Origin of the sequence: Bartonella sp. AP9QHHD (assembly GCF_042195625.1) — a bacterium.
Classification (GTDB): Bacteria; Pseudomonadota; Alphaproteobacteria; order Rhizobiales; family Rhizobiaceae; genus Bartonella.
Map to the genome: position 1 here is coordinate 1 of NZ_JBHIOP010000025.1, position 57,671 is coordinate 57,671.

Sequence of the window (57,671 nt, forward strand, 5' to 3'; positions counted from 1 at the left end):
AATATACGCAAGCGATGAGGAATCCATGTGAAAACCAAATTCATATCCTAAAGATAAGCCAACCTCACTGCGTAATGAAGTAAATGGACGCATGTCACCTGTCATGCCATTCGATAATTTGATTTCTTTACCCTCAATACGCAACCATGTAAATTGTCCATAAGGCTGTAACCAACTGTTCTTTGACGTCTTAAGTCGATAACCAGCTTCAAAGGAAGTTCCCAATGCCCTTTGAGTATATGTTCCTTCAATCTCTAAACCATTCGTTGAAACGGCTTTTAGGGTATTTTGATAATGATTGTATTTTAAAATACCATCGAGATACCATCCACTATGATCAAAATAAGTGACATAAGCGCCAATACCATAAGTATTGNCCATAAGTATTGATTCCACTGTTACCCCCCCGTGCATGCGCAACACGGGCACGATCATAACTGCCAAAACCACCTATATAAAACTCTCCATTTTCCCACTCGCTTAAACCATTGATCCCCAAAACGATACCGGTCTGATCCAGTTTAAAATCTATATGCTCTGTCGCAATGCTCTCTTTAGATTTAATCGCATAAGTCCATAAAGCTGCATTCTTTTTACTTTTATCTAGAATTCCTCTTCCCGCACGTACGGTTTGCATTTCATTGTGAAAAACCATCGCTGGCGCCACAGACATAGACAATACCGCATCTGTAGAGGGAGTGGTCAAAAAGTGAGAAACTGAAAGTTTCTCACTAAATTGTGGCAAAGGTTGTTCTTTATGAACTGGACGTAAAATCATTTGATCGGCTAAAGATTGAGAAGAGGTTGAAACAGCAGTTTGTTGTTTTTCATCAGAAAGAGGATGAGAACTTCCTGAACCTAAAACTTCAATAACGTGACTTCCAAGAGAGAAAACAGTTGGAGATACAGAAGCCTGAGATTTTTGCCTTAAGTTTTGGCAGTTCTCTCTTCGACGTGGCAATTTTATAACATGCGCTTGTGGTGCTGCAATCGTTGAAAGAGAAGAAACCGATTGATTTTGATTTAAATGCCGCACAGATCTGCTTCTACTACGTGGTAAACTGTTGAGAAATGAAACATTATCAATAAATACTGCAGATAAATACCAAACTTTTTCGCCCCCACCCTCATCAATTCTCTGTTTTAAACCATACGTATAGGTTCCGCCATCAATAGTTTTAACATTTGCACCAGAAAAGCTTCTCAGGGTAAAATGTGCTCCTCCACTTTGATCAAAAATTAAATCAAGTTCTGTTGAAGAAGGATCAACAATTTCAATACCAGAATCTACGACACTTATTGTATGAAAACCACTCCCATTCTCAATAAAGAGGTAATCACCTTTTCCTTCTGCAAGGCTAACATTAAGGTCAAAATGTAGACTCCCTGCTAGATTATCAATATAAAGCTGAGAGTAATATAAATCATCTTCAGAAGAAGTAAAAATGACTTTTCCTACACCGCTTAACTGCTGAATGCGTGTACTTTTATCGTCAAACCCACGAGCAACGGAGTATAATTGAGCGTCTTCTCCGTTTAATTCAATGTTTTCTACTATAGTTTGTTGACCATTATCTCCAGCATCAAGATGGAGCCCACCAAAATCCTGAACTTTTATTTCTCCTCCTAATATTGCACCAGGAGAAATCCATGAATTAGCATTACCTTCAATCGTTAGATTCTTTACAATTCCACCTGCATAGACTTCTTGAACACCACCAGTGCGTAAAATGACTGTATTTGCTTCACCTCCTGCTAAAACACGCTGCACACCCTCTGAAAAGATTTCAGCATTTACAGCTAAACCGCCGGCTTTTTCTGCAAAGTTATCATCATTAGGAAACCATTTAGCAAGAGTTTGTATTCCTCCACTCATCACTTTTGTTCCCACAGCCATCCCATCATCATATACATTCTGCTGTCCTGGCGTATCACCTTGACCATACAGTATCGTGTTATAAGCGCTGCTCCCCACAATTCCACCATTTACATAACCATCTCCGAAAACAAGCTGCTCCCCACCATAAATTTCAGCTCTCAATGCGGTTCCTCCTCCCTCCACTCTTTGTTTTCCATCCTCGTAAATAATCGTAAATTCTGAAATCCCTTGTTCCCCTACAATCTCAACACCACCATTTTCAATGGTTGTATTTTTACTGAAACCACCAGCTTCAACATAAAGTCTTCCTGATCCCTGAATTGTATTATTAATAGACTTCTTAAGAACACCTTGCTCTCCATCATCAGAGACATAAACTACGTTATCATCACCGAGCCAAGAGCTTTGTAGAATTCCTCCTCCTTCCCCAATGCTGTAATGAATTACATCAGAGATACTAAAATCTTTTGACGATGTCATATTTTCTTCTTTTTCAGGAAGCTTATCTATAGGCGACTCCACATGAGGTGAAGGAATTACAGGAGCAGAAGTTATTTGTGATGTAGCCAAAGACCAAGTCTTTCCCCCATTATCATCTTTTGTCTTTAAGCCATACATGTAAGCTCCACCATCAATCGTACTCGTCTCTTCACCAGAAAAATCTGTCAGAGTAAAATGCGCATTTCCGCTTTGAACATGAATTAAATCAAGCTCCAAAACTAAATTCTGATCTTGTAGAGGAGAATTGGTAATTTCAACACCAGAATCGATAACACTTATGGTGTGATTACCTGATCCTTGTTTTATCAGAAGATAATCACCGCGCTGTTCTGCAAAATTAGTATGCAACCTAAAATGTAAACTCCCTGAAAGATCATTGATCTCAAGTTTAGAGTAATGTGGATTAAACACGGTAGAAGTAAAAATAACACGACCATTCCCACTCAGATTCTCAATCAAAGAACTTTCACCATCTATATTAGAGGCAATCGCGTACAATTTTGTATCTCTGCCATTTAAGACAATTTTTTCTACTTCAGTACGAGATTGCTCTGCACCAGCATAAAGATAAATCCGTCCAGAATCATTAACCGTTGTCTTTCCTTCCAATGTTGCGCCACCATGTAACCATGATTGTGCTTGATCCTTAACGGTTAAATCTTTTACATAACCTCCTAAATCTATTGCCTGAAAAGCAGTCCCTTCTAAAAGAACGCCAATCGCGATTCCTCCCGCTAAAACATGTTGCTGTCCACCAGAAAAGACCTTCGTATCAAAGGCAAAACTGCTATACTCGTCTAGATCCTCTTCTCCATAAAGATTTTGTATCCCTCCTTCCATGATCTGTGTGTTAAAAACCTCTCCATCACCATACACATTCTGATATCCTCGCACTCCATTCTCACCAGAAACGATAGTGTCATAGGCGCTGCTCCTCACCGTCGCACCTTTAATATCAGACTTTCCTGAAACAAATTGCTCACCTCCGTAAATTTTAGCCCCTTCAGCTTTTCCCCCCTCTTTAACCTTTTGTTGCCCACCTTTATGAACAATAGTATCCTGTGAAAGACCCTGTGTTTTAATAAGCTCAGTGCCACCTCTTTGAATTGTCGTATACAAGCTAAAACCACCGCTATAAACGGAAAGCTTTCCACCATCTTTAACTGTATTACTAATTGAAGTTTCTCCATTGCTATCAACTTCCTTGCTACTCGTGTCAAAGCTAGGATCTGCAATAGAAATAGTTGTTCCTTGATCAATTGTGAGTTCTGTAAGTAAATCACTTGATGAACCAGTATATGGTTTCAATACACTATCAAAAACTTGAGAAGTTGTCTCATCAATGGTGTGGTTTGCATCTAAGTACCAAATTTTACCAGTACCCTTATTGTTTCTATGTTTCAAACTGTACCGATAGGTTCCGGCATCAACAGTTCCGATTTTTTCACCAAAAGTGTTTGTCAGAGTAAAATGGGCATTTCCGCTGCGATCAGTAATTAATTTAAGCTTTTTGTAAGAAGAATTTGTAATTTCACGCCCAGAATCAGCCACACTTATTGTGTGAGAACCAGAGCCCCTTTTTTTAATCACAAGATAATCACTAAGCTGCTTGGCAAAATTGACATTAAAATCGAAATGTAAAGAACCTGAAAGATCATCGATATTAAGCTGTGAATAATGCTTATTAGTCCCTAAAGACGTAAAAATAACTCTCCCATTTCCTTTTAAATTCTTAACATTAATCTCAGTTTTTTTGCCGTTATCTTCAGACGCAATAATGTATAGTTTGCTATCTTCTCCATTTAAATTAAGATTTTCTACTTCCGTAACAGCTTCACCATTTCCAGCATAGAGATAGAGGTTGCCAAAATCATTAACATTTGTATTTTCACCTAATATCGCACCAGCAAAACCCCATGACCTTGCTTGATGATTAATAGTTAGATTATCCGCATATCCAGAATCATATATATTCTGAATAGCTCTATCGTATAAAGTAACTTCACTCGCATTCCCTCCTGCAAAGATATTCTGCATACCATTTTTAAAAAGTTCAGTACTCAGTGCAAAAGCCCCCTCATTAATTGTAAAATCTTCATCTTCTATATCGGCTGTATCAGCATCTTCTGAGAAACCGTTATGAAAATTCTCTTTACCATCAAGATTCTGGATACCTCCTTTCATAACCTTTGTGTCAACAGCCATCCCCCCACTATAAACACTTTGTATTCCTGGCATTCCATCTGCAGCATGAATTTCAGTGCCATAAGCACTACTTTCCTTATCTTTTCGCGACAAACTAGATCCAAGGCTTCCCTTACCAAAAATAATCTGCTCGCCACCATGGATTTGAGCCCCTTCTGCATTTGCACCACTCTCAACAATTTGTTTCCCCCCTTTTTTAACAGTAGCATATTCTGAAATGCTCAAGTTTTGGACAAACTCAATCCCACCATGCTCAATTGTCGTATCCCTGCTAACACTTGCTGCATCAATGTAGAGTTTTCCCCCTTCTCTAACCGTATTATTAATGGAATAAGCTGCATCTTTATAGTTAAAGCTATTTATTTCAGAACCTTCAGAGTCACGGTTAGTAATATAGATCGTAGCACCATCGCTTATTATTGAATTTGTGAGTACTTCAAAGAATAGCTTTTCTAATCTCTTCCTTTCCTCTTCTGAAAGATCACTTCCTTCTACTGTCTGTTTATTCTCTATCTTTTTTGATCCCCCCTTTTTTTCTTTTAGTCCCCTCACTTCCGATAACAACTTTCTTGTCTCTTCTAGGTGTTCACTGATACTTACTGGTGTTAATAACTTTTCTCTTGGTGTAGCTACTCCATATGCACTCGCAATCTTGACAAAAAAACCACTGGCCATTACCGCACAAAAACTTAATTTCAATTTGCGTTGCATTATTTACACTCCATAATTTTAAATTTAAATTCTCCCATTTAGAAAAAAGTGCATAGATCAAAACAACACAACGTAATTGCTCAACCTCATGTCTTTTAAGATAGCAAAGCATTCGATGGATTAAGCTCTGACAGATCAAATATACACCATGTGTTTTAAAATGCATGCACAACTAAAAGATTTAATTTGTTTTAGATACACTTTAAAAGTGTTATAATTGCATCCATGAAAAATATTTTTAATATTTTGAGACACTAAACACTGATCTACGAATAAGATTGATTCCTTAATAGATAAAAATGGCATTAAACTTTAAAGGAAACAGCAATGTGAATGAGAGCTGCGTTTATGGCCACCTATTGCCATCTTCTACAGCATTTAAAGCAGTGTCTTTATTTTATTCAATATGGATAATATATAGACCACTTATTCATACCCATCAGTCCATAATCATTGTTCTAATATATAACGAAGTGTCATAATATTGACTCGACACCGATTTGAAATTTCTATAGTTATAGTCAGTTAACTCGTCATTTGATTTGTCATATACTAAAAGGGACATTCTATTCATGTCTATAAACTCAGAAATGAAAGCTACAAGCAACAGAAACTCCCCTCGTCGGATTTTATTTGCAAGCCTTATTGGCCCAACAATTGAATTCTTTGATTTTTATGTCTTTGGCACTGCCGCAGCTCTTATATTTCCTCATGTGTTTTTTCCAACACAAAATGATCAAATTGCTATTTTACAATCTTTCCTAATATTTGGAGCAGCCTTTTTTGCCCGCCCTTTTGGATCAGTTGTTTTTGGACATTTTGGAGATAAAATTGGAAGAAAAGCAACACTTATCGCTTCTCTTCTCACAATGGGTCTTTCAACAGTCATTATTGGTTTTCTTCCTACTTATGAAATAGCTGGGTGGTTTGCCCCTTTCCTCTTAACCTTGTGCCGTATTGGACAGGGAATTGGATTAGGAGGAGAATGGGGAGGAGCTGTTTTGCTCGCAACAGAAAATGCCCCTCCAGAAAAGCGCGGCTGGTATGCAATGTTCCCCCAATTAGGCGTTTCAATAGGTTTGTTTTTATCTATTGCTGTTTATTTGGGTCTGCTGCATTTCCTTGATCGTGAAGAACTTTTAGCCTGGGGATGGCGTATTCCTTTTATTGCTTCAGTTGTTTTTATGATTATAGGATTATGGGTCCGTCTTTCAATCAATGAAACTGTTCAATTCAAAAAAACTCTTGAAAGTAAAAAACATGTCAAAGTTCCTATCATAGATGTCTTTTTAAAATGTCCACGAATCCTATTTCTTGGAATATTTTCTGGTATGGCAACTTTTGTTTTGTTTTACTTGGTTACTACATATTTGTTAAGCTATTCAACAAACCATTTGCAATTGCCATTTCATCAAGCTCTTCAAATCGAAATTGTCGGTGCTATTTTTTGTGGGATTTTTACTGTCATCACGGGAAGACTCGCTGACCGTATTAGACGTAGAACTTTGATGATTTGGATTACAATCATCACCGGTATTTATTCTTTCGCAATTCCTTATTTCTTAAATTCTGGAGTTATAGGAGTCCTTGCAATGTCTGTTATCGGTTTGTCTCTCATGGGAATGATATACAGTCCTCTTGGTGCTGTTTTGGCTTCACCATACCCAACAGCAATTCGATATACCGGTTCTTCTATTACTTTCAATTTATCTGCTATTATAGGAGCATCTCTCGCGCCTTATATTGCAGAATATCTGGTGCAACATTTCGATACATCTTATATCGGTTATTATTTGCTTCTTGCTTCTTTTATTTCACTGATTTGCTTCGTCGGATTTACAGATGATGAAATATCCAACTAAAATATAATAACGAAGAATAAAATAAGGACTGGCGGCAAAAATGCTGCCAGTTTCGTTTTTAAAGACAGGGGTTGAGGTATTTTCCACCACAATATTCCTGCAAACAAGGCACTCAAAAAGAAAAATAAAAAATCTGCAATATTGCTTATATAAGAAACAGCAAACATTTCTGATAAGATATGCGTTGTCCCCAACCATGAAACGCAAAAGAAGGCCAACATCACAGCCCATAAAACAAGCAAAATTCGATCAATAATTATCATTATGGCGTTTCGTTTTTTTAATTATAGTCCATATATTTAACATGCCTAAAAGAAAAATCACAATAAAAACCCAACGCCCTCCCCCTGAGCCTTCCGTAATAAAAAGTGCAGGATTTACTATTCCCAGTAATCCTATAAAAATCAGAACAATAGATACAAGACGCATTAAACCTGTTTTTCCCAGCGATAATCTTCAGTCTGTTGCCAATACGTTAAATTATGATTTTCCATTTTATATTTTTTCCACTGTGCACGAACGAGATTCAACTGCTCTTCACTTCTACCATCAAATATCACGACAAGCCGTTGATAAGCATCAATATCCGAACAAACAGCTCCCTCTATGAGAAAACGAATCTTTGAATCATTCGGATTTTCTTGTCCTGTCGTAAGAAATACAGGCTGAAAGTTTGGATATTGATCACACTCCGTTCCATGTCCAATAAATGATTCATCAGTATAAACCCATAAATGTATATCTATAGAATCGCGTTGTTCTTTACTCACACACTGTATTGTTACTTTACCAAAACGAGCCAATGCACGCTCCACAAGCGTCGGCAAAATATCCTTCAGCGTTGACTGCGTCAAATGATAGAATAAAATATCCAATCTCTTAAGCCTTCATCATTCTTTATAAAAAGCTAACATCTTTTTAAAAAAACTTCTATATCCCTAATACAAAGGAAACGGTTCAAGATATAAACCCTCTTTTTTGATTGAGATGCATTATCTTTTTGCACGTGTCTTTAAAAGACAAAAATTTTTATCTTCAACGTTAATAAAAAAGTTTTTTAAGTTATTTTCTAGATTCTTTGTAGACTATAGTTGAAAATAAAATATAATGTACGGAAAATTTAAAGAGGACCTCATAGGCAATTTTATATTATTTATTTGGTAAAAATATCCAATTCATGAAAGGGTATTTTTTCAAACTTTATTACATTTTAACCGAAAGCAGTAAGAATATTTGCTATCGAATTAAAAACTGAGGATTTTCCCCAATTTATGCGTATTATTGAGTTCTACATCCTGAAACGTGTCATTGTTTTGTTTAGTTCTGTCATGATTGCAGCAGTGGGCGTTAGTTGGACTATACAAATTCTTGCACGGATAAACTTTCTCACAACAAGTAAACAAACACTCCTCACAGTCTTACAATTTTCACTCTCATTGGTTCCTTCTGTTATTTTTGTTGTCATTCCGTTTGCATTAGTCATCGCAATTACAACCATCCTCTCAGCAATGCATCAAGACTCAGAACTTGCTGTCATCAATGCCTCTGGTTTTCCTAAAAGTACTGTTTGGAAACCTATCCTTCTTCTTGCTATTGTTGCATCCTGTATCTCCTTTTCTATAGCTAATTTTGTTGTTCCTCAAGCGCGTCTTCATATGCGACAAATGCTAGCAAGCGCTCATTTTGATCTTATTAATCTATTCATTAGTGAAGGGAGCTTCCAAAAACTCGCCAATAACCTTTACATAGAAATTGGCGAACGAAATCCAAATGGAACACTTGAACGCCTTTTCATTGCCGACCAGCGTGATCCTAAGACTGATCTTTTTTATTATGCAACAGACGCATCCATTGTGAGCAATAAAAACGGCAGTTTTCTGGTTCTCAATAACGGTGAAATAGAAAGAGTCAATCATCAAAATAACAGTGTTTCAATCGTGCAATTTAGCTCATATACTTTTAGCCTAGGAGAGTTTATCCCTAGTGATAAAACACCTACTCTTTATCCAAAAGATCGGTCTCTTTCTTATTTACAAAACCCTGACCCAAAAGATCCCTACTATCAACGAAAACCACTCCAATATAAAGCTGAATTTCACCGCAGATTAACACAATGGCTCTACCCTATTGTTTTTTCACTTATTGCATTAGCAGCAGCAGGGGATGTACGCTCCCATCGACAAGCTCGTCATTCCGCAAATATCTCGGCAATTGCCCTTTCTTTTCTGGTGTATTGGATAGGATATTTTTTCGCAGAAAAAGCAAAAAGCGATCTTGCATACGTTCCTCTCCTTTATATTATACCTATAGGAACAAGTGCATTTGTCTTTTTTATGCTTTTAACGAATCATAAAATTGGGCTTCCCACAAAAGTTAATGAGATACTTCAAATCGCTTTTCAAAAAATAATGAACAAATTTGAACATCGAAAATCTCAAGATTCCTCGGATAAAATATCATGATTGGGTGGACACTTGGACGATATTTTTTTATACGGTATCTTAAAATAACTTGTTATTTCTGGGGAAGCATTTTTGTTCTTGCTCTTTTAATCGATTTCACAGAGAATTCCGGTAGGCTATCTTCCCTTCCGCATTATACAGCAAAAGATGCATTTTTCCTCTCTGTTTTACGCATCCCTTTTATCATGCAACAACTTATCCCTTTCATTGCACTCTTTTCTGCAATGGCAACGCTTATCTCGCTCAACAAAAAACTTGAACTTGTGGTGACTCGTTCAATCGGTGTTTCTGCATGGCAATTTCTTATGCCAGCTTGTTTTGGAGCTTTTCTTTTAGGATTATTTTCAATTCTTCTCATTAATCCACTTGCTGCATGGGGATTTTCTCAAGCAGAAAAAAAGATGACTGAATGGCGCAATCACAATGTACTAACACCTCTTCACAATACAAGTATCCACTGGTTAACACAACGTACAAATTTAGGCAGAACAACCATTGGTGCTAAATCTATCACCGATCAAGGACTTTCTCTTCTCGATGCCACCTTTGTACAATACAATGACAATGCAACCGTTAAAAATTGGATTAACGCCCCAAAAGCAACCTTGACTAATGGATTTTGGCTATTAACAAATGGAACAATCTATAAAATAGGGCATCCTCCTGAAAAAATTACCGTGTTGCAAATAAAAACCAATCTAAAACCTGAATTTTTAACGGAACGTTTAGTGAATCCCGCAACTATTCCATTTTACCAATTGCCAAAAAAAATTATGATTGCACGTTCATTTGGCTATTCTGCTCATAATTTTGATATGTATTTCCAATCTTTGATTGCATTACCGGCATTGCTTGTGGCAATGACCCTCATTGCAGCAACTGTATCTTTAAATTTTACACGTTTTGGGCAATCTAGAACGTTGATTCTTGGTGGCGTAATAGCTGGGTTTATGCTTTATGTTATTTCCGTACTTGTTCAAGCTTTCGGTAATGCTGGATATATTCCACCAATTATTGCAGCTTGGACACCCGTTGTTATTGCGTTATTCTTAGGAATCTCTTTTTTACTTCATAAAGAGGATGGCTAAGTGAAAGCATTAACACTTAAAAAAACTATTTTAACAAAATTAAGTGCTCTCGCTTTTAAAAGTGTTGTGGGGGTTATTTTAGGAGGTGCTTTATCTTATTGTGCGCACGCTCAAAGCCTTCAATCTCCTTCTCAAAGTCGCATTCAAAATCCGGAACCTCCTCTTTTGCTCTCTGCGGATGAACTCATCTACAATCGTGATGAAAACACTGTTTCTGCACACGGTAATGTCCAAATCGAATATGATGGCAATAAAGTTGTCGCTCAAAAAATTATTTACAATCAAAAAACAGGACGGCTTATAGCACAAGGGAACGTTGAAATTACTCAAAAGGATGGTAATAAAATTTATTCCAACCAAATTGATATGACCAAAGATCTTGGCGAGGGTTTTGTAAACGCCTTACATATTGATACAGCCAACAATGTTCACTTTTCAGCCCAAAATGCTACACGCAAACACAATCACATAACAGTCTTTGAAAATGCAACCTATACAGCCTGTGAACCTTGCTCTTATAAACCAGATCGAGACGTCCTATGGAAAATTAAAGCAAGAAAGATCATATGGAATAATAGCGTCAAAAAAATTCGGTTTGAAAATAGCAGTTTTGAAGTTTTTGGTGTACCGATTATAAAATTTCCAAATTTTGAGATCTATGATCCAACTGTCAGGCGTGCTAGCGGTCTGCTTACTCCTCATTTTTTTTATACTGATTATCTCGGTATGGGGATAAAGAATTCTTATTTCTGGAATCTCGCCCCCCATTATGATTTTACCCTTTCTTCTACGGTTTATACCCAACAAGGGCTTTTAACCGAAGGGGAATGGCGTCAGCGTTTAAAAACGGGCCGTTATAACATTCGCTTTGCTCATATATATCAAATGAAACCGCATAGATTTGATAATGATACGATTGATGCCCAACATAAAAACCGTTATATGCTGGCGACAAAGGGGGATTTTCGTATTAACTCACACTGGACTTATGGATGGGATATTCTTGCACAATCGGATCGGCATTTTAGTCGTGCCTATAAACTTGAAAACTATAACAATCCTACACAACTTTCTCAGATCTATTTGAATGGTCTTGCAGGAAAAAATTATTTTGATATGCGTTTTTATCATTTTAAAGTTCAAGATTCAATACTGAATGATCCTCATTATGAACGTCACTCTCGACAAGCGTGGGTCTTACCACGCATCGATTATTTTTTCACACCAGATGAACCCATTTATAATGGAGAGCTTACCTTCCATAGTAATATGCAATCAGTTTATCGTCGCCATGCTGACTTCAGTTCACCCGACCAGAACGGAAACCCTCTCAACACAGTAAAACTTTCTGGTATGGCTGGAAATAGTTTGCGTTTAACAAACGAGCTTCAGTGGAAAAAGCGCTTCAACACGCACAACGGACTCATCTTAACCCCTCTTCTCTCTCTACGAGCTGATATCATTACAACCAATGCAAGCGAAAATCACACAGATTCTATAGAAAACAATGCCTTATCCGCAATTCATGGTTCAGCAATTCGTGGCATGGCAACAGCAGGGTTGGAACTACGTTATCCCTTCCTCATTACAGCTGATCATTCTACACATATTATAGAACCAACTGCACAAATTTTTATACGCAATAATGAACAATCTATTGGACAAATTCCTAATGAAGATGCTCAAAGCTTTGTCTTTGATGCAACCACTCTCTTTCAACGAGACAAATTTTCTGGTTATGATCGTGTAGAAGGTGGTACAAGAGCCAATATAGGTATAAGATATTCTGGAAGCCTTAATGATAATTGGTCTCTTTATGGTCTCATTGGACAATCCTTCCATCTAGCAGGAAAGAATTCTTTTGCAGAAAAGGACTTTATCAATGTCGGTACTCATTCTAGCTTAGAGGCAAAACGTTCAGACTATGTTGCAATGTTTGGTACAACCCATAAAAGTGGTTTTTCCTTAGAAACGCGTGGACGCTTTGACAAAAAAACAGGAAAAATCCGCCGTAGTGAAATCGAAGCATCACAAAAATGGCAAAATTTTTGGGCGGCTCTACAATATGCCTATATCGCAAAGCAACCAGATTATGAATATTCTCAAGAGCGCCAAGAAATTTCTTTTCAAACAGGACTTAAATTAGCAGATTATTGGTCCATTAATAGCAACGCCGGTTATGATTTAGTATCTGGTACATTTATAAAGCGAGGAATTAGCTTGAGTTATATGGATGAATGTTTCGGGTTAACATTCGGTTATCAACAGGTAACGAATCCAGGCAGGAAAGCACCCTTGCAAAACTTTAATTTCTCTCTTTCATTGCGTACGATTGCAGATATCGGAAAAAAGATAGATTAATTTATAAAGGGAATGTATCAGTCATTTAACTTATCATTGTTTTTATGAAAGAAAGCGTGTATTTTAAGTTGTTGATGAGAATTAATAAACAATGCGAAAGCCTATTTACATGAATAAATTGAAAAAGCGTTTTCTTGCTTTATTTTATATTGCATCTTTGAGCGTAAGTAGCCTGCTAATAAATGGATTTTTGATTCCGACAGTCTTTGCGCAGACTTCTATTGTTGTTACAGTTAATGGCAACCCCATCACAAATTATGATATACAAAGACGCCTTGCTTTTCTCAGGCTACAACAAAAGCAAGGCAATTTGGTGGCACAGGCTAAAAAAGAGCTTATTGATGAAAAGCTAAAAAATATTGAAATAAAACGTCGTAATATTGAAGTAAGCAATGATGAAGTTGATAGAGCTTTTGAGAATTTTGCGACACAAAATAATATGACGATTGATCAGCTCAACCAGATTCTGATCCAAACTGAGATCACAGTGCAACACTTTAAAGATTACATCCGTGGACAAATAGGATGGGGGCGTCTTGTTAGCGCACGCTATCAAGCTGAAACAGGTATGATTAGCGAACAAGAAGCTGTACGCAGAATATTAAAAAATGGTGGTGTAAAACCTTCAACCAACGAATATACATTACAGCGAATTGTTTTTGTCATTCCTGCACATCGTCGTTCAGAGATCTTTGAAAGACGTCAAAGAGAAGCAAGTAATTTTCGCGCACATTTCCGTGGATGTGCCAATGCTCACAATCAAGCAAGAGGTATTTTAGACGTTACTATCCGCCACTTAGGAAAGTTTCTGGAGCCACAACTTCCTAATGCATGGGAACAAGCTATTCTTGAAACGCCTGCTGGAAAAATGACAAAATTACAAGAAACATCTGATGGAATCGAAGCAATTGCTGTCTGCAAAATAAAAAGAGTTTCTGATGATTATGTCGCTCGACTGATATTTTCTCTTCAAGATAGTAAAAAAAGAAGCCCGCAAAAACTTGAAGAATTAAGCGACAAATATTTAGAAGAACTGCGCCGAGTGGCACGCATTCAAAATTCATAATGGCTGCTCTTATTGTTAGCGGTGGTGATCCTGCCGGAATTGGTCCTGAAATAGTACTAAAAGCGTGGAATTTGCGTGTTACGCGCCAAATTCCACCTTTTGTACTTCTTGCTGATCCAGATGTTATTCGTTCGCGCGCTCGTTTTTTACAGATTGATGTTGAGGTGCAATCTGTTTTAATCAATAATCCTGCAAAAAATTTTCAAAAAGCTCTTCCTATCATACCGTTAAAAAACAAACAAAGTGATCAATTAGGTATACCTTCATCGAAAAATACAGCTGGAATTATTGAAGCAATTAAACGCTGTGTTCAATTGATTCAAAATGGCCATGCATGTGCACTTATCACTTGTCCTATTGCAAAAAAGAGTCTTTATGATGCCGGTTTTCGATTTCCAGGTCATACAGAATTTTTAGCCGATTTAGCCCATAAAGCTTTTCATAAATGTTATCATCCAGTTATGATGTTAGCAGGACCCCGATTAAAAACAGTACCAATAACTGTTCATATTCCATTTAAAAATGTTCCTTCACAGCTTACCCGTGATTTAATTATTCAAACGGTACTTACTACTGAATATGACTTAAAAACAAGGTTTAAAATAACGTCACCCCGACTAGCTGTTGCTGGTCTTAATCCTCATGCTGGAGAAGGAGGTGCAATGGGAAAAGAAGATATTGAAGTTATCACTCCTGCTATTGAATATCTTAAAAAGAAAGGACTCAATATTGCAGGCCCGCTGCCTGCCGACACAATGTTCCATGAATGCGCAAGAAAGGCATATGACGTTGCCATTTGTATGTATCATGATCAAGCCCTTATCCCTGTTAAGACATTAGACTTTGACAGTACTGTTAATGTCACGTTAGGTCTACCTTTTATTCGCACATCTCCAGATCACGGAACTGCTTTTGACATTGCTGATAAAGGGATAGCCTCTCCTGAAAGCTTTATTGCTGCTCTTAAACTTGCAAATCAACTTGCAAAAAATAGTTTAAACCCATGCCAATAGATAATCTCCCTCCTCTGCGTGAGGTCATTGATATATATGGATTACAAGCGCATAAATCTTTGGGGCAGAATTTTCTTTTTGATCTTAATTTAACATCTAAAATTGCTCATCAAGCAGGCAATATAGAAGGAAAACCTGTTCTTGAAATTGGTCCTGGTCCTGGAGGTCTCACACGTGCCTTGCTAGCAAAGGGTGCCATTGTAACAGCAATAGAACGCGATGAGCGCTGCATACCGGCTCTCTTAGAAATAGAAAAACACTATCCTAAAAAATTAAAAGTTATTTGTAATGATGCACTGAAGCAAGATTTCTCAAAACTCTTTGAAACAAGCCCTGTAAAACCGCGCATTATTGCAAATCTTCCCTATAATATTGGGACACAACTCTTATTAAATTGGCTTTTGACTGAACCATGGCCTCCTTTTTATGAATCAATGACATTGATGTTTCAACGTGAAGTTGCCAAACGGATTACAGCTAAACCTCAATCTACTCATTATGGACGTCTTAGTGTCTTAACTGGCTGGCGTACCACTGCTAAAATTGCTTTTGATGTCCCCCCTCAAGCCTTCATACCAATACCTAAAGTAACGTCTTCCGTTGTTCATATTATTCCGCGAATACAACCTCTTTCCTGCTCTGCACAAAAACTAAGCCTCGTCACAAAAACCGCCTTTGGGCAAAGACGAAAAATGCTTCGTCAAAATCTCAAAATACTTGGAGGTGAAGAGCTATTAGAAAAAGCTGGAATTGATGGAACGCGCCGTGCTGAAACGCTCTCGATTTCTGAATTTGTAACTTTAGCGCATCTAGTGCTCTAAAAAATGCACTTTGTGTTATAAAACCTTTTTTAATCACAACATTTATCGATTTTTTCAGCAATAAGCCCATCAACAAAAGAGCCAAGATAAGAACAACGCTCACGTTTTACGGTTTCAGCTAAATAAATTGATTTAATAAAAGATAAAGACTGATCTAAATCTTCGTTAATCACAACATAATCATAAGAAAGCCAATGCTTTAACTCCGTTCGTGCATTTTCCAATCGCAAATTGACAGTATCTTGACTATCTTCTGCTCGACGATGTAAACGCGAAACAAGCTCTTTCATTGATGGTGGAAGAATAAAAACAGATACAGTGTCTCCTAGCATCTTTTTTTGCAGCTGCTCGGTACCTTGATAATCAATATCAAATAACATATCTTGGCCAGCATTCAATGCGCTTTCAACAGTTTCACGTAAAGTGCCATAATAATTTCCGTGAACTTCTGCCCACTCAATAAATTCATCCCTATCACGCTTATATTCAAACTCTTCTTTTGAAATAAAGTAATAATGCAGCCCATCTACTTCACTAGGACGCCTTTTCCTTGTAGTCATACTTACGGAAAGCTCTAATTGTCCCTCTTTTAGAAGTAATCGAGAAATTGTTGATTTACCAGCACCTGAAGGCGAAGAGAGAATAAATAAAAAACCGCGGCGTTGATTCATTTTTATAGTACTCAATTTACTTTCAAAGACTGTCATTACATCACTCTACTTTGTTCATAAATGTTTCTCCAAAATTTGAATTATACATTATCTCAACCTCTCTCCTAATCAATGTGTTTTCTTAGCAATTCTCAATGTTATTCTGCTCTTTTTTGAGATAAGGTATTAGCAGTATATTCACTTCTTTCTTAAATATTTTTATCCATACGCCAACCCCACTTGTGACAGACAAGAAAATGATTTTTTATCATTCTCATAAAAAGTTTAAATAGAAAAATTTTACTATAATTGGGATTCTCATTTACGATGCAAAAAGATGTGTTATCACTATAAATTCAATGTTTTGCCTTTAATTCTCGCCACTTGCGAACATTCATATTATGTTCCTCTAAAGTTCGAGAAAAAACATGCCCTCCTGAACCATCAGCAACAAAATAAAGTGCATCACTGCTTGGTGGATGTGCCACCGCTTTTAAAGAATCTCGACCTGGATTTGCAATAGCCGTTGGGGGCAAACCATTAATTTTATAAGTATTATATGGTGTTTCCTTCTCAAGATCTGAACGATAAATTGCACGACCGGATGGTTTTCCTTTTCCTCCGAAGAGACCATAAATTACTGTTGGATCCGATTGAAGACGCATATGCTTTATAAGGCGGTTATAAAATACCGCAGCAACCATTGGTCTTTCTGCTGCAATTCCCGTTTCTTTCTCAACAATTGAGGCTAATATAACAAATTCATCAATTGATTTAATGGGTAAATCAGGTGAACGCGTAGCCCATATAGCATGAATTAATTTTGTCTGTCCTTCACGCAACCTGTTTACAATCTCTTTACGCGTTGTTCCCCGAATAAAACGAACAGTATCCGTCATTAAATAACCTTCTGGAGGCAAAATTTTTGGAAGGTCTCCAATCAAAATTTCATTCGCAGCTAATCGATCGAAAACTTGCTGAACCGTTAAACCTTCAGGTACTGTAAATGTATACTCTATAGATTTTCCTTTCACAAGAATATCCATAATATCCTGCATCGAAGCATGAGCCGGAATTAAATATTCACCAGCCTTCAGATGCGTTGTTTTTTGGTGATAACCAACCCCATAAACAAAAATATCTGATGATCGAATGAAACCGCGTTTTTCTAGCAATGAAGCAATTTCACGAATTCCGGTACCAGGATGGATAAGAACAATTTGTTCTTCCTCAATTTTTCCCTTTTCTTCAAAAATACTTTTTCCAATATAAAGAGGAATACTTATGGCAAAAAGAATAATCACAATCAGCATAAGAAAAAAATGACCGAGAATGACCAACGGATTACGGACGATAGATGATTTCTTTCGTTTTTTATGTATTAACATGTCATAACTATCTGCTAAATGATTCGAAGAGGAATCACTTACGTCCTTTAATGATTTTCCATTTTTCACATCGGACATAACCCCTCAATAGCGATTAAGGATAATATTATAATTTCTTATTCACCTTATAATAAAGTAGAAAACTCAAAAGCAAAAATTAAATAAAAATACTTATTATCCCCTAAAACGTCGCATCACCAACGATGCATTTGTCCCACCAAATCCAAAAGAATTAGAAAGAATCGTATCAATCTTTCGTTCACGCGGTTTGTGTGGTACAAGATCGATTTTTGTTTCAATCGATGGATTGTCAAGATTAAGTGTCGCTGGGGCTATATTATCCCGTATAGCTAAAATAGAAAAAATAGCCTCAGCAGCACCGGCTGCACCAAGTAAATGCCCGATAGATGATTTCGTTGATGACATAGAAACTTGTGGTGCATAACTCCCTAAAACACGCTCAACAGCCGCTAGCTCTATGGAATCAGCCATCGTAGATGTACCATGAGCATTAATATAATCAAGTTCACTTACATTCACTTGTGCACGCTTAAGAGCAGCTATCATACTACGCTGAGCCCCTTCACCACTTTCTGAAGGCGCTGTAATGTGGTAAGCGTCACCAGATAAACCATAGCCAATAACCTCAGCATAAATACGCGCTCCTCGTTTTTTGGCATGTTCCAGCTCTTCTAAAACAACAACAGCTGCTCCTTCCCCCATCACAAAACCATCACGATCAGTATCATAAGGACGTGACGCCCGTTCAGGATCATCATTGCGACAAGTGGAAAGAGCTCTACAAGCTGCAAAACCTGCAAGAGATATCCGATTTATTGGAGATTCGGTTCCCCCTGCCACCATGACATCTGCATCACCAAACATAATCAAACGTGCCGCATCACCAATCGCATGCGCCCCTGTTGAACAAGCCGTTACAACAGAATGATTAGGCCCCCGTAAACCATATTGAATAGACACATAACCAGAAGCAAGATTAATCAAACGACCCGGAATAAAAAAAGGAGAAACACGACGTGGGCCCTTATCACGAAGCGTATAACCAGCTTCAACAATACCCTCAACTCCCCCAATTCCCGAACCAATTAACACGCCTGTACAAATCTGATCTTCATCACTCTTAGGAAACCATTCGGCATCTGCAAGCGCTTGGTTAGCAGCTGCCATTGCATAAACAATAAATGCATCAACTTTACGTTGCTCTTTAGGTTCCATATACAAATCAGCATTATAAGTCCCCTCTGTTCCATCCCCTAAGGGGATACGCGCAGCAATCTGGCATGGCAAATCTGACACATCAAACTCAGTGATACGTCGGACACCACTTCTTCCTTCAAGAAGTCGTTTCCAACTATATTCAGTATTACCAGCTAATGGAGATACCAACCCTAAACCAGTAACAACAACACGCCTCATAACTTCTAACCTTGAACTAAACTTCACCTCTCAAAGCTCTCTTTTCAAAAGAGCTCCGAAGAATATAGGCAAAAGCAATTTATGCCTTTGCCCTTTAGTAATCACGCAGAAGCTTTATCAATGAACTTGACTGCATCGCCAACTGTGAAAATCGTTTCAGCAGCTTCATCTGGAATTTCTACCCCAAACTCTTCTTCAAAAGCCATAACGAGTTCAACCGTATCAAGGCTATCAGCCCCTAGATCATCGATAAAGCTTGCATTTTCTACAACTTTATCAGCATTAACCCCAAGATGTTCCACGATAATTTTCTTAACGCGCTCTACTGTATCACTCATGTTGAAATCCTCGAATTTATATTTTCCTATAATTTGGTTAACTATATCGGTTCATCTAATCAAGCAATAGATGCATTACTTTAAAAGATTTTAGTAATGATTTAAAACATCCTGTGGATATCCCCTACAAAATGAACCAATCTGACATTCCGACATCAATTGATCAACGACCATATTAAAGAAATAGATGCATCTATCCATTTCAATCGTTACTATCTAAAATAATACAACTCATAAATCAATGTGGAATAAAATAAATACTCAAATCATTGCCATTCCACCATTGATATGGAGTGTTTGACCTGTCGTATAGGCTGCTTCATCGCTTGCTAAATAAACAGCAGCAGCGGCTATTTCTTGCCCACTTCCCATACGTTTCATCGGAATCGCAGCCATAATGGCTTCTTTTTGCTTTTCATTAAGCTTGTCTGTCATTGCGGATTTAATAAATCCTGGAGCAATACAATTGACAGTGATGTTTCGCGAAGCAATTTCTTGTGCCAATGCTTTAGAAAAACCTATCAAGCCTGCTTTTGCAGCACAATAATTCGTTTGTCCAGGGTTTCCCACAACACCAACAACAGATGTAATGTTGATAATCCTTCCATAACGGCGGCGCATCATAGAATGTATTAATTCACGCGTCAAAAGAGAAGCAGCTGTTAGGTTAACTTCTAAAACATCATCCCAGTCTTTATCTTGCATACGCACAAAAAGACCATCCCTAGTGATTCCCGCATTGTTAACCAAAATATCGACGCCATCCATTTTTCTCTCTGCAACTTCAGCCAATTGTTTAATCGATTGGCGTTCAGAAAGATTAGCGGGAAATACAAAAACATTCTGCCCTAATTCTGCCGCCACTTCTCTGAGCTTTTCTTCACGTGTTCCATGAAGTCCAACAATAGCTCCTTGTGCATGAAAGCAGCGTGCAATTGCCTCACCAATTTCTCCCGAAGCCCCCGTTACAAGAGCTTTACGCCCTGTTAATCTAAACATTTTTAAACTCCTTATAGATTAAACGCCAAGCATGCCTAGCGCTGATTCTATTTCATCAACTGTTCCAATTGTTACCCCCTTTATATCTTTGTTAATACGACGCGTTAAACCTGTTAATACTTTTCCAGAACCAACTTCAAAAAGCGTATCAACCCCATTCGCAGCGATCCATTCTATTGTTTCACGCCATCGCACCCTCCCAGTCACTTGTTGAACAAGAAGAGTAGTAATACGCTCTGGATTGCTCTCAGGTGCAACAGAAACATTGGCAATCAAAGGAACAATAGGGGACATTTTGTTAACAGTCAAAAGTGCTTTCTTCATGGCATCAGCAGCAGGTTGCATTAAAGATGAATGAAAAGGTGCAGAAACAGGAAGAAGAAGTGCACGTTTTGCACCTTTTGTTGATGCAATCTCTACCGCTGCCTCAACTGCTTTTGCTTTACCGGAAATAACAATTTGCCCACCACCATTATCATTAGCAATCTGACATAGTCCTTCTCCAGAAACAGTTTCACAAATTTCTTCCACAATGTGCTCTTCTAAACCAATTAATGCAGCCATAGAACCTTCACCAACCGCGACAGCAGCCTGCATAGCATTGCCACGAATACGCAAAAGTCTTGCCGTATCTGTGAGAGTAAATGTACCAGCAGCACAAAGAGCCGAATATTCGCCTAAAGAATGACCAGCAACAAACCTTACCTTTTCTTCTATACGAAGCCCTAATTGTTTCATCACACGAATGACAGCCATAGATACAGCCATTAATGCCGGTTGTGCATTTGCTGTTAACGTTAAAACATCTGCTGGTCCTTCAAAAATGATCTTTGATAATTTCTCACCCAAAGCATCATCAACTTCCTCGAAAACCATCCGTGCGACAATAAATTGCTCTGCAAGCGCTTTCCCCATACCAACAAGTTGACTCCCCTGCCCTGGAAAAATAAAAGCTGCACCCATTTATCAACTCCTAAAACTGTACAATTAAATTATTTTCTTTTGACCTTATTCATCCGCACAAATCAATATAAAGCCCTTTATTTAAAACGAATACCACACCTAAAATTATATTTTAAGGGCGGAATTTGATATAAAAACTTAGGAAAATAGGGTGCTATAAACTGAATAACACCCAAACTTATGAGACTTCCTAAAAGTGCACCTGCTAAAATATCAAAGGGATAATGTACACCCACAAAGATGCGCGCCCAACAGATCAAACACAAAAATACGGTGGCAAATTTAAAAGTAACTTTGTATCGGTAAAAATAAAAGTTAGCTGCATAAGATGCAATGGTCAAGGCATGATTACTAGGAAAAGAAGCTGTTGCACGATGTTGAATAAGCGGTGTCGTCAGCCCTACCACGAATGGGCGAGGATGAAAATAAAAAAGAGAAATGAGATAACCTATGAAAAGAGATGCACAAATACTCATGCAAATGCTTAGCACAACACACCGTTCCCTCTCCCCACCACAAAACCACAACGCACAAAGATGGAGAGGAATAATATAAATTAAAAACTTTGCACAAAAAATACTAAACAAAACTACAATCGACCAAGCTTGATGATTGCCGACAAACATTTCAAAGAGTGTAACATCAATCTGGTTTAAAAAGTCCATTTTTCCCTCCTTTGCCTTTATATTACAGTATTATCTTTTTGTAGAAGAAGGAAATATATCAAGATTTAACAAATCAATTTTTTTGTGTGCATAAACTTGCTATTTTAAAAGATAACCTGTAGATATGAAATATTCGTTGCCGGCACTTTAGCTGGAGGTTGAACGGAGGGCTGTAAAATATCAGTAGGAAATACAATGTTTCCGGCCTCCCGTATCTCCGCTCTGAGATGTCTCGAATTGTAAACGCGTCCTTTCTTCTTTGGATTTCCAAAAAAGACAAGTCGCAGAGGCTTTGCGCTAAAACCGGTGAAATTTAATTGAAGAAAGGCAAAACAATGGCTCTTTATGAACATATGTTCCTTGCCCGACAAGACATTGCACCGCAGCAAGTTGATGAACTTTTGAGTCTCTACAAAGGTGTCATTGAAACGCATGGTGGAAAAGTTGGGCGTATAGAAAATTGGGGACTTCGTCCTCTTGCTTACCGTATTCGTAAAAACCGTAAAGCTTATTATGTCTTAGTCAATATTGATGCACCAGCTTCAGCAATTGCTGAAGTGGAGCGTCAGATGCGCATCAATGAAGATATTTTGCGTTATATGACCATTCGCGTAGAAAAACACGAAAAAGAAAAATCTGCTATGCTCTCACACCTTGATCGCAATAGTCACATTGGACATGATGAAGAGCGTCCTCGTTTTCCACGTCGTCAACGTGAAAATACTATAGAAGGGGTAGAATGATGACTGATACTAATCAAAACTCTGCACGTCGCCCCTTTCATCGTCGTCGTAAAACATGTCCTTTTTCAGGGACCAATGCTCCCAAAATTGATTATAAAGACATCAAGTTGTTACAACGTTATATTTCCGAACGTGGGAAAATTGTTCCTTCACGGATTACTGCTGTTAGTCAGAAAAAACAGCGTGAATTAGCTAATGCTATCAAACGTGCTCGCTTTTTAGGCTTACTTCCGTACGTTATAAAGTAAGCAATCAATACGCTATGCAACTGGAGAGTTTCTCCAGTTGCTTTTCTTATATGGTTAAAAAATAGCTTGTTGTATCCTATGTTAAGCTATTAAATGTCAAAGTTGGGGTATTGACACGCCTCTAACTGCAGAAAGCAGGACAGCAATAAATGAAAAAAAATCGTACTTATGAGATATTAACCGGTATTTTGGCAGGATTATTTGCTGTTGTGATAGGACTGGCAATCATCAGTGTTGCAAATATCGCGCCCTTTTTTTCTCTTCTTCTTGGCTGCTTTCTTTCATTGCCAATTTTTATTGTTGCGTTCGGTCAAGGAACATTAGCCAGTCTCATCGCCCTCATAAGTGCCACTGTTGTTCTTATCATAACCACTAATACCTATATTGCTCTTGGCTTTATGTTCTTATTTTTCCTTCCTGCTGTCTATGCTTCTTGGCTTCTTGGGCTTGCACGACCAGCGCAAAAAGAAAACGAACTGATATGGTATCCATTATCATCGGTTATTTTTCATTTAACTAATTTTATCGCTCTTATAGCAACTTTCATTGGGCTCTATGTTCAAACACGTCCTTCCACACCCATCGTTGCAAAAAAAATCACCGAAAACATAGCACAAACTCTGCAACAAACACAGTCAATAAAAGAAGCCGATATACGCGCTTTTAGTGAGCTTTTAATGACGCATACAGCAACTTTTACTGCTTTTTCTTTGACTATTTATAGTTTGGTTTTTCTCATTGGTAACCTTTACTTTTCCATGATAGCAGCACAACATATGAAATGGCTGAAAAGACCCCGTGATGATTGGAGCGAAACTCTCCGCCTTCCCATTTCTGGAATTGTTATTTTCATTATTGTTTGCATAGCATCGATGGTTGAGCTGAGCGCTTCTCTTAACTTGAGTACCCGTGTCTTTAGTACTGCATACATTGTCATCATATTAATTAGCGGTCTAGCATATCTTCACAATATTACAAAAGGGGTAAACGGTCGGATTATTATACTTTCTCTTGTTTATATTGCTATTTTTACAGTCGTTTTTACTCCACCTATTGTTTTCATGATGCTTTTGATGGGAATTTGGGCTGCTATTCAATACAATTTTCAATCACGCAAAAAACTCCACTAAATTTATTTGTTCGAAAGGAAAAACTATGGATATTATTTTACTTGAGCGCATTCCTCGTCTTGGTCAGATGGGTGATATTGTCTCAGTTAAAGATGGTTATGCGCGTAATTTTCTCTTGCCTCAAGGTAAAGCTTTACGCGCAAATGAAGCTAATAAAAAACATTTTGAGGTACAACGTGCACAACTTGAAGCACGTAATCTTGAACGCAAAAGCGAAGCGCAAAAAATTGCTGAAAAACTTGATGGACAATCATTCATTGTTGTTCGTTCTGCTGGTGAAACAGGACAACTTTATGGTTCTGTGTCAACACGTGATATTGCTGAAATCATAACAGATGAAGGCTTTTCTATTGGAAGAAATCAAATCGAACTTAATCATCCAATAAAAATGATCGGTCTTCACACTATCACTCTTAGCTTACATCCAGAGGTTCAAATTTCTGTGATTATTAATGTTGCGCGTTCTACCAGTGAAGCACAACGCCAAGCAGAAGGTGAAACCCTCACTTCGGCTAAAGAAATATATAATATTCAAGAAGAATTATTAGAAGAAAGTCAGGAAGAATTATTGGCAGAAGAAATTAATGACAACGATATAAACAGTTCTCATCAAGAAGCTTAATTGCTATTTTTGCTTTCTGTTTTATATTTTTTATTCCATTTTAAATATCGCTCATAAAATACTCACACTTTAAAAGTGAGTATTTTATGGCTATCGTACATAAAGAACCTAATTTTTATGAAAGAATTAGAAATATATTATTTAAAGGCATTACATGCCGAGAATGATAATATCACTAAGAGTGAAATGTCTTTTTTTTTCCAGCATATAAAGCAAAAATAATTTAAAGTTCTACCCTTAAGGCTAAAGTTTGTATGAGCGTTAAGTTGATTATATCCTCACATGATCTGAAATAATTTCAGTTATAAAAAAATAATTCTACTTACACAGATATTGGAATTTTAAGGTTAAGTAACTTAAAAATACTTAAATTTAGAGTAGCAAAACTTCCACTTTAAAATCACATATTATAAAATAAAATAGATAGACGTTATATAAATAATACACAAATGATAAATGAGGAACGAAAAGAGAGTTTTTAAAAATTATATAATTTTAACTTAAAATGAAGATTTGTAGCTCTATTCTTTTAATTATACGATTTTCAATTTATCGCCTAAAGTAGCTAGACTTAGAATTTTAGTGGAAAAATATTATGGAAGAAACTAACGTTGTTAATGTCAGCTCTTCAAAGAAAGAGGATTCTCCTTCTTTTCGGCAACTTCCGCATAATATTGAAGCTGAACAGGCATTGCTTGGTGCCATCTTTATCAACAATGATTCTCTTGACCGCGTTTCAGATTTTCTAAAACCAGAACATTTTTTTGAACCATTGCATCAAAAAATTTATCATGTTTTATCTCACCTTATTAAAATAGGAAAACGTGTAGATCCAGTTACAATCAAGCCCTATATCCAAATGGAAGAAAAAATTGGAGATATTACTGTATACCAATATGTTGTTCGCTTAGCCACAGAGGCAGTCACTATTATTAACGCTGAAGATTATGGACGCGTCATTTACGATCTCTTTATCCGACGGTCTTTGATTAACCTTGGAACTCAAGTTGTCAATACAGCCTTTGATGCTCCTGTAGAACTCACACCTACCCAACAAATTGAAACTGTTGAAAATCAGTTATTTGAGCTAGCAGAAAAAGGGAAATATGGAGGTGGATTTGAAAATTTTAATGAGGCTATTAAAAAAGCTATCGATATGGCAAGTGCTGCGAAAAAGCGCTCTTCACAATTATCAGGGATAGCCACCCATATTAAAACACTTGATGAAAAAATGGGAGGATTACAAGCATCTGACTTAATTATCCTTGCGGGCCGCCCTGGTATGGGTAAAACCTCACTGGCTACCAATATTGCCTTTAATATTGCTAATGCTTATAATCGTAATGCCAATATCCAAGAAAATGAAGGCGGCATTGTGGGATTCTTCTCACTTGAGATGTCATCCGAACAGCTTGCAACCCGTATTATTTCTGAACAAACAGAAGTCTCTTCTTCTGATATTCGGCGTGGCAATATTTCAGATGAACAATTTTCAAAAATTATTCGTGCGGTGAACCAACTACAAAAGGCACCACTTTATATTGATCAAACTGGGGGAATATCAATTACGCAATTAGCTGCTCGTGCGCGGCGTCTCAAGCGGCAACATGGTTTAGATATCTTGTTTATTGACTATATCCAACTCATGACAAGCAGTTCAAAGCGTTCATCAGAAAATCGTGTTCAAGAGATCACAGAAATTACCACAGGATTAAAAGCATTAGCAAAAGAATTGAATATTCCTATTATCGCTCTCTCTCAACTTTCTCGTCAAGTAGAAAATAGAACAGATAAACGTCCACAGCTCTCAGATTTACGTGAATCTGGTTCAATTGAGCAAGATGCCGATATCGTTCTGTTTGTCTATCGCGAAGAATACTATCTCAAAAATGAAGAACCAAAACTAGGTAGCTTGGAACATACGAAATGGCAAGAAATAATGGATAAAGCTTTTGGAAAAGCTGACGTTATTATTGCAAAACAGCGCCATGGGCCGACAGGAATCGTGCCCCTTGCCTTTCAATCTGATTTCACACGCTTTAGTGATCTGGCCGATAGCAATTACCTTCCAGAGCAAATTGGTTAAATCGACATGGCGCGTAATCGTATTCAATTTATCTGTCAAAATTGCGGAACCATCCATTCCCGTTGGGCAGGAAAATGTAGCGCTTGTGGGGAATGGAATTCCCTTATCGAAGAAACTATAAATAGCGGCATAGGAAGTGGTCCTAAGCAGAATGCTCGTAAAGGACGCATTGTCACACTCACATCTCTTTCTGGAAATATCGAAGATGCTCCACGTATTCATTCTGGTATTGCTGAACTTGATCGTGTTACCGGTGGGGGCTTTGTCCGTGGATCAGCACTCCTTGTTGGAGGTGATCCGGGTATTGGTAAATCAACATTGCTGACACAAACAGCCGCTGCTTTATCACGTAAAGGATATAATGTCATCTATGTTTCAGGTGAAGAGGCTATTGCGCAAATTTGTCTGCGCGCACAAAGGCTTGAAGCTAACAATACAGAAGTGAAACTTGCTGCTGAAACCAATGTTGAAGATATTCTGGCAACCTTAAGCGAACATAAAAACCTTGATATGGTGATTATCGATTCGATTCAAACCCTATGGTCAGATACAGCAGATTCAGCACCTGGCACTGTCACACAAGTACGTATCGGTGCTCAGGCAATGATCCGCTTTGCCAAGAAAACAGGAGCCGCCGTTGTTCTTGTTGGGCATGTTACAAAAGATGGACAAATTGCTGGTCCTCGAGTCGTTGAACATATGGTTGATGGCGTTCTCTATTTTGAGGGTGAAGGAGGACATCATTATCGCATTCTTAGAACTGTAAAAAATCGCTTCGGACCAACAGATGAAATTGGTGTCTTTGAAATGTCTGATAAAGGATTACGCGAAGTGATAAATCCATCTGAATTATTTTTAGGGGAACGTAATGAAAAAGCACCAGGCGCTGCTGTTTTTGCAGGAATGGAAGGGACACGCCCGATACTCGTAGAAATTCAAGCGCTTGTTGCTCCTTCTTCCCTTGGGACACCAAGACGTGCGGTTGTCGGATGGGATGGAAATCGCCTTTCTATGATTCTTGCCGTTTTAGAAGCTCATTGTGGCATTCGTTTTGGACAGCATGATGTCTATCTGAACGTGGCAGGTGGATATCGCATATCAGAACCTGCTGCTGATTTAGCTGTAGCCGCTGCTTTGGTATCTTCTCTTGCCAATATCGCATTGCCAACGGATTATGTATATTTTGGTGAAGTCAGTCTTTCAGGAGCTACCCGCGCTGTTGCACATTCAGCACAGCGCATCAATGAAGCAAAAAAACTCGGTTTTCAAGGAGCCTTTCACCCCACAACAACAACCGAAATGATGAAGTCGCTCAACTTTCAACAAAAAACTTTCTCCGACCTTCCCGAACTCGTTGCTACTCTTACCGTAAGTAAAAAATGATCTGCACCACAGATATGATAATATAGAAAAAACTCTATAAAATACAAAAGATCCTTGCTATAAGAACAAAAAATGGCATAACAAAAAATATATTTGCACACAGACTTAAAAGAACACAACTTTATGTATAAGGAACAAACAAATGATCATAACAATCCTTGATGGAATTGTCGTAGTAATCATCCTGTTGTCCGCTTTTCTTGCTATGCTTCGAGGATTTTCACGTGAAGTGTTATCGTTGATTTCTTGGGCAGTTGCAGCTGTTACGACACTGTTTTTATTCAAACCTGTCTTACCTTTCTTTGAACAATATCTCTCTAATAAAATGATTGCATTGATCACAACATTGGTCACAATTTTTATTATTGTTCTCATTATTACTTCAATTATTACAATGAAGATCTCTGATTTTATTATTGATAGTCGAATTGGTATCCTTGACCGTGCTATTGGTTTTATTTTTGGAGCACTTCGTGGTTTACTTATCATGGTCATCGGTATGTTACTGCTTAATGCACTGATTAAACCCGAGCTTCAAGCGAATTGGTTAAAAAATGCAAAAACAAGGCCTATTTTAGATTCATTGGGACAAAAAGTCTGGGAAATACTCCCCAAAGATATTGGATCTGTTCTCGAAAAGACGGAAAATTTGTTTAAAGACAGCAATAAACATACGTATGAGCAACACTCTCATGAAAAGATAATTTTCAAAAAATAGAGAATAGTTTTTCATGAGGAAAGAGAACTAAATGATGTAAAATGTGATATTAATGATTCCTCCATATCACAACTGAAAGAATATGATGATAAAAAGCGATGTTTTCTGTCAAGAATTTTCATTAGATGATGATACCCTTCATGAAGAATGTGGAGTTTTTGGTATTCTTGGGCATGAAGATGCCGCAACATTAACAGCTCTTGGACTCCACGCACTTCAGCATCGTGGGCAAGAAGCAGCTGGGATTGTTTCTTACCATAATAAAATATTTCATCAAGAAAAGCATTTAGGTCTTGTTGGCGATCACTATACAAACCCTGCAACACTTGCCCGCTTACCAGGAAATCGTGCTATTGGACATACCCGTTATTCAACAACTGGAGAAGTGGCATTACGCAATGTTCAACCCCTTTTTGCTGAATTGAAAGTTGGAGGTATTGCTATTGCGCATAATGGTAATCTTACCAATGGTCTCACATTACGCCGTGAACTCATCGCTTCTGGTGCTATCTGTCAATCAACGTCAGATTCAGAAGTTTTTCTCCATCTTATCGCCCGCTCACGTTATGAATCGTCCTCTGATCGTTTTGTTGATGCGATTCGGCAAGTAGAAGGTGGGTATGCTATGTTAGCGCTCACACGTACAAAGCTTATTGCGGCACGCGATCCAACAGGAATTAGACCTCTCGTGATGGGGGAACTTGATGGTAAGCCTATCTTTTGTTCTGAAACTTGTGCTCTTGATATTATTGGAGCAAAATATGTCCGTGATGTTAAAAATGGAGAAATCATCATATGTGAAATACAAAAAAATGGGGAAATTACGAAAAAAATTATAAAACCAGAAAATGAGACACCAGAAAAGCTTTGTTTATTTGAATATGTTTATTTTGCCCGCCCGGACTCAATCGTTGGAGGGCGTAGTGTTTATACAACACGTAAAAATATGGGAATCCGTTTAGCACAGGAAGCCCCTTGTGAGGGTGATGTTGTGGTTCCTGTTCCTGATGGAGGAACGCCTGCTGCAATTGGCTATGCACAAGAAATTGGAATTCCCTTCGAGCTTGGTATTATTCGTAATCACTATGTTGGCCGCACTTTTATCGAACCAACACAACAAATTCGCGCTTTTGGCGTCAAGTTAAAACATTCGGCAAACCGTCCTGTGATTGAAGGAAAACGTGTTATTCTGGTTGATGACTCTATTGTGCGTGGAACAACATCCCTTAAAATTGTACGAATGCTTCGCGATGCAGGAGCAAAAGAAGTTCATATGCGCATTTCTAGCCCTATGATTTTTTATCCTGACTTTTATGGTATTGATACACCTAAAGCTGAAAACCTTTTAGCAAATCAATATCCAGATTTAAAATCTATGTGTGATTTTATTGGAGCGGATTCATTAGAATTTCTTTCAACTGATGGATTATATCTTGCTGTAGCAGGGGAAAAACGGAATAACGCCGATCCACAATTTACTGACCATTATTTTACTGGATATTATCCTACGCATCTGGTTGATCAAGAAAATCTCTCCAAAATTCATCAATCATCTGTTCTTAAAACAAGAGATTAATGATGACAAAACGTGACTTTAGTCTCCATGGGCGTGTTGCACTTGTTACTGGCGCATCAAGAGGGATTGGCTATTATTTGGCACTCGAGCTTGCTGCACGCGGTGCTCATATTATTGCTCTTGCACGAACAGTCAGTGGACTTACTGAATTAGATAATCAAATCCGAGAAAAAGGAGCTCATGCAACCCTTGTTCCCCTTGACTTGCATCATATGGAAAACATCGATACCCTTGCTATCTCAATTGCCAAACGCTGGAAAAAACTTGATATTATCGTTGCAAACGCAGGAATTCTTGGAACACTCTCACCAATAGCGCATATAGAAAACACGGTATTTGAAGATGTTTTTCAAATAAATCTTTTCAGCCAATGGCGCTTAATGAAAGCCGTTGAGCCTTTATTACGTGAATCTGATGCTGGACGAGCCATCCTGTTATCCTCAAGCGTTGCGCATGCTGCGCGCCCTTTCTGGGGAGCTTATGCAGCCTCTAAAGCGGCTTTAGAGGTGATTGCCCGCTGTTGGGCAGAAGAACTCAAACAAACCCCTATTAAGATTAATTGTGTCAACCCTGGTGCCACACGCACTGCCATGCGCGCTGAAGCTATGCCCGGTGAAGATCCACAAACTCTTCCTTTACCACAAGAGGTTGCAAAAAAGATAGTCCATTTGTTATCACCTGATTTAAAGGAAACTGGAAAACTCTTTAATGTCCATAAAAATCGGTTTGTAGATTATCATGTACCTGATTGATCATCATATGAGAAGTAAATCGTTTGACTCTCTCTTTTTCCTGTGCTTTTCGACAGAAGAATGAAGCACTTTATAATTCTTGGATAGCTTTAGCATCAGCCTTTTTCTCTTCTAAAGTAGCACGTTTATTATAAGCGATAAAACTACAAGGGAGAAAAATCATATAGCTAACAGCTGTAATCAATAAAGTTTCCCATGTGTAAGTCGCAAGAAAACCGACATAAATAACAATGACCAACATGCAAGGTATAACGATATCGCGCCTTAAATTTTGATCAATTGTTTTTGCATTCCATACCGGTAAACGACTAATCAAAAGAAAAGCAATAATTACAGTATAAAGACTAAAAAATAATGCCCACCCCCAATTGGGGACCAAACCAAGAGTGCCTAAATAGGTAGGCAATAAAAGTAATAATGCTCCTGCTGGTGCTGGAACACCAACAAAATAACTTCTCTGCCACTTAGGTATATTGGGGTTATCTAACATCACATTAAAACGTGCTAATCGCAAACAACAAGCAACACAATAAACAAGGGCAGCAACCCACCCAATATGATTCGCTTGATTCAAGATAAAAGAATAAACAATGAGTGCAGGGGTAACACCAAAATTTATAACATCAGCAAGAGAATCCATCTGTGCCCCAAAAGATGAACTACCATCTATTAAACGGGCAATGCGACCATCAGCACCATCTAAAACTGCGGCCAAAAGCACCATTAAAATAGCAGCTTCATAGCGATGTTCAAAAGCCAAACGAATGCTGCTCATCCCTGCACAAATTGCTAAAATAGTAATGATATTGGGAATGACATACCGCATTGATGTAGGTGAACGCCGCCGATTTGCAACATCATCATGCTGCCCCTCAGGATTGAATGAAGAAAATGGCGAAAAATTTTTCATTGTGAGTCCTAATCGTATCTGAAGTCCGTTGTGGCACTCTTATCATCAAAAGAACCCAAAACTGTTTCTCCAGCAATTGCTGTCTGTCCAACTGCAACACGCAATTTCATTTCAGTTGGTATATAAACATCAAGGCGAGAACCAAAACGAATCAATCCAAATCGCTCACCAGTCATAACGGCATCGTTTTCTTTTGACCAGCAAACAATCCGGCGCGCAACCATTCCCGCTATTTGTACGACACCAATTTTACCATGTTTGCTATCAATTACCACCCCATTACGCTCATTAAACTGACTAGCTTTATCAAAGTCAGCATTGGTAAATCGACCTGGATGATAAACGATAGACTCTACTGTACCACTGATAGGAATACGATTAATATGGCATGAAAAAACATCCATAAAAATGGAAATACGGATCATTTCATCTTTCCCTAATCCTAATTCTTCAGGTGGAACACATGATTCCACAAATGAAATACGCCCATCTGCAGGCGACATAACCCAATTTGAATTCAAAGGGATCACACGATCTGGATCACGGAAAAAGTATACACACCACACCGTGAGAACGAGACCAAACCAAAACAACGGACTCCATATCCAACCAAGAATGAGCGAAATAACAAAAAACGCTACAATAAAAGGATAACCTTCTTTATGAACCGTTACAAAGCTATTATGGAAAGATTGCAGAATACTCATATAATTTCCTATTCATCGTAAACTTAAACAAGCAACAAAGCTTTTTGTTCCTCTTGTGTCTTTTTATGTATTTAATCAATCACTCCATATAAAGATATAGATTACATTTTGCTCTATTTATTTTTTACGATTAACAACACTCGTCTCATCTTCTTCACGCATTTTACGTAATTTTTCTTCTGCTTGCGATGCTTCAAGCTGCTTATTCCACATTGAAGCATAGAGACCTTTCTTGCGTAAAAGCTCTGTATGCGTCCCATTTTCAATAATACGACCACTTTTAAGAACTAAAATTTCATCCGCATTGATAACAGTAGAAAGACGGTGCGCAATAATCAATGTTGTACGTCCACGGCTTACAATATCCAATGCTTGTTGAATTTCCTGTTCCGTCGCCGTATCAAGAGCCGCCGTTGCTTCATCTAGAATAAGAAGTGGAGGAGCTTTTAAAAGTGTCCGTGCAATAGCCACGCGTTGTTTTTCACCACCTGATAATTTGAGACCTCGCTCTCCTACCATAGACTGAAAACCTTCCGGTAAAATTTCAATAAATTTTGATATTTGTGCCATTTCAGCAGCTTTGCGCATCTCTTCATCTGTAGCACTTGGACGCCCATAGCAAATATTATAGGCAATTGTATCATTAAATAACACCGTATCTTGTGGGACCATGCCAATCGCTTCACGCAAACTCTTTTGTGTTACGTCACGAATATCCTGCCCATCAATTGTGATAGAGCCTGCATCAACATCATAAAACCGAAAAAGCAACCGAGAAATAGTAGATTTACCGGCACCCGATGGACCGACAATAGCGACTGTTTTTCCTCCCGGAACTTCAAAATCAATATCTCTGAGAATCTGACGTCTCGAATCGTAGGAAAACTTTACCTGATGAAAACAAATGGTCCCATCGCTTATCTCTAACGGTTTAGCATCCGATTTATCAACGATCTCCTTCTGAACATCTAAAAGATCAAACATTGCTTCAATATCCGTTAAACCTTGTCGAATATCACGATACATTGAACCAATAAAATTTAGTGGAATGGAAAGTTGCATTAAAAGCGCATTAATAAAAACAAAATCTCCTAAAGTTTGTGTCTTATAAAAAACTTCATAAGCTGACATCAGCATCATGATCGTCATTCCAATACCAAAGATAAGAGTCTGACCAAAATTAAGCCAGCTTAACGATGTCCAAATCTTTGTTGCGGCTTTTTCATAACCTACCATAGAAGCATCAAATCGATCGGCTTCTAGAGTTTCATTACCAAAATATTTGACCGTTTCAAAATTCAAAAGAGAATCAACAGCGCGAGTATTCGCCTCAGTATCCGCTGTATTCATTTTTTGTCGAATGCGAATACGCCAATCACTCGCCTTAATGGTAAACAAGATATATAATCCAACCGTTGCAACAACAATGAGAAGATAATGCCACCCATAACTTATGTAAAATACCAGTGCCGTTAATATAAATTCTAAAACTGTCGGTACTGTACTAAGAATTGAAAATCTTACAATCGCTTCAATTCCTTTTGTTCCACGCTCAATCACACGAGAAAGCCCACCTGTTCGGCGTTCCAAATGAAATCGCAAGGATAACTCATGCATATGTACAAAGGTTTTATAAGCTAATTGACGAACAGCGTATTGACCAACAGTGGCAAACAGGGAATCGCGTAATTGATTTAATCCAGCCTGCATAATACGCGCGACATTGTATGCCAAAACGAGCATGATGGGAATAATCCAACTGGATGGGAACCATTCAGGTAGCTGAAAGCTTGAATCAAGCACATTCGTAGAATATTTAAATAAATACGGTACAGATATGAGAACGAGCTTAGCCAAAACAAGATAAAATATTGCCCATAGCACACGCATTTTTAGATCACGCCGCCCTACCGGCCACATATAGGGCCATAAATTGTAAAGTGTGTGCAGAGTCTTCCCTGTATCTGATGATACAGTTTTTGTCATTTCATTGCGTTTCATAAAGTCCTTACTTCTCTATCATCCGCACAAACAGGCAAAATACCCTCTGTGGTTATTTATAGATTCATCTCTTCATTACGGCTTCCAATAAGCTATACCTACCCGTTTTTTGAAGTTAGACTGTTTTTGAAAAAGGAACAAGAAATAATCCACTATATAATTTATTATTTGGGTCTGTATTTTCATACCACTCTGCTGCAAATAAATTTTCAACTTTTACATGTTTTTTTTTCAGTTCTGCATGAAGCCACTTTTTTGTTTTACCAATCTCTTTCAGCCCCTTATCAAGAATTTCACCATTTTGTATTAAAATGATAGACTTCTTTCCTTCTTCCTTTTTAATAACGGAACAATCGCCATTGGTTTCTAAACGAACGAAAGCAGCTTCATGTAAACTACAGCCTTTAATGCGCAACATTGTAATCAGATCATTCACACTGATACCTAATTTTTTAATCTTATCCACTTGAAATACTCCATCTAAAACCAATGCAATATGTCGTCCTGCAATAAGACGACGAAAAAAAACTGAATAGCGCATCAGAAAATTAAGAGATGTGACTAAAGTCTGCCAAATAAATAAGACAATCAACAATTGAATACTGCTAACATCCGGACTATAAATAACGCCTCCAATAATACTTCCCATGACAAAATTACTTACCAAATCAACTGGCGTCATTTGACTAAGACTACCACGACCTGTGGTTCTTAAAATCAAGAGGAAAGCGATAAGTCCTACAACTAGTTTTAGTGCAACATACCCATAATGATATAAAAATTCCATCATATTCTCCTTTTTTATGGAGCTGCTGGAATAGAGACATTAGTGTCGCTTTAGTGTCGCTTTATTTCCCACACAGTTATGCGCTCACCACTCTGCGGATCCTTACTGTCTTTTAAAAGAACCCCCTTGGCTGCAAGCTCATCACGAATTGTATCCGCAGCTTCCCACTCTTTATTATGGATAAGTCTTAGTCTTTCGGCAATGCGCTGATCAATAAATTTTGTATCAAGGAAAGTTTTTCTCGTAAATAATGGGCAATCTATTTCTTTAATCCATTCTTGTCTTAACAGTCCTAATAAATTCATCCCATTCAGAAGAGCCAAAGCATTTCCTTCTTTATAAAATTTTCGCAAAAGAGTCAGTGCTTTTGGAGTATTAAGATCATCACTAAGTGCATCTATCAAAGTATCATCAATTGCTTCATTGTTTTTCATCTCACTCTTTTTGCTGCGAAGCCATTCATACCAACGATACAGTTCGCTGCTCGATTGTATTAAACGCTGTGCTGTCCAATTTAATGGTTCACGATAATGCGTTTGCAACATCGAAAAACGCGCAGACAAACCAGCCCAATTTTGCTTCATTTCATCGGTTAAAATACCATTAAACTCCCCCAAATTATTCTCTAAAACAGAACGAATAGTTATGAAATTGCCAAAGCTTTTCGACATCTTTTTGCCTTCAACTTGTAAAAAACCATTATGCATCCAAAAATTAGCCATTCGCTCCGTCCCAAAAGCTGAACAACTTTGTGCAATCTCATTTTCATGATGAGGAAAAATTAAATCAATTCCACCACCATGGATATCAAAAACATTGGCGGTCGGATCATCACAGGTTAAACCACCGCCATAGGGCGCTAATAACTTTGCCATTGACATTGCAGAACATTCAATATGCCAACCTGGACGACCTAAAACAGGAATTCCGCCCGGTGATTTCCAACCTGGTTCTCCTTCCACAGAAGGCTTCCACAAAACAAAATCCATCTCTTCCCTTTTATAAGCAGCAACATCGATACGCGCCCCCGCCCTCATTTCATCTAAAGAACGATTTGCAAATGCCCCATAATGGGGAGGATTTTTTATGCTACTTACAGAAAATAATATATGATTTTCGGCTTCATAAGCGTGCCCCTTTTCAAGCAACCTTTCAATTAAAGAGCGCATCTCCTCTAAATGCTCAGTGGCGCGTGGCTGACTGGTTGGCAACAGACAACCAAGTGCTATGGTATCTTGTTGAAACTGAGAATATGTACGTTCTGTTAAGTGACGAATAGCCTCATTCAATGATACGTTTGGATATTCGCTAGCTGCTCGTGCATTAATTTTATCATCGACATCTGTGATATTACGTGCATATAGAACATGCTCATTGCCATAAACATGACGCAATAAGCGAAATAAAATATCAAAAACAATAACAGGACGTGCATTTCCTATATGCGCATAATCATAAATTGTCGGTCCACAAACATAAAGACGTACTCTTGTCGCATCTATTGGTGTAAATTTTTCTTTTTTACGTGTTAGCGTATTATAAAATCGCAACTCTTTCATTTATTAACTCCATGGACGATATTATGCACCGATCCTTTTAGATGTATCTTATCTCAAATCATTGTATTACGCGGTTTAAGCTAAAAACTTGTATCTTTTATAGTAAATTCTTCTTACCATTTTCCCATTGTATTTACGGCTGTATTCATCGTTTATCATAAAAACAATCTATTTTATTTGATTGGACAAAAGCGTTCTATCATTAGAGATGCTTTCTCTCCTTAAAAAAATGAGCTTAGAAAAAAATCTATAGGCAATACAATATAAATCTATGTGAAAAATAGATAGCTTGCAGGCAGAAAATCTTAAATTTTTAACCACACAAAGCTTCGTCAGTATTTTCAATATTCCACAATGGGTTCCTTACTGCCTCTTACGCCCTATATTTTATAATCAATAATTGAGAATAATGTAGCAATTAACTTTATTTTTTTACACCGTTCTCATGACAAAATTATTTTATCTTTACAGAGTTTTATTCAAAGAAAGCAATAAAAATAATGCGGTATAGATTGATGAACATCATTATTTTAATATTTCTTGTCATTTCAATGCCAACCTTTGCACAACAATCTCCACCTTATGAAAAAAAATTACTCCGACTAGCAGAAATTTTGGGATCATTGCATTCTCTCCAAAATCTTTGCGAGCCTCCAACAAACCAATGGTATGACTATATGAATGCACTGATTGAAGCAGAACGCCCCATTCCACAAAGACGTGCTTATTTTTATGAAGCGTTTAATGAAGCGTATCGTGCTTTCTCAGAAAATTATCATCATTGTACACAAGCAGCCATTGAAGCCAACCAAAGATACATTGAGGAAGGAAGAATTTTATCTGAAAACCTCCTCATGCATTATAAATAATTAATCTATACAAAAAGTAGCTCTCTCAATCTTAGCGATATCAATGATACTCCTTTCACAAATGCGGGGAGCAATAAACCAGCTCTGAAAATAGAGAGACGTTTAAAGAATAATGTCTCGATACGCTTTTATTCATATGCGCCTTTTTCCCCATACAAAACTGTTCTTTGGCTTCCTCCCCACACTTTAACGGACAAAGATTTTTAACTAAATTTGCTCTGTAAATAATCTAGGTTCTTGTTGAACAAGGTTTCTCTTGGCTTCTAACACATGTAATTTGCTGCATAGTTTCTACAAACAAGCCTAAGAATATTCACCACGCATTAAAAAAACACTTATGTATCAAAGAGGCTGACATACCCTATATCACCACTCTAAAGGATGGTATTTTACGGCATACTTATAATTTTAATCTGTTTACACCAAAGTTTCCATAAATTTAACAGGCTCTCCTTGTGAAGGTGTGACAATTTCACCTTCCCACATAACGCGCATACCACGGATAATAGTCCCAACAGGCCAACCTTTAACTTTTTGACCATCATAAGGTGTCCAACCGGCGCGAGAACCAATTAAGCTATTCGTAATAATTTCCTCTCGCTTAAGATCAACAATGGTTAAATCAGCATCAAACCCAACAGCAATGCGCCCTTTACAACTTATACCAAAAATACGACTAGGGCCATGTGAAGTGAGATCAACAAAACGTTCAAGAGATATTTTTCCTGCATTCACATGTGTCAACATAATTGCTGCTGTTGTTTGCACGCCTGTCATACCTGAAGGTGAAGAGGGATAAGGTTGAAGTTTTTCTTCAAGAGTATGAGGCGCATGATCTGAACCTAAGACATCAATAATTCCTTGTTGAACACCGTACCAAAGAGCGTCACGGTGGCGCGGCTCACGAATAGGCGGATTCATCTGAATTAATGTACCAAACTTCTTATAATCATCAGCCGTGAGCGTCAAATGATGTTGTGTCACTTCAATTGTTGCAACATCCTTATGTTTTTTTAGAAAATCAATTTCTTCTTCTGTCGAAAGATGTAACACATGAATCCGAGCCTTCGTCTCATGAGCAATTTTTACCAAACGCTGCGTACATTTTAATGCCGCAACTTCATCACGCCAAATCGGATGTGACGATGCATCCCCTTCAATACGCAATATTTTACGCTCTTTGAGCCTCGCCTCATCTTCAGAATGAAAAGCCGCACGACGGCGTGTATTCTTCAAAATAAGGCGTACACTTTCATCATCATCAACCAAAAGATCACCGGTAGAGGACCCCATAAAGACTTTAATTCCAGCCGCACCAGGAAGTCTTTCTAATTCAGATAGTTCATGAGCATTTTCACGCGTTCCTCCAACCCAAAATGCAAAATCACAATGCATTCGATGAAATGCGCGTTGAACCTTATCGCTTAATGTTTCTTCTGATGTTGTCAATGGATTGGTATTAGGCATTTCAAAAACTGCCGTAACACCCCCTAACACAGCAGAATACGAGCCACTTTCCAAATCCTCCTTATATTCATTTCCTGGCTCACGAAAATGCACTTGGCTATCAATAATTCCTGGTAAAATATGAAGCCCCGTACAATCAATGACCTCACTAGCCGATGCACATGTAAGGTCGCCTATTTCAGCAATACGACCATTTGTAATACCAATATCACGCTTGCTTCTTCCATCATGATTCACAAGTGTTGCACCTTTAAAAATTGTATCAAATGTTTTAAACATAACCACGCTCCTTACATATTGCTCACTTATCGATTATGTAACTTTGAGCAGAAAGGCAAGAACCATGATTGAAAAACAAAATGCCATTTGCTTAAAAAACCGCGGACTTATTCAAATTACAGGCGAAGAAGCAACAGATTTTCTACAATCCCTGATCACGACAGATGTAAAAAAAATCAGTCCACAGGAACTTTTCCCTGGAGCCCTTTTATCCCCACAAGGAAAGGTTCTTGCTGATTTTCTTATCGGAAAAAAAGAAGATGGTTACCTGATTGATATCAGGATGCCTTTAGCTGATACGCTCCATAAGCGTCTGTTGCTCTATAAGCTGCGCAAAAAAGTAGAAATTACACAACCATTCCAAGAGCTTGTTACAGTTTCTTTGAATAATGAATCAGATGCTTTAAATTTTGATTCAAGTTTTGTTGATAAACGCTTCCCACAAAAAGAAAAAATAATACGAATCTATGGCAAAAAACCTTTTTTAACTTCAGAATATCATGACACATGGAATCAATTGCGTATCCGTTATGCAATTGCGGAAAGTGATCAAGACTATGAAATTGGCAAAGTCTTTCCTCATGATATTAATTACGATCAAATCAATGGACTTGCATTCAATAAAGGATGTTATATTGGACAAGAAATTGTTTCACGAATGCACCACCGCCGTGCAGCACGTCGCCGTATTTTTATTGTAAAAGGCCAGTGTAAATTAACCCCTCAATCTAGCATTGAAGCAGGAACAAAAGTGCTTGGCTACTTGGGAACATGTGTAGAAAATGAGGCTCTTGCTTTAATGCGTATTGACCACGTCAAAGATGCTATGGATCATAACATCCCCTTTACTGTAAAAAACATTCCTGTCACTATAAGCATTGCTGAAAATATGAATTTTACCTTTCCTGAAAATACTATAGAAAACACTCATGGCTAAAGCTGAATTATTAAAAAATGGAGAAGCCCGCGCTTGGCAAAGAATGCTCTCTGGAAGGCGACTTGATCTTCTCAACCCTTCTCCTTTTGATGTTGAAATTGAAGATATTGCCCATGGACTTGCTCGCGTAGCACGTTGGAACGGTCAAACACGAGGAGAGCATGCCTATTCTGTTGCACAACATTCACTTTTGGTTGAACAAATATTTCAAAAACTTTTTCCACAATCGGGAAGCAACGAATGTCTTTATGCCCTTCTTCATGATGCTCCAGAATATGTCATCGGCGATATGATTTCCCCTTTTAAAGCTGTTATAGGAAAACAATATGAACGCGTTGAAAAGCGCATCCAAGATGCTATCCACATGCGCTTTTCTCTTCCCGTTGATCTTTCTCAAAAACTTTTAAAAAAAATTAAACAAGCCGACCGTATCGCTGCCTATTATGAAGCGATTACGCTTGCTGGATTTAATACAGAAGAAGCCCTTCACTATTTTGGCTCTCCCAATAATATTTTACCCGATGATCTGAATTTATCCCCCTATTCTACCCAACACATTGAAAACGCATTTTTAACGCGCTTTAATGACTTGGATGTCCAAAGATTATAGCCCCTTCGCATTGTTGATTCCTTGTCATTACAGAATCATCACACTGACTTATAATAATAATTCATTGTTTTTTCATTTTGAATGAGAGCTCCTAATATCGTAAGCTTCACTCATTTCAAATCTGTTTATATTGAATCAATCAAAATCATTCTCTTGCACACCACAAGCGGGTCTGGCGTGTGGGTAAAATTTTTTAAAGAAAGAGTTAAAATGCTTCTTATGAACCATCTCAAGTGCTAAGCGCTGTCGCAGCATTGAAAATTGGCAAAGTGTGTGATGATGCCGGCTTGCTCTCTTATGAAGCGTAAAGACGGGAGTACTCTATAAATTTTATACACTTCATAAGGGACTTACCACTATACTATTCACGAACGCCGTCGCGAAATAGGTTGGGTACCTTAAGAAAGCTTTCTTTAAAAAAGCATGTGAATTAGCGACCCAATGGCGTTCTGTTTTGCATGAGAGGCGTGACTTCATTAAAGAAATGGAAAAAATCACAGTTCAAATTGCATACAAAATATATTAAAAATGCACATTCATTATCAAAATAACAAATGTTCTCTTGTCAAACCTTTCATCTTAAACTGAAGTTTATTTTAGTTTATAAACTTCATTATCCGCTGGGAAAGCACGAGATGTGACATCCTCTGCATAATTCTTTATTGCAGTTTCCATGGCTTGTTCAAGGTCTCCATAACGGCGTACAAATTTTGGCACATGAGAACCATAGCCCAACATATCTTCCATAACCAATACTTGCCCATCACATTGATTGGACGCCCCTATACCGATCGTAGGGATAGAAAGCTTATCTGTCAGTTTCACCGCTAAAGGTTCAACCATTGCTTCTAAAACAACAGCAAAAGCACCTGCCTCTTCAATCGCTGCTCCATCTGCTTCAATTCTTTGCCAATCATTCTCCTTGCGTCCTTGTGTTTTAAAACCACCAAAACGATTCATTGCTTGGGGTGTAAGACCGATATGCCCCATCACTGGAATGCCACGTTTACACAAAAAATCTACTGTTTCGGCTATATAAACGCCCCCTTCAAGCTTAACTGCACCACACCCCGTTTGTGCAAGAATGCGCGATGCATTTAAAAAAGCTTGCTCTGGACTTTCCTCATAAGAACCAAAAGGCATATCAATAACAACAAGAGCTTTTTGAGATCCACGCACCACGGCTTTCCCGTGTGAAATCATCATATCTAAATTAACAGGAAGCGTTGTCTCAAACCCATACACAACCATCCCAACGCTATCACCAACCAAAAGGATATCGCAATATGGATCAGCAATCCGCGCAGTATAAGCTTGATAAGCTGTTAAAGAAACAATTGGCTGTTGTCCCTTTCGTGCACGTATTTCGGAAGATGTTATACGCTTTACGGTTTTATGTACACTCATTTTCCACCCTTCTCTTGCAATATATATTGATCAATCAGCCTTATCTCACCAAAGCGGACAGTAAGAAGTAAAACTGCTGGTTTATTCAATGTTCCTTTAACCACGCATAAAGTTTCCATATCCCGTAAATCTATCGCTTCAATGATTGCACGCGTTTCTTGTTGTAAAATATCACGAACAGTTTTGCATAATTTATCAACCGACCGTTCACCTTCATGATAAAGCTTTTCAGCAGCTTTTCCACTTTCAGGAATAATTTTGGCAGCTTTACGATCTTCTAATGTTAAAAGCTGATTGCGTGAAGAACACGCTACACCATCTGACTCCCGTAGAATAGGAACTCCAACGATTTCAATAGGAAAAGCCAAATCTTCAACCATACGCCGAATAATTAAAATTTGTTGAAAATCTTTTTCCCCAAAAAAAGCCTTATCTGGTTGGACAATGTTAAAAAGTTTAGCAACAACGCTTGTTACACCACAAAAATGCCCCGGACGTAATTTTCCCATCAAAATACGTGATAATTTTTTCACTTGTACAATTGTATCATTCCCCAGTGGCCACATTTCATCGACAGAAGGAGCAAAAACACATTCAACACCTGCTTCTTTTAACAAAGCACAATCGCCCTTCAAATCTCTTGGATATTGAGAAAAATCTTCATGAGGTCCAAATTGCTTTGGATTGACAAAAATAGAAACCACTACGCGATCACACATTGCTCTTGCATACTGTACTAATGCAAGATGTCCATCATGCAATGCCCCCATTGTTGGAACAAAACCAATCGAAAAACCTAAACGTCGTTCCTCTGAAGTATATTGGCGGACTTCAGCAATTGTCTTTAAAATTCTCATTTTCCCATTCAATTATCATCAGATCAACCAATTAATGCCTGTACACCAAATTGACGCTCAAACAATTGTATCAAATTCATGCGCACTGACGGCTGCTTTATATCTCGTGGCTCCCAGACATGACGCATAAGAAAAAAACCCGTCAGTATAAAACCATTTATTATGTCACTAAAATCAGCAGGACGAGTCGTTCTTTGTACAAGAAACTGTGGTAGAATGAGAAGCTTTTTTTTCCAAGGTTCCCCTGCTTCTTCACAGACAGCCCGTCCAGATTTTGGTGATACGTAATGAAGCCTTTCCTGACGACCTGTTGCAGCACAACAAGATAAATCAAGACCAAAACCAAGTTCTTCAAGAAGCCGCATTTCAAAACGTACAAGCAATTCTGCATTTACAAATGGTTCATCAAAATTCTGCATAAAAAGGTGTAAAATATCATATAAAATGGGGTGCGGATCACGTTCGGGAAGAAGCCGCAAATGAAAAGCTATCAATTGCAAAGCATAAAGTGCTTCTGGTAGACAGATTAATCGTGCCGCATGTAAATCAAGAGCTTCAAGCCGAAAAAGTCCCAAATGTTCGTCTAAACGAGCCCACCATTCAGCCTCCACAAAATTTCCAGGTTGAAGAAGAGCTGCCATGCGACGCGAGCGCCCCCCTTTTACCACTCCCATATAACGACCATGTTCACGTGTCATAATCTCAAGAATAACACTTGTTTCACCATATTGGCGTGTACCAAGTATAACGGCTTGTTCTTTCCACTTCATTTTACTTTAATTATTTTTAAAAATCTTATTTTAAAAAATCCAATCCCATTTCACGATAACGTTCTGGATCGGTATCCCAATTATCGCGCACTTTCACAAAGAGAAAAAGATGCACCTTTTGATCCATAATTTCCATGAGTTCTTTACGTGCTGCTTGACCAATCGCTTTAATTGTATCTCCTTTTGCTCCTAAGACAATTTTTTTCTGACTCTCACGCTCGACATAAATAACTTGATTAATTTTAACGGAACCATCTGAACGCTCTTCCCAGTTTTCTGTTTCAACCGTTGAGGAATAAGGAAGTTCATCATGAAGACGAAGAAAAAGTTTTTCACGCGTAATTTCAGCAGCAAGATGACGCATAGGCATATCAGAAATTTGATCTTCCGGATAATACCATGGCCCTTCCTGCATCATGTTACTCAACGCATGAAGTAAATCCTTGCAACCAGAACCGTTTAGAGCAGAAATCATAAATGTTTGCGCAAACTTTACACGTTCATTTATTTTAGTGGTTAACGCTAGAAGAGATGATTTAACAACTGTATCAACCTTATTAAGAACAAGAACTTTTTCTTGTTTCATATTGTTTACAATATCTAACATCATATCAACTTCATCCGAAAGACCACTTTGAGCGTCAATTAAAACGAGTAGAACATCAGCGCTCTTAGCCCCTCCCCAAGCAGCAGAGACCATGGCTCGTTCTAAGCGCTTATGGGGACGAAAAACACCCGGTGTATCAACCAACACAATTTGCACATCATCATGAATGACAATACCGCGGATTAAAGTTCGTGTTGTTTGTACCTTATGTGTTACAATTGAAACCTTTGTTCCAACCAATTGATTAACCAATGTCGATTTACCGGCATTAGGCATCCCAATAAGCACAACAAACCCAGAACGCTTTTTCATAACGTCACTCATGATCATTTTTTCCTACTGTTTTCCATACACCCTCTCGTCGCAAAATTTTTTCAGCTGCAATTCTTTCAGCATATCTTTTGGAGCTTCCCTGCCCAATCTCTGAAGCAAACCCAGAAATACTGACCTCTACCATAAAAACAGGATCGTGATCTGGACCTGAACGTTTTATAACCTGATAATGTGGTTGTGCATTGCCTTGGATATGCGCCCATTCCTGTAATTCTGTCTTGGCATCACGTCGACCAGCATCCATTTTCTTTGCCCGACTTTGCCAATATTTTTGAATAAAAGGGCGAACGCTTTCCAATCCTCCATCGAGATATATTACGGCAATCAAAGCTTCCACGACATCTGCATGCATGTTGATAAGTCGACGCCCCTCAAAATTTTTCATCTCAAAACCAACACGGATCATATCAGGAAGTCTCATTTCACGCGCAATATCAGCACATGTCTGTGCATTGACCAGATGATTTAAACGGACTGATAATTCACCTTCACTTGCCTGAGGAAAAAGTTGATACAGCATCTCTGCAATCAAAAGCCCTAAAACCCGATCCCCTAGAAACTCTAGTCGTTCATAATTCCCCTGTTCCGAATCTTGTACACTCGAGTGTGTTAATGCCTTCTTTAACCTCTCTTCATCTTTAAAACGATGCCCCGTCAGCTTGAAAAGCTGATCAATCATGAGACGTTTCATCGTTGTTTCCTTGCTTGATAAGCGGCAAATCATGAACCGTATTTATGAAAGAAAACAAACGTTTCCAACGCACATCAAATGGCCAGCGCCAAATCTGCCAAGCACTTGAACCATTACTGATAGAAAAGAAAATCACGCTCGCGCGACCAATAAGATTTTCTTCTGGAACATAGCCTACATCTAAACGACTATCATCTGAATTGTCGCGGTTATCTCCCATCATAAAGTAATGTCCTTGAGGAACTTCAAAGACTTCTGTATCATCAACTTTCGGGATGAAAGCTAAATCAAGTGTATCATAACTGACACCGTTAGGCATTGTCTCGCGATAAACCTCAACAGGATAGTTAACCTCTGTTATATCAGAATTATCAATCTCCCCCATAAAGTGACGTGAAACAGCCTCATCATTAATATAAAGGACACTTTGACGGACTTGTATACGATCACCTGGTAGCCCAACAACGCGTTTTATATAATCAATCTTCGGATTACTTGGTAAGCGAAAAACGACCACATCTCCACGTTGAGGTTGAGATGCCCAAATCCGTCCAGAAAAAAGAGGAGGAGAAAAGGGGATGGAAAAACGAGAATACCCATATGCATACTTAGAAACAAACAGATAATCTCCCACCAACAAAGTAGGACGCATTGAACCGGAAGGAATACTAAACGGCTGGAAAAAAAGTGTCCGAATAAACGCTGCTAAAAGCAAAGCCTGTATTAAAACAGAAATAAATTCACGAAGCCCACCTTTTTTTTCTTTTTTATGCACTTTATCTTTTTGGATCATCACCAACTGCCTTCTCATCACAGATATAATTTTTTTCATCATAATATTCAAATAACAAAAGCACAATCTCTCATGCCATCTATCCACGTGGAAGTGCTTCGATAATAATAAATGCCTGTGCCCAAGGAAAATCATCTGTTATACTAAGATGAATAACTGCATCATGATGAGGAGGTAATAACTTTTGAAGTTGTATTTGCGCACGATTTGTTAATTGCATTATTGGTTTACCAGACGGCAAATTAACTACCCCCATGTCTTTCCAATTGATACCACAAGCGATTCCCGTTCCTAAGGCTTTAGCACATGCTTCTTTAGCAGCAAATCTTTTTGCATAAGAAGAGGAGCTTTTTTTGAGATTTTCAGATCTATTTCTTTCAATATCCGTAAAAATACGTTCAATAAAACGCTCACCATAACGAACCAACATTTTCTCAATACGTCGTATATCAACCAGATCATTTCCAAGACCAATAATCATAAGATATTACCCGATCTTTCTTAAATTTATTTCTGTTTTAATACAGGCGATGAGCGCTTCTTTAAACGCCTTTTTTTATAATCTTTTGATATCGCTTTTGTTTAAAACGAACCGTTGCTCTGTAAACACCTATATAAGATAAACCACCAAAAACAATACCTAAAAGAGTTCCCCCTAAAATCATAGGACTCATAATTGTGTCCCATGCGCCTTTAAAGAGGAGAGAGAGATTTGACAATGTCAAACCATTAAATAGAGCACGAATTTGCGAAAGAGAAATCTCTTTGACATCGCTAAAAAGTGATAAACAAAAATACCCTACTTTATAATCAGCCATGACAATCAATAAAAATGTGAGTGGATTAGAAAAAATTGTCCCAATGATTGCGGCAGCAAAGTTTGCACGCAAAAGCCAAGAAAAAAATATTGCCAAAATAATATGCAGCCCAAAGAAAGGGGAACAAGCTAAAAAAACGCCAACAGCAACCCCTAATGCTACTTCATGCGGTGTTGCTGATATACGCAAAATACGTTTATGTATGTAGCAAAATGAGCGAGAAAATGAACGACGTGGCCATAACCAAAGTCGAATACGCGTTACAAAATCTATTGGTTCTCGACGACGAAAAAGCATATGACTCTCAATATACATCTTTTGATGATGAAATAATCTATATCATCCAAATTAATCTTTTTAAGCTTTTGCACAAAAAAAATATAACGACAATTAAATATTTCGACTGCCTGGTTTAATCGCGGGAAGAACAGAAAGCTCTGCAGGAAGTGCATCACTAGCATAAGAGGTTATCTCGTATTCAGCAAGCGCAATCAATGGAACTCCAACATTGACCTTACCACCAGAACGATCAAGGATACATGCACTAGCCAATACCTCTGCTCCTGCTGCAACAAGCGCTTCAACAGTCTCACGAATGGAAAGACCCGTTGTTACAATATCTTCAACAATAACAACCCGTGCACCCTTCTTGATTTCAAAACGACGCAATTCAAAGATGCCATTTACACGCTCTACCCAAAGAGAAGGAACACCAAGGTGACGTGAAGTTTCATAGGAAGGAATAAGACCGCCAATTGCGGGACCAACAACATAGTCAATTTTTCCCTCGATAGATTTTTTGATTTTTTCAGCCAATCCACGACATAACTTTTCCGTCAAGTCAGCATGCATGAATACTTTCGCTTTTTGCATATAAGTCGCACTATGGCGCCCCGATGTTAAAATAAAATGCCCTTCTAGAATAGCATCTGCTTGTTTAAAAATATCAATGACATCTTGTGTCTTCATTGCAAAATCTTTCTTTTTATCCATGAACCCGCCGTACTGTACTTACTGAACCTGCCTTTTTTAACTGAGAAAAAATACGATTCAAATGTTTTAAATCCCACACTTCCAAATCAATCATAATTTCTGTAAAATCTGGTGCTGTACGGATAAAAGATAAATTTTGGATATTGGCATCGTTAGCAGAAATTATTTGTGTAATTTCAGCCAGAGAACCAGGACTATTTACAACTAAAATATTCATCCGTGCAGGAAAACGTTCATTCATTTGGGCATCAATATCCCAGCGGACATCAATCCATCGTTCTGGCTGATCATCATATGCCATCAAAGCTGAAGACTGTATTGGATAAATAACAATCCCAGCTCCTGGCTGCATAATACCAACAATCCGATCTCCAGGTACTGCTCCTTCCGGTGAAAAACGTACGGGTATATCTCCACGGGTTCCTCTAATAGGCAAGGCTTTAGATTGATGATTCTCGACCATTGCATTCTTTTCATTTTCTGGAACTTTAAAAATCATACCTTGAGCATTTTCAATATTAAACCAACCTTCTTCCCCAGGCTTAAAAGATGACTTTTGTACCACACGGTGATCTTGATAATCAGGATAAACCGCTTTAATCACATCAGCGGAAAACAGCTCTCCACGCCCAACAGCAGCCAATACATCCTCTACATCTTTACGTGCTAAACGTGGCAAAACTTTCTTCAAAAGGTCTTTTGAAAATTGCTTTCCCATATATTCAAATGAACGCTCGAGAATACGATATCCTAAACCCGAATATTGTTTACGTACCGCTGCACGACTTGCTCGTCGAATAGCTGAACGTGCTTTACCCGTGACAACAAGAAATTCCCATGCTGCTGGCGGAATTTGAGCGTGTGAGCGAATAATATCAACCTCATCACCATTTTTTAATTTGGTCATTAAAGGCATAATACGACCATTGATTTTTACACCAACACAAGAATCACCGATGTCTGTATGGACGGCATAAGCAAAATCAATAGGCGTAGCTCCTTTAGGAAAAGCAATTAATCGACCTTTCGGCGTAAAACAAAAAACTTGGTCTTGAAAAAGCTCAAGTTTTGTATGTTCTAAAAACTCTTCTGGATTATCTCCATCAGACAAAGATTGTATCGTTTGACGCAACCATGCATAGGCATTCGTTTCACTTGATAACTTCACAGTCGAATAATTGGAACCGTGCTCTTTATATATGGAATGAGCAGCAACCCCATATTCAGCAACTTCATCCATAGCAGCCGTTCTAATTTGCAACTCAACACGTTGTCTTGAAGGACCAACAATTGTTGTATGAATAGAACGATAATCATTTTGCTTTGGTATAGAGATATAATCTTTAAAACGACCAGGAACCATTGGCCATGTCGTATGAATGACACCAAGAGCACGATAACAATCATTCACGGACTCAACAATCACACGAAATCCAAAAATATCCGATAATTGTTCAAAAGATAATGCTTTACTTTCCATTTTGCGAAAAACTGAATAAGATTTTTTCTGACGGCTTTTAACATCTGCTTTAATGCCATGCTCGAAAAAAAGTTTTGTCAATTCATTTTCAATTGTGGAAAGCAAATCACGGTTGTGTTTCAATAATTCAGAAAGTCGATTGGTAATCGTACGATAACCTTCTGGATTTAAATAAAAGAAAGAGAGATCCTCTAATTCCTCACGCATATCCTGCATACCCATACGACCTGCAAGTGGCGCATAGATATCCATCGTCTCCTCAGCAATTCGCCGACGTTTATCATCACGCATAACACCAAGGGTACGCATATTATGAAGACGATCAGCAAGTTTGACTAAAAGAACACGAACATCATCAGAAATAGCAATAAGAAGTTTACGAAGATTTTCTGCTTGTACGGCTTTCTTTGATACAAGATCAAGCTTATTAAGCTTTGTAAGCCCTTCAACCAACTTCCCAATTTCAGAACCAAAAAGCTGATCAATTTCTGCTCGTGTAGCGCTTGTATCTTCAATTGTATCATGCAAAAGAGCAACAGCAATCGTTGCCTCGTCCAACCGCATATCTGTCAAAATAGCAGCAACTTCTAAAGGATGAGAAAAATAAAGATCACCTGACGCACGCTTTTGATGTGCATGCTTTTTCATTGCATAATCATAGGCCCTGTTTAAAAGAGCCTCATCTACGTCAGACTTGTAACGTTGAACACGTCCAACAAGCTCACACTGACGCATCATACGAGCATATCCTTTATCTTTTCACACCTCTAATCTTTATTGAACATGTCCTATCAATAAAAGACAAGAAAAATAATTGCTCCTTACATGACAAGGTATCTTTACTCCTGTAACATAAATTGCTGCAATTAATAATCGTCACTTTTTTCTGGAACAACCAAACCTTCAATACCCGCTAAAAGCTCTTCTTCTGACATATGATCAAATGAAGTACCTTCTTCTTGCGACGACGTATTAAAAACACTTTCAGCTTCACCTGAATGGGTAATAAATTCACTTGCCATTTCTGGCTCATCTACTTCCACATGCTTTTGCAACGAATGAATAAGGTCTTCCTTTAAATCAGCAGGCGACAATGTTTCTTCTGCTATTTCACGCAAAGCAACAACTGGATTTTTATCATTATCACGATCAACCGTAATCTGCGCTCCTTGTGAAATCTGACGCGCCCGATGACCTGCTAAAAGTACCAATTCAAAGCGGTTGTCAACTTTATCAATACAATCTTCTACCGTTACGCGGGCCATTTATGCCTCTTTCTCAAATAAAAAAATTTAATAGCGGATAGAGGAGTATATACAATAATCAAAATAAAATACAAGAAAAACAACACAAACTTTTATATTTTTTGATTAAAGAACTTATTTAAAAAAATTCTTGGAAAATTTATAAAAATGTATAACCTATTCATGCTTGTTATCAAAATTTCTTTTAAAAGCATTCCAATAGATTGACTTCAAACAAAGGGAGGTCTTTCTTGACAAAATACTTGTCTGGAGTCCTTATCCTTTTAAAAGGAATACCTGCTGTTTAAACCCTTTGCAATAACAGCAGCCTTATACATACTTTTTATGATAATATCTTTATCTAAAGAGAAAACTTTTTTCTTTGAACATCATGTGTATCGCACTCTTATTCATCGAATAAATTACTGAAAGATAATCTCTCTTTACACAATAATGAGCAATAAGTTTATATTAAACTTTCTTCTAAAAAAGTTTATTTATATTCATTATAGATTGTTTATCAAAACATAACCCGTCATATACGCTATATAAAGACTCAAAAAAATAGAAAAACGATTGATGCCTAACACCATGAATAGCCAATTAACATCACTTTACCCAGAACCACCCCAAAATTGCAATTTATGTCCTAGGCTTCATCAATTTATCGCTGGCTGGCGTGTAAAAGAACCAAGTTGGTATAACGCACCGGTGCGCCCATTCTTTCCTTATAAAGGGCCAGATACAACACGCCTTCTTATTGTTGGGCTTGCTCCTGGATTACGCGGAGCAAATCGAACTGGACGTCCATTTACTGGTGATTATGCTGGGCACTTACTTTATTCAACTTTAAAAAAGTTTGGTTTTGCCCAAGGAACCTTTGAAGAAAGAGCAGACGATACTCTTGAACTTATTGATGCAGCAATTGTTAACTCTGTTCGTTGCGTTCCACCAGAAAATAAACCCACCGGTGCAGAAATTAACACGTGCCGCTATTTCTTTTCACCTCTTTTAACAAATCTTCCCAAACTTAAAGCCGTTATTACCTTAGGCACCATTGCGCACCATTCAACGATACGTGCCCTTAATGCAAAAGTTTTATCTCACCCTTTTGGACACGGTGAAATCAATAACATCGGCAGATTACGCATCTTTTCGAGCTATCACTGTTCTCGTTATAATACAAATACTGGGCGCTTGACAGACGCCATGTTTCACCAAATCTTTCAAGCAGCAAAAACATACTTAGATCAATGCTAAAACTGTTTTAAAAAGTGCTATGAATAAAGAATATCTAGATCGCATCCATCATCCATATCTTTTTAAAAGTCTTGCTTTTTCACGTCCCCAATCACGCTTTTTTTCCGTTTCGCGCTTATCATGAAGCTTTTTCCCCCGCGCTAGAGCGATCTCCAACTTAACGCGCCCTCGTTCATTAAAATAAAGTTTGAGAGGAACAAGTGTCATTCCTTCACGAGACGTTGCATTAAAAAAACGTGCCATCTCACGTTTTGAAAGTAATAATTTGCGCAAACGTCGTGGTTCATGATTAAAACGATTAGCCTGCGTATATTCAGGAATATAGCTGTTTACTAACCATAATTCCCCATTCTCAAAACTCGCATAGCTTTCAGCAATATTGGCATGATTAGAACGTAAGGACTTCACTTCCGCTCCCTGAAGGACAAGACCAGCCTCGAGATTATTAAGGATTTCAAAATTAAAACGTGCTTTACGATTGTCAGCAATTATTTTCCGTACGGGCGCGTTCTTTTTTTTATTCATGGCTTTGTCAATATCATTTTATGCTTTTAAAAGACCAGCATGACTGAGGGCTGCATCAATAATCTTCTTTGTTCTTTCTGTTAATGGAACAATAGGAGAACGCACAGTATCACCACAAAATCCTAATTTTGCAGCAGCATATTTAATACCTGCTGGACTAGGTTCAATAAACACAGCACGATTAAGAGGCATCAAGCGATCATTTAATTCTCGTGCTGTTTTATAATCACCACGAAAACAAGCGGCTTGAAGTTCAGCACAAAGCTTTGGAGCAACATTAGAAGAAACTGAAATACACCCCATACCTCCATGTGCATTAAAACCTAACGCCGTACAATCATCACCGGAAAGCTGCACAAAATCTTTTCCACACTTTTCACCTTGTTCACTAACGCGCTCAATTCTGCTCGTTGCATCCTTAACACCAATGATATTGTTAAAATCTTGATAAAGGTCTTTCATCGTTTCTACAGCCATATCGATAATAGAACGACCAGGAATATTATAAATTATAATCGGAATAGAAACAGCTTTGGCAATGGAAGAAAAATGCTTGTATAAACCAGATTGATTTGGTCTATTATAATAGGGAGTGACAACCAAAACTGCATCTGCACCAGCTTTTTGCGCGTATTGTGCAAGCTCTACAGCCTCGCTTGTGCTATTTGATCCCGCTCCAGCAACAACAGGAACACGCTTTGCAACCTGCTCAACACACAATTCTATAATCCGCTTATGTTCTTCATGACTTAACGTTGCTGATTCACCTGTTGTCCCAACAGGGCTTACTCCGTTAATCCCTTGTGTGATCTGCCATTCAACAAAATCACAAAACGCCTTCTCATCAATCGCGCCCTTGTTATCAAACGGTGTGATAAGCGCAGTTATAGCTCCCTTGAGCATGATAAACTCCCTATAATGTTTGCTTTTATTTTTTTATAATCGCCTTTTATAAATTTTAAATAGAACATAATCTTGCTCTATCATTGAAGCAAGATGAATTTCAAAAAAAGCCCCCATAAGATGAAAATGTCCCTCCTTAAATGTTGAACATTTCTTTAAAATAAGCCGTCTATATTAACGCGTTTTTCATGCTTGTGTTCTATAAATCCTTAAGTTTTTACAAAAAGCAAGGTCTCAAGGTCTTTTCTCTATGCGTGTATTATCCACCTCTCTTTTCGTATCAACCTTTACTACACTTATACTGGCAATAAGAATTTTATTTTCAAGTGCATACGCGCAAACACCCCTTTTGCAAGGGAAAGTACCAATCCCTTTGGTTCGCCCTACTCCCTTTACCGCAAAAGAAGCTCAAGAATCTCTTCAACAGATACACACTACATCACACAATACTGCTACACTTCAGCAACTGAAAACTGGGCTAGATGCACTAGCAAACAACAATATTGCAAAAACAATAAATCTTCGTAATTCAATGGAAAAACATAGCCTTGATCGTCATATTTTGACATGGGCGCTGGGGGTGTCAAACCAAGCTAATATACCCAGTTCTGAAATATTTAATGCAATCAACATGCTAAAAGGATGGCCCGGTATAGAAACGATGCAACGCAATGCTGAACGTGCTTTTCTTAACGAAACCAACGTCACACGCGCAATCATCCAAAAATTTTCTCATCACCCGCCCCAAACAGCACAAGGGATGGCTCTCTTCGCTAAAGCACTTATCGCAACGGGACAAACCACTCGTGCTCAACACGTTATTGCGCCATGGTGGCATAAAACACAGCTTAATGCAAAAGAAGAAGTATTTGTTCTTAAAAATGCAAACGCTGCATTAAAACCTATTGATCATTTGAGACGCATGCAGTTTATGCTCTATGCACATCGTTTTGATTCAGCAGCACGCGTTGCAAAATTAGCCCATGCTCAATCTCTTTTTAATGCTTTTGTGGCCGTTGAAAAAAATGATCCTAGAGCTACACAAAAATTAAAAGCTGTAGAGAGATCATGGCAAAAAGATCCTCTTTTTCAGTTTGCTCGAATACGCCATCTTCGACGAACAGAGCAATATGATGCAGCAGCAGCACTCATGATGAAAACATCAAAAGATGCATTCCGCCTTATGAACCCTCATTCATTGTGGAAAGAACAACGCGCCCTTTCTCGTGAAATGCTCGATTTAAACAAACCAAAAATTGCTTATCAACTTGTTGCAATGCACACTGGTATAACATCTGCATTAGCCGTCGATGCTGAGTTTCATGCAGGGTGGTATGCACTACGGTTTCTTCATAACCCTAAATTGGCAATGCAGCATTTTTCACGTATTCCTCAACTCTCTTCTTTACCTTTTTATGCATCACGTGGATATTACTGGATGGGACGAACAGCAGAAACGCTAGAAGAACATCAAAATGCCCAGCAATACTTTCATCGCGCAGCTCATTTTGGTGCAACTTACTATGGTCAATTAGCCGCTGCACGACTCAACCAAAAAAAGCTTAAAGTTTTCTTTCCCAAACCAACAACCGCTGAGCGACAACATTTTAGTGCACGAAAAGCGATCAAAGCAATTCAACGTCTTGAAGCAGCCGGCTATGCTGATTTTGCTAAAATTTTTTATAGAGAGCTCGGAAAAAAAATAGAAAGCCCCGGTGAATTAGCTCTTCTGGCTGTTATGGCAGAAAAAAATGGAGACTATTATACCAGCCTCAAAATTGGAAAAATGGCTGTTTTTCAGGGGAAAAATGTCGGTGCACTCTCTCATCCTCTGGGAGCTATACCAGCTTCTGCTAATATTTCTGTAGAAGAAAAATCGCTTATCTATGCCATTGCACGCCAAGAAAGCGAATTTAATCCAACAGCCATATCAAAAGCAGGTGCACAAGGTATACTCCAATTGCTTCCTACAACAGCAAAAGCACTGGCAAAAAAATACTCAATCGCATGGTCTCCTAAAAAATTTAGCAGTGATGCTCATTATAATGCAACATTAGGTGCTCATTTTCTCAATGAACAATTAGAACGTTTTAATGGATCCTATATACTAACTCTTATTGGCTATAATGCGGGTCCCCGTCGAGTCAATGAATGGATAAAACGTTATGGCGATCCTCGAGGTCAATCTCTCGATAACGTCATTGATTGGATTGAACGTATTCCTTATACAGAAACACGTAATTACGTGATGCGTGTCATGGAAAATTATGGTGTCTACAAAGCAAGACTCACTGGGAAAATAGATATAACAACCGACTTGCTTTCTGGTCGACGGAAATAATATGCCTTAACTTCCCAAATAGCATTTGAAATGCGTTCACAAGAAGTGTTTTTATTCCTTTTTAAATAGTACCCACATACCAACCTTCTTAGGATATATAAAAAGTAATTTTAATTAATTCAGTATTAATAAATTCGAAATGAGAAAACCCTCCGCTATTTTGGTCTTTTATTCCAAATACAAAATGATGAATTATCATTATAAATAAACATGTCGTACAAATAGTTCATTTCTTCTCAACATAAACGACAATATCATAGAGATTACAAATATAAGAAAAGAGTGAAACAAATAGCTCATCCTTTTACTACTGCTTATTAGACAATATTCAAATCTTGTGAAACAGCATTTTTTAAAACTATTTTTTCTGCTTATAACATTTCTATACCAAATAAGAGCACGTTATTATATATATATATCGTTTGGATTATTTCTGATAACAGAAAGACAGACACATTGAGTTAGAAAGCCTTTAAAGACAAACAATTTTCTTCTGCATCTTCCCTTTTCATTCGGTTTTACGACTTTTAAATATGTCAATATCTTTTAATAATGAAGATGAAACTTTGCTTTTTGTTTTTCTCATTTTTACATATAAGCTTTACATATAAGCTCACATCCTTCACACAAAACAGAGTATCCCCAAATAGTATGTTTTTCTTATTTATATTATTGTTTTATTTTAATGTTTCTAAGTCCATTTCACAACGGTGTATCTGAAAAGTACTTACGAAAATCCTCTCACGAATGGTATAAAAATCGATTAGACCTTTAATTAATAAAAGCTATAGCTCTATCATCCCTTAACTCCCAATGTTGCAAAAGCCCTTTCATTTAGAGCACTCATAAGAAGTAT

Annotated in this window: 50 protein-coding genes and 1 pseudogene; 21 read left to right on the plus strand and 30 right to left on the minus strand. The window is 37.9% G+C overall.

The features are described 5' to 3' along the window. A pseudogene (bafA, locus tag ACFIK4_RS01340) lies at positions 1-5,296 on the minus strand (BafA family autotransporter); the annotation flags it as partial. Between the two features lie 572 nt (positions 5,297-5,868). On the opposite strand from bafA, the gene ACFIK4_RS01345 reads away from it, so the two are divergent. Then, positions 5,869-7,158, plus strand: a complete 1,290-nt coding sequence (locus ACFIK4_RS01345) for an MFS transporter (RefSeq protein WP_375620745.1) — start codon at positions 5,869-5,871, stop codon at positions 7,156-7,158. On the opposite strand, the gene ACFIK4_RS01350 is transcribed toward ACFIK4_RS01345, so the two are convergent. Genes ACFIK4_RS01350 through ACFIK4_RS01360 form a run of 3 tightly spaced genes read right to left on the minus strand, consistent with a single transcriptional unit; the run spans position 7,155 to position 8,033 of the window. Beyond that, on the minus strand, positions 7,155-7,421 hold the full coding sequence (locus ACFIK4_RS01350) for a hypothetical protein (protein WP_375611246.1): 267 nt from the start codon (positions 7,419-7,421) through the stop codon (positions 7,155-7,157). The two genes, ACFIK4_RS01345 and ACFIK4_RS01350, sit on opposite strands and share 4 nt — an antisense overlap. Next, positions 7,408-7,587 carry a hypothetical protein gene (locus ACFIK4_RS01355; protein ID WP_375611245.1) on the minus strand — a complete coding sequence of 60 codons (180 nt, stop codon included), beginning with the start codon at positions 7,585-7,587 and terminating at the stop codon, positions 7,408-7,410. Before ACFIK4_RS01355 ends, ACFIK4_RS01350 begins: the two co-directional genes overlap by 14 nt. Then, positions 7,587-8,033: a DNA polymerase III subunit chi gene (locus ACFIK4_RS01360; RefSeq protein ID WP_375652278.1), complete on the minus strand. Its 447-nt coding sequence runs from the start codon at positions 8,031-8,033 to the stop codon at positions 7,587-7,589. The genes ACFIK4_RS01355 and ACFIK4_RS01360 overlap by 1 nt, the downstream gene beginning before the upstream one ends. 396 nt (positions 8,034-8,429) lie before the next feature. Between ACFIK4_RS01360 and lptF the strand changes: the two genes are divergently transcribed. The 6 genes from lptF to rsmA all read left to right on the plus strand — a co-directional run bounded on the left by lptF (position 8,430) and on the right by rsmA (position 15,969). Further along, on the plus strand, positions 8,430-9,620 hold the full coding sequence (gene lptF / locus ACFIK4_RS01365) for an LPS export ABC transporter permease LptF (RefSeq protein WP_375611243.1): 1,191 nt from the start codon (positions 8,430-8,432) through the stop codon (positions 9,618-9,620). After that, on the plus strand, positions 9,617-10,708 hold the full coding sequence (gene lptG / locus ACFIK4_RS01370; protein WP_375674682.1) for an LPS export ABC transporter permease LptG: 1,092 nt from the start codon (positions 9,617-9,619) through the stop codon (positions 10,706-10,708). The genes lptF and lptG overlap by 4 nt, the downstream gene beginning before the upstream one ends. Further along, positions 10,709-13,069: an LPS-assembly protein LptD gene (locus ACFIK4_RS01375; protein ID WP_375674684.1), complete on the plus strand. Its 2,361-nt coding sequence runs from the start codon at positions 10,709-10,711 to the stop codon at positions 13,067-13,069. It begins immediately after the preceding gene. 109 nt (positions 13,070-13,178) lie between these two features. Further along, the gene (locus ACFIK4_RS01380; protein ID WP_375629237.1) at positions 13,179-14,135 is read left to right on the plus strand and encodes a SurA N-terminal domain-containing protein; all 957 of its coding nucleotides are present in this window, start codon (positions 13,179-13,181) and stop codon (positions 14,133-14,135) included. Next, complete coding sequence (gene pdxA / locus ACFIK4_RS01385; RefSeq protein ID WP_375638099.1) at positions 14,135-15,148, plus strand: 4-hydroxythreonine-4-phosphate dehydrogenase PdxA; 1,014 nt, start codon at positions 14,135-14,137, stop codon at positions 15,146-15,148. The genes ACFIK4_RS01380 and pdxA overlap by 1 nt, the downstream gene beginning before the upstream one ends. Then, positions 15,139-15,969 carry a 16S rRNA (adenine(1518)-N(6)/adenine(1519)-N(6))-dimethyltransferase RsmA gene (rsmA, locus tag ACFIK4_RS01390; RefSeq protein WP_375611238.1) on the plus strand — a complete coding sequence of 277 codons (831 nt, stop codon included), beginning with the start codon at positions 15,139-15,141 and terminating at the stop codon, positions 15,967-15,969. Before pdxA ends, rsmA begins: the two co-directional genes overlap by 10 nt. Positions 15,970-15,998: 29 nt before the next feature. Here the strand turns inward: rsmA and gmk are convergent, their stop codons facing one another. From gmk to ACFIK4_RS01425, 7 genes are all read right to left on the minus strand, one after another. Next, on the minus strand, positions 15,999-16,676 hold the full coding sequence (gmk, locus tag ACFIK4_RS01395) for a guanylate kinase (protein WP_375652280.1): 678 nt from the start codon (positions 16,674-16,676) through the stop codon (positions 15,999-16,001). A gap of 299 nt (positions 16,677-16,975) precedes the next feature. Then, positions 16,976-18,085: an endolytic transglycosylase MltG gene (gene mltG, locus ACFIK4_RS01400; protein WP_375674687.1), complete on the minus strand. Its 1,110-nt coding sequence runs from the start codon at positions 18,083-18,085 to the stop codon at positions 16,976-16,978. 96 nt (positions 18,086-18,181) lie between these two features. Next, positions 18,182-19,444, minus strand: a complete 1,263-nt coding sequence (gene fabF, locus ACFIK4_RS01405; RefSeq protein WP_375622331.1) for a beta-ketoacyl-ACP synthase II — start codon at positions 19,442-19,444, stop codon at positions 18,182-18,184. A 101-nt stretch (positions 19,445-19,545) separates the two neighbouring features. Beyond that, positions 19,546-19,782: an acyl carrier protein gene (locus ACFIK4_RS01410; RefSeq protein WP_004860281.1), complete on the minus strand. Its 237-nt coding sequence runs from the start codon at positions 19,780-19,782 to the stop codon at positions 19,546-19,548. Between the two features lie 261 nt (positions 19,783-20,043). Beyond that, on the minus strand, positions 20,044-20,781 hold the full coding sequence (gene fabG / locus ACFIK4_RS01415) for a 3-oxoacyl-[acyl-carrier-protein] reductase (protein WP_375652284.1): 738 nt from the start codon (positions 20,779-20,781) through the stop codon (positions 20,044-20,046). An 18-nt stretch (positions 20,782-20,799) separates the two neighbouring features. Continuing rightward, positions 20,800-21,744 carry an ACP S-malonyltransferase gene (fabD, locus tag ACFIK4_RS01420; protein ID WP_375612933.1) on the minus strand — a complete coding sequence of 315 codons (945 nt, stop codon included), beginning with the start codon at positions 21,742-21,744 and terminating at the stop codon, positions 20,800-20,802. A gap of 77 nt (positions 21,745-21,821) precedes the next feature. Next, positions 21,822-22,409 (minus strand): undecaprenyl-diphosphatase, encoded by a 588-nt coding sequence (locus ACFIK4_RS01425; RefSeq protein WP_375612934.1) that lies wholly within the window; start codon positions 22,407-22,409, stop codon positions 21,822-21,824. Positions 22,410-22,744: 335 nt separating this feature from the next. Here ACFIK4_RS01425 and rpsF point away from each other — a divergent pair, with 335 nt between their 5' ends. The 9 genes from rpsF to ACFIK4_RS01470 all read left to right on the plus strand — a co-directional run bounded on the left by rpsF (position 22,745) and on the right by ACFIK4_RS01470 (position 31,667). After that, a complete protein-coding gene (gene rpsF, locus ACFIK4_RS01430) occupies positions 22,745-23,152 on the plus strand; it encodes a 30S ribosomal protein S6 (protein WP_375674690.1) in 408 nt (135 codons plus the stop codon). Further along, positions 23,152-23,400 carry a 30S ribosomal protein S18 gene (gene rpsR / locus ACFIK4_RS01435; RefSeq protein ID WP_012754957.1) on the plus strand — a complete coding sequence of 83 codons (249 nt, stop codon included), beginning with the start codon at positions 23,152-23,154 and terminating at the stop codon, positions 23,398-23,400. Before rpsF ends, rpsR begins: the two co-directional genes overlap by 1 nt. A 149-nt stretch (positions 23,401-23,549) precedes the next feature. Next, positions 23,550-24,530 carry a hypothetical protein gene (locus tag ACFIK4_RS01440; protein WP_375638094.1) on the plus strand — a complete coding sequence of 327 codons (981 nt, stop codon included), beginning with the start codon at positions 23,550-23,552 and terminating at the stop codon, positions 24,528-24,530. 25 nt (positions 24,531-24,555) lie between these two features. Next, positions 24,556-25,152, plus strand: a complete 597-nt coding sequence (rplI, locus tag ACFIK4_RS01445) for a 50S ribosomal protein L9 (RefSeq protein WP_273791080.1) — start codon at positions 24,556-24,558, stop codon at positions 25,150-25,152. Between the two features lie 595 nt (positions 25,153-25,747). Next, positions 25,748-27,238: a replicative DNA helicase gene (locus ACFIK4_RS01450; RefSeq protein WP_375610161.1), complete on the plus strand. Its 1,491-nt coding sequence runs from the start codon at positions 25,748-25,750 to the stop codon at positions 27,236-27,238. A gap of 6 nt (positions 27,239-27,244) precedes the next feature. Continuing rightward, on the plus strand, positions 27,245-28,621 hold the full coding sequence (gene radA / locus ACFIK4_RS01455; protein ID WP_375612937.1) for a DNA repair protein RadA: 1,377 nt from the start codon (positions 27,245-27,247) through the stop codon (positions 28,619-28,621). Positions 28,622-28,763: 142 nt separating this feature from the next. Continuing rightward, positions 28,764-29,339: a CvpA family protein gene (locus ACFIK4_RS01460; protein WP_375629260.1), complete on the plus strand. Its 576-nt coding sequence runs from the start codon at positions 28,764-28,766 to the stop codon at positions 29,337-29,339. Between the two features lie 82 nt (positions 29,340-29,421). After that, positions 29,422-30,915 (plus strand): amidophosphoribosyltransferase, encoded by a 1,494-nt coding sequence (gene purF / locus ACFIK4_RS01465; protein ID WP_375638093.1) that lies wholly within the window; start codon positions 29,422-29,424, stop codon positions 30,913-30,915. Positions 30,916-30,917: 2 nt separating this feature from the next. Then, the gene (locus ACFIK4_RS01470) at positions 30,918-31,667 is read left to right on the plus strand and encodes an SDR family NAD(P)-dependent oxidoreductase (RefSeq protein WP_375613045.1); all 750 of its coding nucleotides are present in this window, start codon (positions 30,918-30,920) and stop codon (positions 31,665-31,667) included. A gap of 70 nt (positions 31,668-31,737) precedes the next feature. Here the strand turns inward: ACFIK4_RS01470 and pssA are convergent, their stop codons facing one another. From pssA to cysS, 5 genes are all read right to left on the minus strand, one after another. After that, entirely contained in the window at positions 31,738-32,577 is an 840-nt protein-coding gene (pssA, locus tag ACFIK4_RS01475; RefSeq protein ID WP_375611225.1) for a CDP-diacylglycerol--serine O-phosphatidyltransferase, read from the minus strand. Between the two features lie 8 nt (positions 32,578-32,585). Beyond that, complete coding sequence (locus tag ACFIK4_RS01480) at positions 32,586-33,284, minus strand: phosphatidylserine decarboxylase (protein WP_375612939.1); 699 nt, start codon at positions 33,282-33,284, stop codon at positions 32,586-32,588. Between the two features lie 117 nt (positions 33,285-33,401). After that, positions 33,402-35,285: an ABCB family ABC transporter ATP-binding protein/permease gene (locus ACFIK4_RS01485; RefSeq protein ID WP_375612940.1), complete on the minus strand. Its 1,884-nt coding sequence runs from the start codon at positions 35,283-35,285 to the stop codon at positions 33,402-33,404. A 115-nt stretch (positions 35,286-35,400) separates the two neighbouring features. Next, positions 35,401-36,072 carry a DUF421 domain-containing protein gene (locus tag ACFIK4_RS01490; protein ID WP_375674724.1) on the minus strand — a complete coding sequence of 224 codons (672 nt, stop codon included), beginning with the start codon at positions 36,070-36,072 and terminating at the stop codon, positions 35,401-35,403. A gap of 50 nt (positions 36,073-36,122) precedes the next feature. Next, the gene (cysS, locus tag ACFIK4_RS01495) at positions 36,123-37,631 is read right to left on the minus strand and encodes a cysteine--tRNA ligase (protein WP_375611222.1); all 1,509 of its coding nucleotides are present in this window, start codon (positions 37,629-37,631) and stop codon (positions 36,123-36,125) included. 500 nt (positions 37,632-38,131) lie between these two features. Between cysS and ACFIK4_RS01500 the strand changes: the two genes are divergently transcribed. Further along, positions 38,132-38,500 carry a TIGR02301 family protein gene (locus tag ACFIK4_RS01500; RefSeq protein ID WP_375612942.1) on the plus strand — a complete coding sequence of 123 codons (369 nt, stop codon included), beginning with the start codon at positions 38,132-38,134 and terminating at the stop codon, positions 38,498-38,500. 417 nt (positions 38,501-38,917) lie between these two features. Here the strand turns inward: ACFIK4_RS01500 and ACFIK4_RS01505 are convergent, their stop codons facing one another. Continuing rightward, positions 38,918-40,246 carry a dihydroorotase gene (locus tag ACFIK4_RS01505; RefSeq protein WP_375612943.1) on the minus strand — a complete coding sequence of 443 codons (1,329 nt, stop codon included), beginning with the start codon at positions 40,244-40,246 and terminating at the stop codon, positions 38,918-38,920. A gap of 64 nt (positions 40,247-40,310) precedes the next feature. Between ACFIK4_RS01505 and ACFIK4_RS01510 the strand changes: the two genes are divergently transcribed. Both ACFIK4_RS01510 and ACFIK4_RS01515 read left to right on the plus strand, forming a co-directional pair. After that, the gene (locus ACFIK4_RS01510) at positions 40,311-41,183 is read left to right on the plus strand and encodes a YgfZ/GcvT domain-containing protein (protein ID WP_375629274.1); all 873 of its coding nucleotides are present in this window, start codon (positions 40,311-40,313) and stop codon (positions 41,181-41,183) included. Continuing rightward, positions 41,176-41,793, plus strand: a complete 618-nt coding sequence (locus ACFIK4_RS01515) for a YfbR-like 5'-deoxynucleotidase (RefSeq protein WP_375610152.1) — start codon at positions 41,176-41,178, stop codon at positions 41,791-41,793. The genes ACFIK4_RS01510 and ACFIK4_RS01515 overlap by 8 nt, the downstream gene beginning before the upstream one ends. A gap of 591 nt (positions 41,794-42,384) precedes the next feature. Here the strand turns inward: ACFIK4_RS01515 and panB are convergent. The 11 genes from panB to rpoZ form a co-directional block, all read right to left on the minus strand. Continuing rightward, positions 42,385-43,200 (minus strand): 3-methyl-2-oxobutanoate hydroxymethyltransferase, encoded by an 816-nt coding sequence (gene panB, locus ACFIK4_RS01520; protein WP_375612945.1) that lies wholly within the window; start codon positions 43,198-43,200, stop codon positions 42,385-42,387. Continuing rightward, positions 43,197-44,057 (minus strand): pantoate--beta-alanine ligase, encoded by an 861-nt coding sequence (panC, locus tag ACFIK4_RS01525; protein ID WP_375612946.1) that lies wholly within the window; start codon positions 44,055-44,057, stop codon positions 43,197-43,199. Before panC ends, panB begins: the two co-directional genes overlap by 4 nt. Before the next feature lie 23 nt (positions 44,058-44,080). Further along, the gene (gene recO / locus ACFIK4_RS01530; RefSeq protein ID WP_375631707.1) at positions 44,081-44,827 is read right to left on the minus strand and encodes a DNA repair protein RecO; all 747 of its coding nucleotides are present in this window, start codon (positions 44,825-44,827) and stop codon (positions 44,081-44,083) included. 25 nt (positions 44,828-44,852) lie between these two features. Then, positions 44,853-45,758 (minus strand): GTPase Era, encoded by a 906-nt coding sequence (gene era, locus ACFIK4_RS01535; protein ID WP_375612948.1) that lies wholly within the window; start codon positions 45,756-45,758, stop codon positions 44,853-44,855. Further along, a complete protein-coding gene (gene rnc / locus ACFIK4_RS01540) occupies positions 45,751-46,458 on the minus strand; it encodes a ribonuclease III (RefSeq protein ID WP_375674696.1) in 708 nt (235 codons plus the stop codon). Before rnc ends, era begins: the two co-directional genes overlap by 8 nt. Then, entirely contained in the window at positions 46,439-47,251 is an 813-nt protein-coding gene (gene lepB / locus ACFIK4_RS01545; protein WP_375611213.1) for a signal peptidase I, read from the minus strand. Before lepB ends, rnc begins: the two co-directional genes overlap by 20 nt. Before the next feature lie 79 nt (positions 47,252-47,330). After that, complete coding sequence (acpS, locus tag ACFIK4_RS01550; RefSeq protein WP_375629295.1) at positions 47,331-47,732, minus strand: holo-ACP synthase; 402 nt, start codon at positions 47,730-47,732, stop codon at positions 47,331-47,333. Between the two features lie 61 nt (positions 47,733-47,793). Then, the gene (locus ACFIK4_RS01555; protein ID WP_375674699.1) at positions 47,794-48,366 is read right to left on the minus strand and encodes a DUF2062 domain-containing protein; all 573 of its coding nucleotides are present in this window, start codon (positions 48,364-48,366) and stop codon (positions 47,794-47,796) included. A gap of 93 nt (positions 48,367-48,459) precedes the next feature. Further along, on the minus strand, positions 48,460-49,038 hold the full coding sequence (gene pyrE, locus ACFIK4_RS01560) for an orotate phosphoribosyltransferase (protein ID WP_375613047.1): 579 nt from the start codon (positions 49,036-49,038) through the stop codon (positions 48,460-48,462). A gap of 16 nt (positions 49,039-49,054) precedes the next feature. Next, positions 49,055-51,280 carry a RelA/SpoT family protein gene (locus ACFIK4_RS01565; RefSeq protein WP_375654947.1) on the minus strand — a complete coding sequence of 742 codons (2,226 nt, stop codon included), beginning with the start codon at positions 51,278-51,280 and terminating at the stop codon, positions 49,055-49,057. Positions 51,281-51,408: 128 nt separating this feature from the next. Next, the gene (rpoZ, locus tag ACFIK4_RS01570; protein WP_273791104.1) at positions 51,409-51,807 is read right to left on the minus strand and encodes a DNA-directed RNA polymerase subunit omega; all 399 of its coding nucleotides are present in this window, start codon (positions 51,805-51,807) and stop codon (positions 51,409-51,411) included. Positions 51,808-52,377: 570 nt separating this feature from the next. Here rpoZ and ACFIK4_RS01575 point away from each other — a divergent pair. Then, the gene (locus ACFIK4_RS01575) at positions 52,378-53,046 is read left to right on the plus strand and encodes a uracil-DNA glycosylase (RefSeq protein ID WP_375638131.1); all 669 of its coding nucleotides are present in this window, start codon (positions 52,378-52,380) and stop codon (positions 53,044-53,046) included. A gap of 48 nt (positions 53,047-53,094) precedes the next feature. Here ACFIK4_RS01575 and smpB read toward each other — a convergent pair whose 3' ends face one another. Together smpB and dapA are read right to left on the minus strand one after the other, a co-directional pair. Beyond that, positions 53,095-53,571: an SsrA-binding protein SmpB gene (smpB, locus tag ACFIK4_RS01580; RefSeq protein WP_012231306.1), complete on the minus strand. Its 477-nt coding sequence runs from the start codon at positions 53,569-53,571 to the stop codon at positions 53,095-53,097. A gap of 18 nt (positions 53,572-53,589) precedes the next feature. Beyond that, the gene (gene dapA / locus ACFIK4_RS01585; RefSeq protein ID WP_375612952.1) at positions 53,590-54,474 is read right to left on the minus strand and encodes a 4-hydroxy-tetrahydrodipicolinate synthase; all 885 of its coding nucleotides are present in this window, start codon (positions 54,472-54,474) and stop codon (positions 53,590-53,592) included. Between the two features lie 250 nt (positions 54,475-54,724). Between dapA and ACFIK4_RS01590 the strand changes: the two genes are divergently transcribed. Next, positions 54,725-56,815 (plus strand): lytic transglycosylase domain-containing protein, encoded by a 2,091-nt coding sequence (locus ACFIK4_RS01590; RefSeq protein ID WP_375638089.1) that lies wholly within the window; start codon positions 54,725-54,727, stop codon positions 56,813-56,815. Positions 56,816-57,671 lie beyond the last annotated feature (856 nt).

Coding starts and splice junctions, on each gene's coding strand:
- ACFIK4_RS01345 (WP_375620745.1), top strand. CDS start 5,869: ATGTCTATAAACTCAGAAATGAAAGCTACAAGCAACAGAAACTCCCCT.
- ACFIK4_RS01350 (WP_375611246.1), bottom strand. CDS start 7,421: ATGATAATTATTGATCGAATTTTGCTTGTTTTATGGGCTGTGATGTTG.
- ACFIK4_RS01355 (WP_375611245.1), bottom strand. CDS start 7,587: ATGCGTCTTGTATCTATTGTTCTGATTTTTATAGGATTACTGGGAATA.
- lptF (WP_375611243.1), top strand. CDS start 8,430: ATGCGTATTATTGAGTTCTACATCCTGAAACGTGTCATTGTTTTGTTT.
- lptG (WP_375674682.1), top strand. CDS start 9,617: ATGATTGGGTGGACACTTGGACGATATTTTTTTATACGGTATCTTAAA.
- ACFIK4_RS01380 (WP_375629237.1), top strand. CDS start 13,179: ATGAATAAATTGAAAAAGCGTTTTCTTGCTTTATTTTATATTGCATCT.
- pdxA (WP_375638099.1), top strand. CDS start 14,135: ATGGCTGCTCTTATTGTTAGCGGTGGTGATCCTGCCGGAATTGGTCCT.
- rsmA (WP_375611238.1), top strand. CDS start 15,139: ATGCCAATAGATAATCTCCCTCCTCTGCGTGAGGTCATTGATATATAT.
- gmk (WP_375652280.1), bottom strand. CDS start 16,676: ATGACAGTCTTTGAAAGTAAATTGAGTACTATAAAAATGAATCAACGC.
- mltG (WP_375674687.1), bottom strand. CDS start 18,085: ATGTCCGATGTGAAAAATGGAAAATCATTAAAGGACGTAAGTGATTCC.
- fabF (WP_375622331.1), bottom strand. CDS start 19,444: ATGAGGCGTGTTGTTGTTACTGGTTTAGGGTTGGTATCTCCATTAGCT.
- ACFIK4_RS01410 (WP_004860281.1), bottom strand. CDS start 19,782: ATGAGTGATACAGTAGAGCGCGTTAAGAAAATTATCGTGGAACATCTT.
- fabG (WP_375652284.1), bottom strand. CDS start 20,781: ATGTTTAGATTAACAGGGCGTAAAGCTCTTGTAACGGGGGCTTCGGGA.
- fabD (WP_375612933.1), bottom strand. CDS start 21,744: ATGGGTGCAGCTTTTATTTTTCCAGGGCAGGGGAGTCAACTTGTTGGT.
- ACFIK4_RS01425 (WP_375612934.1), bottom strand. CDS start 22,409: ATGGACTTTTTAAACCAGATTGATGTTACACTCTTTGAAATGTTTGTC.
- rpsF (WP_375674690.1), top strand. CDS start 22,745: ATGGCTCTTTATGAACATATGTTCCTTGCCCGACAAGACATTGCACCG.
- rpsR (WP_012754957.1), top strand. CDS start 23,152: ATGACTGATACTAATCAAAACTCTGCACGTCGCCCCTTTCATCGTCGT.
- ACFIK4_RS01440 (WP_375638094.1), top strand. CDS start 23,550: ATGAAAAAAAATCGTACTTATGAGATATTAACCGGTATTTTGGCAGGA.
- rplI (WP_273791080.1), top strand. CDS start 24,556: ATGGATATTATTTTACTTGAGCGCATTCCTCGTCTTGGTCAGATGGGT.
- ACFIK4_RS01450 (WP_375610161.1), top strand. CDS start 25,748: ATGGAAGAAACTAACGTTGTTAATGTCAGCTCTTCAAAGAAAGAGGAT.
- radA (WP_375612937.1), top strand. CDS start 27,245: ATGGCGCGTAATCGTATTCAATTTATCTGTCAAAATTGCGGAACCATC.
- ACFIK4_RS01460 (WP_375629260.1), top strand. CDS start 28,764: ATGATCATAACAATCCTTGATGGAATTGTCGTAGTAATCATCCTGTTG.
- purF (WP_375638093.1), top strand. CDS start 29,422: ATGATGATAAAAAGCGATGTTTTCTGTCAAGAATTTTCATTAGATGAT.
- ACFIK4_RS01470 (WP_375613045.1), top strand. CDS start 30,918: ATGACAAAACGTGACTTTAGTCTCCATGGGCGTGTTGCACTTGTTACT.
- pssA (WP_375611225.1), bottom strand. CDS start 32,577: ATGAAAAATTTTTCGCCATTTTCTTCATTCAATCCTGAGGGGCAGCAT.
- ACFIK4_RS01480 (WP_375612939.1), bottom strand. CDS start 33,284: ATGAGTATTCTGCAATCTTTCCATAATAGCTTTGTAACGGTTCATAAA.
- ACFIK4_RS01485 (WP_375612940.1), bottom strand. CDS start 35,285: ATGAAACGCAATGAAATGACAAAAACTGTATCATCAGATACAGGGAAG.
- ACFIK4_RS01490 (WP_375674724.1), bottom strand. CDS start 36,072: ATGGAATTTTTATATCATTATGGGTATGTTGCACTAAAACTAGTTGTA.
- cysS (WP_375611222.1), bottom strand. CDS start 37,631: ATGAAAGAGTTGCGATTTTATAATACGCTAACACGTAAAAAAGAAAAA.
- ACFIK4_RS01500 (WP_375612942.1), top strand. CDS start 38,132: ATGCGGTATAGATTGATGAACATCATTATTTTAATATTTCTTGTCATT.
- ACFIK4_RS01505 (WP_375612943.1), bottom strand. CDS start 40,246: ATGTTTAAAACATTTGATACAATTTTTAAAGGTGCAACACTTGTGAAT.
- ACFIK4_RS01510 (WP_375629274.1), top strand. CDS start 40,311: ATGATTGAAAAACAAAATGCCATTTGCTTAAAAAACCGCGGACTTATT.
- ACFIK4_RS01515 (WP_375610152.1), top strand. CDS start 41,176: ATGGCTAAAGCTGAATTATTAAAAAATGGAGAAGCCCGCGCTTGGCAA.
- panB (WP_375612945.1), bottom strand. CDS start 43,200: ATGAGTGTACATAAAACCGTAAAGCGTATAACATCTTCCGAAATACGT.
- panC (WP_375612946.1), bottom strand. CDS start 44,057: ATGAGAATTTTAAAGACAATTGCTGAAGTCCGCCAATATACTTCAGAG.
- recO (WP_375631707.1), bottom strand. CDS start 44,827: ATGAAGTGGAAAGAACAAGCCGTTATACTTGGTACACGCCAATATGGT.
- era (WP_375612948.1), bottom strand. CDS start 45,758: ATGAGTGACGTTATGAAAAAGCGTTCTGGGTTTGTTGTGCTTATTGGG.
- rnc (WP_375674696.1), bottom strand. CDS start 46,458: ATGAAACGTCTCATGATTGATCAGCTTTTCAAGCTGACGGGGCATCGT.
- lepB (WP_375611213.1), bottom strand. CDS start 47,251: ATGATCCAAAAAGATAAAGTGCATAAAAAAGAAAAAAAAGGTGGGCTT.
- acpS (WP_375629295.1), bottom strand. CDS start 47,732: ATGATTATTGGTCTTGGAAATGATCTGGTTGATATACGACGTATTGAG.
- ACFIK4_RS01555 (WP_375674699.1), bottom strand. CDS start 48,366: ATGCTTTTTCGTCGTCGAGAACCAATAGATTTTGTAACGCGTATTCGA.
- pyrE (WP_375613047.1), bottom strand. CDS start 49,038: ATGAAGACACAAGATGTCATTGATATTTTTAAACAAGCAGATGCTATT.
- ACFIK4_RS01565 (WP_375654947.1), bottom strand. CDS start 51,280: ATGATGCGTCAGTGTGAGCTTGTTGGACGTGTTCAACGTTACAAGTCT.
- rpoZ (WP_273791104.1), bottom strand. CDS start 51,807: ATGGCCCGCGTAACGGTAGAAGATTGTATTGATAAAGTTGACAACCGC.
- ACFIK4_RS01575 (WP_375638131.1), top strand. CDS start 52,378: ATGAATAGCCAATTAACATCACTTTACCCAGAACCACCCCAAAATTGC.
- smpB (WP_012231306.1), bottom strand. CDS start 53,571: ATGAATAAAAAAAAGAACGCGCCCGTACGGAAAATAATTGCTGACAAT.
- dapA (WP_375612952.1), bottom strand. CDS start 54,474: ATGCTCAAGGGAGCTATAACTGCGCTTATCACACCGTTTGATAACAAG.
- ACFIK4_RS01590 (WP_375638089.1), top strand. CDS start 54,725: ATGCGTGTATTATCCACCTCTCTTTTCGTATCAACCTTTACTACACTT.